This window comes from Arthrobacter sp. ES3-54, from assembly GCF_029504395.1.
GTDB lineage: Bacteria > Actinomycetota > Actinomycetes > Actinomycetales > Micrococcaceae > Arthrobacter.
The window spans coordinates 1-48,823 of record NZ_JAQFIF010000021.1; the positions used below are offsets into that span (position 1 = coordinate 1).

The 48,823-nt window shown below is 67.2% G+C and carries 46 protein-coding genes and 1 pseudogene; 22 read left to right on the top strand and 25 right to left on the bottom strand.

The window, feature by feature from the left end:
* Positions 1-606 precede the first annotated feature (606 nt).
* From rpsN to rpmB, 3 genes are read right to left on the bottom strand one after another with little or no spacing between them, the layout of a single operon-like run.
* The gene (gene rpsN / locus M2428_RS20640) at positions 607-912 is read right to left on the bottom strand and encodes a 30S ribosomal protein S14 (RefSeq protein ID WP_026266887.1); all 306 of its coding nucleotides are present in this window, start codon (positions 910-912) and stop codon (positions 607-609) included.
* 4 nt (positions 913-916) lie between these two features.
* Entirely contained in the window at positions 917-1,084 is a 168-nt protein-coding gene (gene rpmG / locus M2428_RS20645; protein ID WP_003798558.1) for a 50S ribosomal protein L33, read from the bottom strand.
* On the bottom strand, positions 1,084-1,320 hold the full coding sequence (gene rpmB / locus M2428_RS20650) for a 50S ribosomal protein L28 (RefSeq protein ID WP_011693744.1): 237 nt from the start codon (positions 1,318-1,320) through the stop codon (positions 1,084-1,086). Before rpmB ends, rpmG begins: the two co-directional genes overlap by 1 nt.
* Before the next feature lie 503 nt (positions 1,321-1,823).
* On the opposite strand from rpmB, the gene M2428_RS20655 reads away from it, so the two are divergent.
* From M2428_RS20655 to M2428_RS20665, 3 genes are read left to right on the top strand one after another with little or no spacing between them, the layout of a single operon-like run.
* A complete protein-coding gene (locus M2428_RS20655) occupies positions 1,824-3,266 on the top strand; it encodes a ferredoxin reductase family protein (protein WP_277527842.1) in 1,443 nt (480 codons plus the stop codon).
* Positions 3,263-3,775: an FMN-binding protein gene (locus tag M2428_RS20660; protein ID WP_277527843.1), complete on the top strand. Its 513-nt coding sequence runs from the start codon at positions 3,263-3,265 to the stop codon at positions 3,773-3,775. The genes M2428_RS20655 and M2428_RS20660 overlap by 4 nt, the downstream gene beginning before the upstream one ends.
* Positions 3,759-4,583: an FAD:protein FMN transferase gene (locus M2428_RS20665; RefSeq protein ID WP_277527844.1), complete on the top strand. Its 825-nt coding sequence runs from the start codon at positions 3,759-3,761 to the stop codon at positions 4,581-4,583. Before M2428_RS20660 ends, M2428_RS20665 begins: the two co-directional genes overlap by 17 nt.
* 9 nt (positions 4,584-4,592) lie before the next feature.
* Here the strand turns inward: M2428_RS20665 and M2428_RS20670 are convergent, their stop codons facing one another.
* Together M2428_RS20670 and M2428_RS20675 are read right to left on the bottom strand one after the other, a co-directional pair.
* Positions 4,593-5,354, bottom strand: coding sequence for an SGNH/GDSL hydrolase family protein (locus M2428_RS20670; RefSeq protein WP_277527845.1), 762 nt, complete (start codon positions 5,352-5,354; stop codon positions 4,593-4,595).
* 74 nt (positions 5,355-5,428) lie between these two features.
* A complete protein-coding gene (locus M2428_RS20675) occupies positions 5,429-5,908 on the bottom strand; it encodes a MarR family transcriptional regulator (protein ID WP_277527846.1) in 480 nt (159 codons plus the stop codon).
* 103 nt (positions 5,909-6,011) lie between these two features.
* On the opposite strand from M2428_RS20675, the gene M2428_RS20680 reads away from it, so the two are divergent.
* A complete protein-coding gene (locus tag M2428_RS20680) occupies positions 6,012-6,299 on the top strand; it encodes a YciI family protein (protein WP_277527847.1) in 288 nt (95 codons plus the stop codon).
* Positions 6,300-6,310: 11 nt separating this feature from the next.
* Here M2428_RS20680 and M2428_RS20685 read toward each other — a convergent pair whose 3' ends face one another.
* The 9 genes and pseudogenes from M2428_RS20685 to M2428_RS20725 form a co-directional block, all read right to left on the bottom strand.
* The gene (locus tag M2428_RS20685) at positions 6,311-7,165 is read right to left on the bottom strand and encodes an SGNH/GDSL hydrolase family protein (RefSeq protein ID WP_277527848.1); all 855 of its coding nucleotides are present in this window, start codon (positions 7,163-7,165) and stop codon (positions 6,311-6,313) included.
* Between the two features lie 478 nt (positions 7,166-7,643).
* Positions 7,644-8,651, bottom strand: coding sequence for a siderophore-interacting protein (locus tag M2428_RS20690; RefSeq protein WP_277527880.1), 1,008 nt, complete (start codon positions 8,649-8,651; stop codon positions 7,644-7,646).
* A gap of 119 nt (positions 8,652-8,770) precedes the next feature.
* The gene (locus M2428_RS20695) at positions 8,771-9,601 is read right to left on the bottom strand and encodes an ABC transporter ATP-binding protein (RefSeq protein ID WP_277527849.1); all 831 of its coding nucleotides are present in this window, start codon (positions 9,599-9,601) and stop codon (positions 8,771-8,773) included.
* Position 9,602: 1 nt separating this feature from the next.
* Positions 9,603-10,625 (bottom strand): iron chelate uptake ABC transporter family permease subunit, encoded by a 1,023-nt coding sequence (locus M2428_RS20700; protein ID WP_277527881.1) that lies wholly within the window; start codon positions 10,623-10,625, stop codon positions 9,603-9,605.
* Between the two features lie 83 nt (positions 10,626-10,708).
* Positions 10,709-11,776, bottom strand: a complete 1,068-nt coding sequence (locus M2428_RS20705; RefSeq protein WP_277527850.1) for an iron ABC transporter permease — start codon at positions 11,774-11,776, stop codon at positions 10,709-10,711.
* 9 nt (positions 11,777-11,785) lie between these two features.
* Entirely contained in the window at positions 11,786-12,892 is a 1,107-nt protein-coding gene (locus M2428_RS20710; RefSeq protein WP_277527851.1) for an iron-siderophore ABC transporter substrate-binding protein, read from the bottom strand.
* A gap of 210 nt (positions 12,893-13,102) precedes the next feature.
* A complete protein-coding gene (locus M2428_RS20715) occupies positions 13,103-16,612 on the bottom strand; it encodes an ATP-binding protein (RefSeq protein ID WP_277527852.1) in 3,510 nt (1,169 codons plus the stop codon).
* A 308-nt stretch (positions 16,613-16,920) separates the two neighbouring features.
* Positions 16,921-17,730, bottom strand: a pseudogene (locus tag M2428_RS20720) (DUF4194 domain-containing protein); the annotation flags it as partial.
* Between the two features lie 2 nt (positions 17,731-17,732).
* Positions 17,733-19,205 (bottom strand): DUF3375 family protein, encoded by a 1,473-nt coding sequence (locus M2428_RS20725; protein ID WP_277527853.1) that lies wholly within the window; start codon positions 19,203-19,205, stop codon positions 17,733-17,735.
* A gap of 164 nt (positions 19,206-19,369) precedes the next feature.
* Here M2428_RS20725 and M2428_RS20730 point away from each other — a divergent pair, with 164 nt between their 5' ends.
* The 4 genes from M2428_RS20730 (at position 19,370) to M2428_RS20745 (ending at position 23,308) form a co-directional block, all read left to right on the top strand.
* A complete protein-coding gene (locus M2428_RS20730; RefSeq protein WP_277527854.1) occupies positions 19,370-19,753 on the top strand; it encodes a hypothetical protein in 384 nt (127 codons plus the stop codon).
* A gap of 204 nt (positions 19,754-19,957) precedes the next feature.
* A complete protein-coding gene (locus tag M2428_RS20735) occupies positions 19,958-20,296 on the top strand; it encodes a hypothetical protein (RefSeq protein WP_277527855.1) in 339 nt (112 codons plus the stop codon).
* Positions 20,297-20,479: 183 nt separating this feature from the next.
* The gene (locus M2428_RS20740; protein WP_277527882.1) at positions 20,480-22,411 is read left to right on the top strand and encodes an acyl-CoA dehydrogenase family protein; all 1,932 of its coding nucleotides are present in this window, start codon (positions 20,480-20,482) and stop codon (positions 22,409-22,411) included.
* Between the two features lie 117 nt (positions 22,412-22,528).
* A complete protein-coding gene (locus M2428_RS20745) occupies positions 22,529-23,308 on the top strand; it encodes a hypothetical protein (protein ID WP_277527856.1) in 780 nt (259 codons plus the stop codon).
* Between the two features lie 26 nt (positions 23,309-23,334).
* Here M2428_RS20745 and M2428_RS20750 read toward each other — a convergent pair whose 3' ends face one another.
* Complete coding sequence (locus M2428_RS20750; RefSeq protein ID WP_277527883.1) at positions 23,335-23,739, bottom strand: YchJ family protein; 405 nt, start codon at positions 23,737-23,739, stop codon at positions 23,335-23,337.
* A 290-nt stretch (positions 23,740-24,029) separates the two neighbouring features.
* Here M2428_RS20750 and M2428_RS20755 point away from each other — a divergent pair, with 290 nt between their 5' ends.
* The 4 genes from M2428_RS20755 to M2428_RS20770 all read left to right on the top strand — a co-directional run bounded on the left by M2428_RS20755 (position 24,030) and on the right by M2428_RS20770 (position 27,838).
* Complete coding sequence (locus M2428_RS20755) at positions 24,030-24,665, top strand: hypothetical protein (RefSeq protein WP_277527857.1); 636 nt, start codon at positions 24,030-24,032, stop codon at positions 24,663-24,665.
* Between the two features lie 40 nt (positions 24,666-24,705).
* Positions 24,706-25,710 carry an aldo/keto reductase family protein gene (locus M2428_RS20760; protein WP_277527858.1) on the top strand — a complete coding sequence of 335 codons (1,005 nt, stop codon included), beginning with the start codon at positions 24,706-24,708 and terminating at the stop codon, positions 25,708-25,710.
* 4 nt (positions 25,711-25,714) lie between these two features.
* Positions 25,715-26,569 carry an NAD(P)H-binding protein gene (locus M2428_RS20765; RefSeq protein WP_277527859.1) on the top strand — a complete coding sequence of 285 codons (855 nt, stop codon included), beginning with the start codon at positions 25,715-25,717 and terminating at the stop codon, positions 26,567-26,569.
* A gap of 147 nt (positions 26,570-26,716) precedes the next feature.
* On the top strand, positions 26,717-27,838 hold the full coding sequence (locus M2428_RS20770; protein WP_277527884.1) for a sulfite oxidase: 1,122 nt from the start codon (positions 26,717-26,719) through the stop codon (positions 27,836-27,838).
* 235 nt (positions 27,839-28,073) lie between these two features.
* Here M2428_RS20770 and M2428_RS20775 read toward each other — a convergent pair whose 3' ends face one another.
* The 3 genes from M2428_RS20775 to M2428_RS20785 form a co-directional block, all read right to left on the bottom strand.
* Complete coding sequence (locus M2428_RS20775) at positions 28,074-28,265, bottom strand: hypothetical protein (RefSeq protein WP_277527885.1); 192 nt, start codon at positions 28,263-28,265, stop codon at positions 28,074-28,076.
* A gap of 60 nt (positions 28,266-28,325) precedes the next feature.
* Positions 28,326-29,099: an SDR family NAD(P)-dependent oxidoreductase gene (locus tag M2428_RS20780; RefSeq protein ID WP_277527860.1), complete on the bottom strand. Its 774-nt coding sequence runs from the start codon at positions 29,097-29,099 to the stop codon at positions 28,326-28,328.
* A 98-nt stretch (positions 29,100-29,197) separates the two neighbouring features.
* Positions 29,198-30,022: a sugar phosphate isomerase/epimerase gene (locus M2428_RS20785; protein WP_277527861.1), complete on the bottom strand. Its 825-nt coding sequence runs from the start codon at positions 30,020-30,022 to the stop codon at positions 29,198-29,200.
* A gap of 192 nt (positions 30,023-30,214) precedes the next feature.
* Between M2428_RS20785 and M2428_RS20790 the strand changes: the two genes are divergently transcribed.
* From M2428_RS20790 to M2428_RS20805, 4 genes are all read left to right on the top strand, one after another.
* Positions 30,215-31,552: an MFS transporter gene (locus M2428_RS20790; RefSeq protein WP_277527862.1), complete on the top strand. Its 1,338-nt coding sequence runs from the start codon at positions 30,215-30,217 to the stop codon at positions 31,550-31,552.
* A complete protein-coding gene (locus tag M2428_RS20795) occupies positions 31,552-32,454 on the top strand; it encodes a transketolase (RefSeq protein ID WP_277527863.1) in 903 nt (300 codons plus the stop codon). The genes M2428_RS20790 and M2428_RS20795 overlap by 1 nt, the downstream gene beginning before the upstream one ends.
* Positions 32,451-33,443: a transketolase C-terminal domain-containing protein gene (locus M2428_RS20800; RefSeq protein ID WP_277527864.1), complete on the top strand. Its 993-nt coding sequence runs from the start codon at positions 32,451-32,453 to the stop codon at positions 33,441-33,443. Before M2428_RS20795 ends, M2428_RS20800 begins: the two co-directional genes overlap by 4 nt.
* Positions 33,444-33,545: 102 nt before the next feature.
* Positions 33,546-34,205: a GntR family transcriptional regulator gene (locus M2428_RS20805; protein WP_277527865.1), complete on the top strand. Its 660-nt coding sequence runs from the start codon at positions 33,546-33,548 to the stop codon at positions 34,203-34,205.
* A gap of 6 nt (positions 34,206-34,211) precedes the next feature.
* On the opposite strand, the gene M2428_RS20810 is transcribed toward M2428_RS20805, so the two are convergent.
* The gene (locus tag M2428_RS20810; RefSeq protein WP_277527866.1) at positions 34,212-34,991 is read right to left on the bottom strand and encodes an SDR family oxidoreductase; all 780 of its coding nucleotides are present in this window, start codon (positions 34,989-34,991) and stop codon (positions 34,212-34,214) included.
* Positions 34,992-35,343: 352 nt separating this feature from the next.
* Between M2428_RS20810 and M2428_RS20815 the strand changes: the two genes are divergently transcribed.
* The 3 genes from M2428_RS20815 to M2428_RS20825 all read left to right on the top strand — a co-directional run bounded on the left by M2428_RS20815 (position 35,344) and on the right by M2428_RS20825 (position 37,351).
* Entirely contained in the window at positions 35,344-35,805 is a 462-nt protein-coding gene (locus tag M2428_RS20815; RefSeq protein ID WP_277527867.1) for a hypothetical protein, read from the top strand.
* Positions 35,806-35,921: 116 nt separating this feature from the next.
* Positions 35,922-36,404 carry an ImmA/IrrE family metallo-endopeptidase gene (locus M2428_RS20820; protein WP_277527868.1) on the top strand — a complete coding sequence of 161 codons (483 nt, stop codon included), beginning with the start codon at positions 35,922-35,924 and terminating at the stop codon, positions 36,402-36,404.
* The gene (locus M2428_RS20825) at positions 36,401-37,351 is read left to right on the top strand and encodes a hypothetical protein (protein WP_277527869.1); all 951 of its coding nucleotides are present in this window, start codon (positions 36,401-36,403) and stop codon (positions 37,349-37,351) included. Before M2428_RS20820 ends, M2428_RS20825 begins: the two co-directional genes overlap by 4 nt.
* A gap of 51 nt (positions 37,352-37,402) precedes the next feature.
* Here M2428_RS20825 and M2428_RS20830 read toward each other — a convergent pair whose 3' ends face one another.
* From M2428_RS20830 to M2428_RS20845, 4 genes are all read right to left on the bottom strand, one after another.
* Positions 37,403-39,220 (bottom strand): DUF4389 domain-containing protein, encoded by a 1,818-nt coding sequence (locus M2428_RS20830; protein WP_277527870.1) that lies wholly within the window; start codon positions 39,218-39,220, stop codon positions 37,403-37,405.
* A 75-nt stretch (positions 39,221-39,295) separates the two neighbouring features.
* Positions 39,296-39,490, bottom strand: a complete 195-nt coding sequence (locus M2428_RS20835) for a hypothetical protein (protein ID WP_277527871.1) — start codon at positions 39,488-39,490, stop codon at positions 39,296-39,298.
* On the bottom strand, positions 39,487-40,542 hold the full coding sequence (locus M2428_RS20840) for a zinc-dependent alcohol dehydrogenase family protein (RefSeq protein ID WP_277527873.1): 1,056 nt from the start codon (positions 40,540-40,542) through the stop codon (positions 39,487-39,489). The genes M2428_RS20835 and M2428_RS20840 overlap by 4 nt, the downstream gene beginning before the upstream one ends.
* Positions 40,539-40,886 carry a hypothetical protein gene (locus tag M2428_RS20845; RefSeq protein WP_277527874.1) on the bottom strand — a complete coding sequence of 116 codons (348 nt, stop codon included), beginning with the start codon at positions 40,884-40,886 and terminating at the stop codon, positions 40,539-40,541. Before M2428_RS20845 ends, M2428_RS20840 begins: the two co-directional genes overlap by 4 nt.
* A 314-nt stretch (positions 40,887-41,200) precedes the next feature.
* Between M2428_RS20845 and M2428_RS20850 the strand changes: the two genes are divergently transcribed.
* On the top strand, positions 41,201-42,778 hold the full coding sequence (locus tag M2428_RS20850; RefSeq protein ID WP_277527875.1) for an amidohydrolase family protein: 1,578 nt from the start codon (positions 41,201-41,203) through the stop codon (positions 42,776-42,778).
* Between the two features lie 36 nt (positions 42,779-42,814).
* Here the strand turns inward: M2428_RS20850 and M2428_RS20855 are convergent, their stop codons facing one another.
* On the bottom strand, positions 42,815-43,324 hold the full coding sequence (locus M2428_RS20855; RefSeq protein WP_277527876.1) for a hypothetical protein: 510 nt from the start codon (positions 43,322-43,324) through the stop codon (positions 42,815-42,817).
* 56 nt (positions 43,325-43,380) lie between these two features.
* Entirely contained in the window at positions 43,381-45,087 is a 1,707-nt protein-coding gene (locus M2428_RS20860) for a serine hydrolase (protein WP_277527877.1), read from the bottom strand.
* Between the two features lie 487 nt (positions 45,088-45,574).
* Here M2428_RS20860 and M2428_RS20865 point away from each other — a divergent pair, with 487 nt between their 5' ends.
* Entirely contained in the window at positions 45,575-47,269 is a 1,695-nt protein-coding gene (locus tag M2428_RS20865; protein ID WP_277527878.1) for an HNH endonuclease signature motif containing protein, read from the top strand.
* 683 nt (positions 47,270-47,952) lie between these two features.
* The coding region (locus M2428_RS20870) for a transposase family protein (RefSeq protein WP_277527879.1) at positions 47,953-48,823 on the top strand (871 nt) is incomplete at its 3' end.

The window sequence follows — 48,823 nt, forward strand, 5'->3', positions numbered from 1 at the left end:
ACCAATTCAATACAATAAATTGGTATCAACAAACTTGGCACACTATTGAGTTCTCAAACAACAGACACACCCGGCACCACCACAACCACTCGGTCGAGGATCGCTCCGGAGCAACTTTTCAAACTTACCCGAGTCCGGAACACTTTGCAAATCGGCGTTTCCGCGACCCACAAACCATCCGACCCGCCCCACCCGAACCCGGAGCGCACAAAACGCCGACCAGATCCGGTCTTGAAATTTAGGGGATTGGCCGCCTCCGGTTCCCAGCTTTCCGCTGGTCTCCCTCTCGGCGACTTAGAAAACAATACACCCACCCACGCCCCACCGCAACTCCACCCCACACACCCGCCCCACCACCCCAAAACCCCGCCACCACAGGCCACAACCACCCACAACACACCCCAACACCCACCCCCACACCCCAACCCCGAACTATGCCGTGCATCACCACAAACACCAACCCACCGCCGGCGACGCAGCACCGCGGCCGAACATCCGACCATCCACCCCGCCCCGGGCACCGCGCCCAGGCATTAAACGCAAAAAGGGCCGGCAACCAAACGGTTGCCGGCCCTTTTTCAAGCCACTGGCTTCAGGACTACTGAATTACCAAGAAGACTTCGTGATACCCGGGAGCTCACCGCGGTGAGCCATGTCGCGGAAGCGAACACGGGAGATACCGAACTTCTGGAAGGTACCGCGGGGACGGCCATCGATGATGTCGCGGTTACGCAGACGTACCGGCGAGGCGTTGCGGGGCAGCTTCTGCAGGCCGAGGCGAGCAGCTTCGCGTACTTCGTCGGTTGAGTTGGGATCAACCAGAGCCTTCTTCAGTTCGAGGCGCTTTGCAGCGTAACGCTCGACGATGACTTTACGCTGTTCGTTCTTAGCGATCATTGACTTCTTAGCCATGTGTTTAGCGCTCCTCTCGGAATTCGACGTGCTGGCGGATTTTGGGGTCGTACTTCTTCAGAACCAGGCGGTCCGGGTCGTTACGACGGTTCTTGCGCGTCACGTAGGTGTAACCCGTGCCCGCGGTCGACTTCAGCTTGATGATCGGACGTACGTCCTTATCCTTTGCCATTAGAGCTTCACTCCTCGTGCCAGGATGGCGGCGACGACTACGTCAATGCCGCGTACGTCGATGGTCTTGATGCCACGAGCAGAGACCTGCAGCGTGACGTTACGGCGCAGGGACGGAACCCAGTAGCGCTTCTTCTGGATGTTCGGGTCGAACCGGCGCTTGTTGCGACGGTGCGAGTGCGAAATGCTGTGTCCAAAGCCCGGCTCGGCTCCGGTCACCTGGCAGTGTGCTGCCATGACGACTCTCCTCAAAAATATATGAAACGGCTAACGGAGTTCCCGTTGACCGTGCGTTAGGCGGCGTCCGCATCCGGCTCCCACCCCCAATCACCGGTTCCGCGGGATTCAGGCAGACGGCACAAACCGTCTGGTTCCTCACTGCGGCGAAGATTGTAGGCCACGGGCACCTGGCGCTGACGGTCCTTTGGACAGCCATTGCGAAGTGCCGGGGTGCTGGGCGAATACAGGAATGCGCGCAACTTGAGCCCCTAACTACCGGCCTCCAAGACCGTCGATTTCTCAGACGATTCCTGCCAACCGGAGCAATTGCGCACGCTCCGCGCCACCTAGCGCCTACCAAGTCTACGAGTTCGGCGATTTAAAGACCAATCCGTCGCCGAATGGTGTATAGGGCCGCGGCCATCAGCCAGTCTGGGCGGAGGGACGGGCACCTCCGAGGTCATATGCCCGACGAAGCGTTTTCACAGCCAAATGATAGGCGGCGAGGCGATTCTGGGTCCATGAACACACAACTTCTGACGAGCCGTCCCGAGGTTCGCCGCGGCTCCCGTGGCGCTGTGAACCCCTTCAGTGGGCAGCACCGGCGGCGGTTGCTGAGAGCGGATGTGCTGACCGTCCTTTTCTGGGCGTCCCTGGCGGGCGCCGTCGCTTTGTGGCTGGCCGACGGCGGGATGGCCGGCTTCTCGACTCCGGCCGGTTCCTTCACCGCGCTGGGGATTGTGGCCGGCCTCGCTGGCATGGACCTGGTGCTTCTCATGCTGCTATTGGCGGCCCGCATCCCGCTTATCGACCACACAGTCGGCCACGACCGCGCCCTCGAGTTCCACCGCAAGCTGGGAAAACCTGCCTTGTACCTCCTGCTCGCGCACGGGATCCTGATTGCGATCGGCTACGGCATGGCCGAAGGGCTGGATCCTGTCAGCGAGGCAGTTGCGCTGTGGGTCCTGGTGCCGGACATGTGGCTGGCCTACATATCCTTGGTCCTGTTCATCGCCGTCGTCGTCACCTCGCTGGTGGCCGTCCGACGTCGGTTCCCATACGAGTTCTGGTACGCCGTCCACCTCCTGACGTACGCGGCGGTCCTGACCGCGCTCCCCCACCAGTTCAGTGTGGGCGGCCTCTTTGCCGAGGGCACCTGGCAGCGCTGGTACTGGCTGGCACTGTGCATCGCCACCGGCGCCGCCCTGCTCTACTACCGCGTGGCCCAGCCGCTGGTGGCAACGTTCAGGCACCAGCTGACCGTCAGGCGGGTGGTGCGGGTGGCCCCCGGGGTGGTGAGCATCGAGATGTCCGGCCTTGGCCTGGACCAGTTGGCAGGCAGCGGTGGCCGGTTCTTCATCTGGCGGTTCCTGGCTCCCGGACTGTGGTGGCACCCGCATCCGTTCAGCCTGTCCGCCGATCCCGTCAGTTTCGACGCCGCCGGCCAGGGCACGCTGAGGATCACGGTCCGCAACCTGGGCCGGGGTTCGGCCCAGCTAGCAGCGCTGAAGCCCGGCACCAAGGTGGCGCTGGAGGGTCCGTACGGGCTGTTCAGCACGGCCGCGAGGAGCCGCAGCCACGTGGTGATGGTCGGTGCCGGGATTGGCATCACCCCGATCCGCGCCCTGCTGGAGAGCACGCCGTTCCAGCCCGGGAACGCTACCGTCATTCTCCGCGGCCACAGCGAATCCGAGCTCTACCTGGGCGAGGAAATCCTCAGCCTCTGCCAGCAGCGCGGAGCCACACTCTTCCACCTGACCGGCTCCCGCCCGGCCGGCGTCCGGACCTGGCTGCCGGAGACCTCCGCGCGTGCCGGCCACCGGCTGGCCAGTTATGACCCGAACGTCGCCGATGCTGACGTGTACGTCTGCGGCCCCGCCGCCTGGGCGCAAAGCGTGCTTGAGGACGCCCGCGCCGCCAGCGTCCGGGAAGACCAACTCCACTACGAAAGGTTCGACTGGTGAGAACGCGCGCAGCAGTTTCAGCAGCCCTGGCCTCCGCCGGCATCCTCATTGCAGGCTGGCAGTCGGGCGTCCACATAGCCGATTCCAGCAGCGCCGTCGCAAGCGCGGCGACCGGGACCGCCGGCTCCACCGGCATGGGAACGGGCACGGGCACGGGCACGGACGACTCCACGGCTTCGTCCGGTTCGTCGGGCGCCGGCACCACGGGCGCCGCGGGGGCCTCGGCCAAGGCCGTCGGGACCTACGCCGGCTCGGTGGTCCAAACCCGGTTCGGCTCCGTCCAGGTCCAGATCACCGTGCAGGCTGGAAAGATCACCGATGTCACGGCGCTCCAGCTGACCGATGCTGAACGCAAGTCCGTACAAATCAGTAACCGGGCGGCACCGCTCCTGCGCGATGAGGTGCTCCAATCCCAATCCGCGGATGTGCAGACCATCAGCGGTGCCACGGTGACTTCCGACGCGTACTTGAACTCCCTTCAGGCGGCCCTCGATGCAGCCAACCTCTGAGCTGGCCGGTTCGGTTCTCAAGGCCCGGACGTTTGGCTCCATGGGCACCGTCATCAGCCTGACCGTTCCTGCCAGAGCCTTGGGAACAGCGGCCGTCCCGGGAACAGCGGGCGGCGGCGAGCGCGAGCTCGACGCCGCAGCCGCCGCCGTCGAACGGGTGTTTGCCCGCGCGGATGAGACTTTCAGCCTGTACCGTCCCGATTCCGAGGCCAGCCGGCTGGCGCGCGGGGAGCTTTCCCTCCGGGCCGCATCCGCCGGGATGCGGGACCGCTACGCGGACGCGCTCAGCTGGCGGCTCATGACGGAGGGCGCGTTCTCCCCGGAGCGGCCCGACGGCGTGCTGGACCTTTCCGGGATCATCAAGGGCTACGCGATCGGGCAGGCCGGTGCGGCGCTGCGGAGCCGGGGGATCACTGACTGGTGCCTGAATGCCGGCGGCGACGTGCTGGTGATGGGCTCGCCCGTGCCGGGCAGCGGAGCCGCGTGGGCGGCCGGGGTGGTTGACCCGCTGGACCGCTCGGCACTGCTTTCCGCCTACGGGCTGGGCGGGCCCGGCACCCGGTGGGCCCTTGCGACGTCGGGCTCGGCGGAGCGGGGTGACCACATCTGGACTGCGGGCTCCCGCGGCGTCGAGTTCGCCCAGGTCTCCGTGGCCGCGGCAGACATTGTCACGGCCGATGTGCTTGCGACGGCGATCGTTGCGGGCGGAACCGCGATGCTGCACCGGGCCACAGACGGCTGGGACATCGATGTGCTCGTCGTGCGCCGCACCGGGGAACTGCTCGCGACGCCGGGATTCCGCGCGTAGGTTGCCGTGCTAGAGGTGGGTCAGCTGGCCGTACTTCGGCTCCAGGCCGTCGCCGGACGACTTGCCGGTGACGCGCCGGACAACCCACGGGCCAGCGAATTCGCGGACCCATCGGGCATTCGCACGGAGGGCGTCCACTCGGCTCAGCTCAGGGACCGGGGTCATGGGCGGGACGTCTATCGAGTGCTCGTGAGCCAGGACCGTGAGGACGCGCTTGGCCATGTTCGCGTGGCCGGCGGCGGACATGTGCATCCGGTCGGTGGCCCACATGCCCCAGTCGTAGTACTCGCTGAAACGCCAGTAGTCGACCAGCAGGGCACCGTGGTCTCCGGCGATGCCGCGAACCAGTTCGTTGTAGATGGCCGTGCGGCCGCGCATGGTGCCGAAAATCTTGGAGCCCCGCGCGTCGAAGCCGGTGAACATCACCACAGTGGCGCCGGTGGCCGTGAGCTTGCGGATCCCGGCGTCGTATTCGGCCAGCAAGTCATCGATGTCGACCTTGGGCCGGAGGATGTCGTTGGCGCCGGCGTAGATGCTGACCACAGTGGGTTTGAGTGCGACGGCGGCATCCACCTGTTCGGCCATGATCTGGCGGAGTTTCCTGCCGCGGATGGCAAGGTTCGCGTACCCGAAGCCCGGGTCGGCCGCGCCGAGCCCCTCTGCCACCCGGTCCGCCCAGCCCCGGACGCCGTTGGGCCGGGTGGGGTCGTCGTCGCCGACGCCTTCCGTAAAGGAGTCTCCAAGGGCTACATAGCGGGACGTGAAATCCATGGGTCAAGTCTGCCAGCAGTTGCCGCGAGCAACAAAGACAGGATGCCCGACGGCGGCGCATTCAGCTTTGGTGCTTAGGTGTCCCGCAGGATCCAGTGGTCATCATCGAGGCGGGCCACGATTTTTTCGCCGATCCGGGCCAGGTCCGCGACGTCCTGCGGGCTCAAGGCGTCGAGGAACAGTGACCGGACCGCCTCCACGTGGCCAGGGGCAAGCTTCACGATCGTCTCCATGCCAACATCGGTCAGGTGCGCCGTGGTGACGCGGGCATCGCCGGGGTGCGGCCGCCGCTCAAGCCAGCCGCGGTTCTGCAGCTTGGTGACCACGTGGGAGAGCCGGGACAGGGAAGCGCTCGTGCGCGCCGCGAGCTCACTCATGGGCAGGAAACGACCCTCGGTCTCCGAAAGCATCGCCAGCACGTTGTAGTCGAACAGGGAAAGCTTGCCCGCGGCATGGAGCTGGGTGTCCAGGGCGGCCGGCAGCATGGTGTTGATGCTGAGCTGGGCAAGCCAGGCCCGGCGTTCGTCGGCGTTGAGCCAGCGGGGTTCGGTCATGGCTACATTCTAGGAGACTGGAAGCTTGACGATTCAACTTCAGGCCGGGGAATTCCAGAAAAGTTCCCGCCTGCCCGCAGCCGGGTACCGGTAGGCTGGCCGGATGTACGTAGTCTCCCTGACATACAAGGTCCCCGACGACATCGTGGAGTTCCATCTCTCGGCGCACGTCACGTGGCTGCAGGCGGCCTTCGACGAGGGCGTCTTCATGGTCGCGGGGCGCAAAATCCCCCGCACCGGTGGCCTGTTGCTCTCCAACGCGGACCGGGCCAGCCTTGACGCCGCCCTAGCCGAGGACCCGTTCTACGTCAATGGTGTGGCTGATTTCGAGGTCATGGAGTTCCATGCCAACAGGGTGGCTCCGGGCTACGAAAACCTGCTGGACAGCTGAGTCCCTGGCGGCTACCCGGCGCCGGACTGGCCCCCGGCGCGTTGATTCTGCAGTAGCTTCTTCAGGCCGCCCTTGCGCGGGACCCTCACGGGTTCGGGCCAGCGCGGCCGGAGCTGATCGCCGAGGGTGACGCCGCGGAGTTTGCGTCCGAACAGGGGCAGCACCCAGTCGTGGACCCAGCGGCGCTGCCGGCGTTCCCACTCCCGCAGGCCCGGTTTCACCGGCGGCTCCCACTCCTTGGGCTTGATCTTGTGGGGCACGCCGAGGTGGTCCAGGACCTGTGAGGCAAGGTATTTGTGGCCTGCCTTGGACATATGCAGCCGGTCCGAATCCCACATCCGTGGGTCATGGAATGCGTCGAAGCGCCAGTAGTCCACCAGCACCGCGCCGTAGCGGCCGGCGATCTCGCGGACCCGCCGGTTGTAGAAGGCGTTGCGTTTCTTCAGCGGCTCCAGCAGCGCGGAGACCTTGACGTCGAAGCCGGTGAACAGCACCAGCGTCGCCCCCGTGCCGGCCAGCGCAGCCACCACGGACTCGTAGTCCTCCATGAGGGTGCCGATGTCCGTGCCAAAATCCAGGATGTCGTTGCCCCCCGCGTACAGGGTGACGAGCGTCGGCTCCATGGCCAAGGCAGGACCGAGCTGCTCACCGATGATGTGGCGCAGCCGCTTGCTGCGGATGGCCAGATTGGCGTATTCCCACCCCGGCTGCGCTTTGGCCAGCTTCTCCGCAACCCGGTCCGCCCAGCCCCGCACACCGTTCGGGAGCCGGGGAGCGTAGTCCCCCACACCCTCGGTGAAGGAATCCCCCAAGGCAACAAAGACCCGCCGCCCACCCCGATCCGGAAGCAAAGGAAATGAACCCACCCCAACACCCTAACCACCCCAAAAAACGGGCAGGGAAAGAGCAAGTTAACCCAAGGTGACCGACCCAGGACCCGCAGCCGCCACAGCAACCGTCGAGCCACGGGTCACACTCAGGGCGCACCGAAAGTGAGCCGGCCGAAGGGCCTCTGCCGGCGCCGACGCCGGCGCGTCACGTACGTGAAAGGGGGGCGCAGCCAAGGTGGCCTACCCCCAAGACCGCAATCGCCGCTTTGCATAGGAGCGCATCGCCGACCAGAGCGGAGCGAGGCCGCTCGCGGCCGAGGGAAGCGGAGGGAGGTGTCTAAGCGACGGCAAAGCAGCGCTTGCGGGCGAAGCCCGCACAGAAGCCCGCACAACGGAAGCGACGGCAAAGCAGCGGCTGCGGGCGAAGCCCGCACGAGGGCAGCGACGTAAGCTGACCAAGCACCGGGACCGACGGCAAGTCGGCGGTGCAGGAGAGGAAGGACCGAGCCGGAGACTACAGCTCGGCTTTCCCCTGCCGCCAGTACCCCATGAACGCAACCTGCTTCCGGTCGATCCCCACGTCCCGCACAAGATACCGGCGCATCTCCTTGACGGTGCCCGCTTCGCCGGCGATCCAGGCGTAGAACGGCAGGGCCCCGGCGGGCTTGTCCGGGTTTTTGCTGGCTCCGATCGCCGCGGTGTCCATCCGGGCCGGGGTTTCCCAGAGGATGTCCTGGTCCACGTTGACGTCATCGGGTTCGGGCCCGGCTCCGCCGGAGGCGGCCTTGATGCCCACCCAGCCCGGCTCGGGCACGGCGGTGCGAACCGCCTCCTGCAGCAGTTCGCCGTGCGGACGTGAGCGGCCGATCGAGGCGCCGCGTGCCAGCCAGGTGATTTCGACGTCGGCGTCCGACTCAAGCTCCAGGAAGTCGCCGGCCTCGGGGACTTCAAGGAACGCGTGCCCGCTCATGTAGGACGGGAGGCTTTCCAGGATGGCGCTGATGGCCGGAACAGCGGTCTCGTCGCCGGCAAGGAGTACCCGCTGGGCCATGCCGGGCCGCCATTCGATGCCGGAGTAGGTCTCCGCCGTGACACAGTGCGCGGCCCGGTTGTTGGGTCCGATGATGGTGAGGGCGTCCCCGGGCTTGGCGTTCAGGGCCCAGTTCGCGGCGGGTCCGCCGTTGCCGGCGGCATCGAAGTGCAGCACGAAGTCGACGTCGATCTCCGGGTAGACGGCGTCGAGGCGTTCCTGCCGCACGGTGTAGGTGCGCATGGAGCCGCGGGTCGCCGGATCCATGGCCAGCCATTCCTGGTACCAGCCGGATTGCTCCATCTGGAACACCGGCAGCGGCAACTGGGCGCCGTCATCGGCGAGGGACGGGATCATCAGTTTCACGCGCAGGTCAAGGGTTCCGCCGTGGACACCGAAGTCACGCAGGGAGTACCCGCCGAAGGTGATGCGGCGGAAATTGGGGCTGAGCTGCTGCACGGCGGCCACCGTCACGTCGAACGCCAGGGTCATCGGTTGGGTGGCCGGTTGGTCCCTGACCGCCGATGGCGCACGGCGTGCCCGCGCCTGGCTGATGTCTACTGCCGCGCTGTCCGTTGCACTGCTGTCTGTTGCGCTGCTGCTAACTGCCCTCATGGGACCAACTCCAGGGTTGCTGTTTCGGCTTTTGGGAAATGGGTGTGGTGCCGGCCAAGCGGAATGATCAGTGGCGTGCCGGAAATGGGATCGGGCAACACCCGCGAGTCCAGGCCGAAGACGTCACGGACCAGGTCCTCGGTGACGACGTCGGCGGCGGTGCCCTCGGCCACGATTTTGCCGCCCTTCATGGCAATCACGTGGTCCGCGTACCGGGCCGCCAGGTTCAGGTCGTGCAGGACGATAGCCACGGTGGTGCCGCGCTGCCGGTTCAGGTCGGTGATCAGGTCCAGGACCTCCACCTGGTGGGCCAGGTCCAGGTACGTGGTGGGCTCGTCGAGCAGGAGCACCTCGGTTTCCTGGGCAAGCGCCATCGCGATCCACACGCGCTGGCGCTGCCCGCCCGAGAGTTCGTCGACGTTCCGCTCGGCGAGCTCCAGCGTTTCGGTGGCTTCGAGCGCGCGCTGCACGGCGAGATCATCGGCCGTGCTCCAGCTGCGGAAGAAGCCCTGGTGCGGGTAGCGGCCGCGGCCCACAAGGTCGCGGACAAGGATGCCGTCGGGGGCAGTGGGATGCTGGGGGAGCAGGCCGAGGATGCGCGCGAGTTCCTTGGCTGGACGGGAATGGATGTCCTTGCCGTCCAGGGTCACGGTACCGCCGGCCGGCCTCAGCAGCCTGGAAAGGCCGCGGAGGAGCGTGGACTTGCCGCAGGCGTTGGCGCCCACGATCATTGTCACCTTGCCCTCGGGGAGCTCCGCCGTAAGGCCTTCCACCACCCGGCGCTGGTCGTACTGCAGCGTCAGGTCCTTGGCGTTGAGAACTGCCATCTCAGGCGTCCTTTCGGTTGGCTGTGACCAGGAGCCACAGCAGGAACGGTGCACCGAGCGCGCCGGTGACCACGCCGACGGGTAGGACGGTGCCGTCCAGCAGCAGGGGGGCGATGTTGGCGGCGAAGTAATCCGCGGCGAGGACAATCAGGGCGCCGACGAACGCGGCGGCCGGCAGGCTGGACGTGCCGGTGAAGCGGCGCGCGATGGGGCCGGCCAGGAAGGCCACGAACGCCACAGGCCCGGCGGCTGCCGTGGCGACGGCGGCCAGGGCGACAGCAGCGGCCACGACGCCCAGCCGGGTGATGCCTACCCGGATGCCGAGTCCGGCGGCGGCGTCGTCTCCCAGTTCCAGGATCCGGAGCGGTCCGGCGAGGACGGCGACGGCGGGCACGAGGACCAGCAGCGCCAGTGCCAGCACGCCGGCGCGGTCCCAGCTGGCGGAGTTCAGGGATCCGTTCAGCCAGATCAGGGCCTCGGCTGCGGTGCGGATGTCCGCTCGCGTCATGAGGAAGTTGACCACGGCGTTCAGTGCCGCGGCCATGCCGATGCCGGCCAGGATGAGCCGGCTTCCGGCTGCGTTGCCGCGGTTGCCGCCGCCTGATCCGAGGGAACCGCTCCGGGAGATTGTGTAGATCAAGACCGCTACGGCCATGGCCCCGCACAGCGCCGCACCGGAAACGGCCGCTCCGGAGGCCCCGAAAACGACGATGGCGGTGACCGCGGCCGCGCTTGCCCCGTAGCTGATGCCGATGACGTCGGGACTGGCCAGCGGGTTGCGCAGCATTGTCTGGAACAGGGTGCCCGAGAGCCCGAAGGCAATCCCGATCATGGTGCCGATGACTGCCCGAGGGAGCTTGCTCTCCATCACGATGAAGCTGGCGCCGGGGATCTTCTCGCCACCAGTGAGGTTGGCCGTGAGGATCCTGAAGAAGTCCGGGATGGTGACGGTGTAGCTGCCCAGCAGGATGCTGACGGCGAGGAGCACCACGACGGCGAAGGCCAGGAGGGCCGTCCGGCTCATGAACCGGGCATTGCCGGCCGGTTGGTGCTCTGCGGGGGCGTTGCCTCCCAGCTCATGCCGCACGTTGGCGAGGTCTGCCTGACTCACAGCCCTGCTCCTTTCCCGCGGCGGACCAGCCACACGAAGACGGGCGCACCCACCAGCGCCGTCATGATGCCCGCGGGGACTTCGCCGGGGAGCACGACGACACGGCCCACCACGTCCGAGAGCAGGAGCAGCACGGGCGCCAGGACCAGCGAGAACGGCAGGATCCAGCGGTAGTCCGGGCCGGTCAGGAAGCGGACGGCATGCGGAACCACCAGGCCGACGAATCCGATTGGCCCGGCCAGTGCCGTGGCGGAGCCGCAGAGCAGCACAATGCCCAGCGCGGTGACGCCGCGGGCCAGGCCGACGCGCTGGCCCAGGCCTCGGGCAATGTCGTCCCCGAGGGCCAGGCTGTTCAGGATCCGCCCGGTAAACAGAACGATCAGTGCCCCGGCAGCCAGGAACGGCAGCCCGGGCAGCACCACCGACCAGTCCCGGCCGGCGATCCCGCCGACCTGCCAGAACCGGAACCGGTCCAGGGTGTCCTGACTGGAGACCAGGACGACGTTCATCAGCGAATACAGCCCTGCGCTCAGGGCCGCGCCGGCGAGTGCCAGTTTGACCGGCGTCGCCCCGTCACGCCCCATGGACGCGATCAGATAGACGGCGAGGGCGGCTGCCGCGGAGCCGATGAACGCGAACCAGATGTAGCCGGTCAGGGACGGCACGCCGAAGACGTAGATCCCGGTGACGACGGCGAGGGCGGCGCCCGCGTTGATGCCGATGATGCCGGGGTCGGCGAGGGGGTTCCGGGCCACCCCCTGCATGGCCGCGCCCGCCAGCCCGAGTGCGCCGCCGGCGAGCAGGCCCAGCACGGTGCGCGGGATGCGGGCGTGGATGACGGCGTGGTTGCCGTCGGTGGGGTCGAACTGCGTCAGCGCCTGCCAGACGGTGCCGAGGGGAACCCCGCGGGCTCCGACGGTCAGGGACGCTGCACAGACCAGAACAAGTACGACGACGGCGGCCAGCAGCCAGGCGGCCTGCGTTGCGGGGGCTTTCTTCCCGGTGGGGGCCGGGGGTGCGCCGGGCGCGCTGGCGGCGGGCGCCGTCGTCGTACTGTTCGTCATGGGATGGTGTTACTTCGCTGCAGTGACTTTGTCCGCCGCGGTGGCCAGCTGCGGCAGGAACGTGTCCAGTGACCAGGGCAGGCTCAGCGGCGAGGAAGCGGAGATGGACAGCGTCAGCGTGTTGTTCGAGTCGGCAACCAGGGCGCCGCTCTTGATGGCGGGGATCTGGCCCAGCAGCGGGTCGGCCTTGATGGATCCGGTGGTGGCCGCATCCGGCACCCAGGTCACGAAGATGTCCGAGTTGAGTTCATTGGCCTTTTCGGCGGACCACGGGATGAAGAATTCCTTGGAGCCCTTGGAGTTGTCCTCCACAACGGATGCGAGCTTCATGCCGATTTCGCTGAGGAAGCGCGGACGGTTGTCGTTGGCCGTGTAGACGTTCACGCCGTCGCTCTTGTCCGGTTCCAGATTGCCGTAGATGAACGACTTTCCGGCGATCTGCGGGTACTTGGAGACCTTGTCCTTGATGGTGGCCTCGGTGTCAGAGACCAGCTTGGCGGCTTCGGCTTCCTTGCCGAGGGCCTTGCCGATGATGGTGGTGGAGTCCTGCCAGGAGGTGCCGTAGGCGATCTCCGGCTGGGCCACGACGGGTGCGATTTCGCTGAGCTTCTTGTAGTCCTCTGCCGTCAGGCCGGAGTAGGCGCCCAGGATGACGTCCGGGTTGAGCTTGGCGATCTCGGTGAAGTTGATGCCGTCGGCCTCGGAGAACTGGACGGGGGCCTTCGCCGAGCCGAAGCCCGCGCCGAGCTTCTCCAGCGCGGCGTCCTTCCACGGTGTGGAGCCCTTGTCATTACCGCCCCATTCGTTCTTGGGGACGCCCACGGGAACCACTCCGAGGGCGATGGCGACGTCGTCGTTGACCCAGGAAACGGTAACAACGCGCTTGGGCTGTTCCTTGATGGTGGTCTCGCCGAAGAGGTGCTTGATGGTAACCGGGAAAGCGATGCTGACCGGCTGGCTGGGGGCGTACGTCGCCGTCGAACTTGCCGGGCCGGTGGAGCAAGCGGTCAGGGTCAGCGCGACGGCGGCCAGAAGAGCTGCGGCCCGCCCTGCGGTCTTGCGGAGGCGGCGGCCGACTGGGCGGCCGGCGGAACGGGGGAAGACGGCGGAAGCCACGGAACTCCTTAGGTAAGTGATGCAAACCTAAGTAAGGCTAGCCTATCCTTTGGATAATTAAGAAAGGTTTGAGTAACGTAATTGTCTCAATCGGTGGTGCGGGACAACATCAAGCCGCCAAAAAAGCAACGCGGCGTCACTTACGGTCCATTAGGTGTGGTGGTCATTATGGACCGTAAGTGACCCCGCGTTGCTTGGGGAGGGGTGGGGTCAGCGCAGGACGATGTCCACAGGGTTTGCCTCGGACCGCCAGATGCCCTCGCTCCCCGCACGCGGGGCAATCACCGGGGCCGTCAGGACGCCGGAGCGGTTGGTGCGCTTGTCCCGCAGGATCTCCGTCACCGATCCCAGGTGCCGGGAGAGGTCGATCACGTTCTCCGGCGCGGCCAGCAGCAGCTGGAAACCGAACTCGTGCAGCGCCTTGATACCTGCCCCGGCAAATTCCTCAGAGGCGAGCACGAACGCCTCGTCCATCATCACAGTGCCATAGGTGGTGAAGCCCTGCTCGGCGATGCCCAGCTGGTAGCTCAGCGCCGCAGCCATGATGAACGCGGTGAAGCGCTGCCGCTCGCCGCCGGACATGGAGCCGGTGTCCGCGTGCATGTAGACCTCGGTCTTCTTCTGGCCCTTCCCCGCCCCCTTGGGACCGGCACCCTGGGCGCCGGCACTCTGCACCTCGCGGTGCTCCTTGCACTGGATGAACAGGTGGCCGCGGACGTCCAGTACCTCGGCGCGCCAGCGCCGGTCCTCCGGAGTCTGCGAACCCAGCCGCTTCACGAGCGTTTCGAGCGACTTGTAGCGGGTGGTGAGCTCGGCGTCGTCCTCCGCCCCGGACACCGCGGCGGACGCTGCAGTGACCGTCTTGCCCGGCCGGGTATGCCGGACCTTGAGCGCGTTCTGGATAGCGTCCTTGAACTGCTTCGCCGTCGCGGGCAGCGTCTGTTTGATGTCGAGTTCCAGGAAGCTGCCCTCGTGGAAGTTGACCTCGGACAGGATCCCGTTCAGCGGCAGGATGCGGCTCGTGATGGCGCGGCGCTCCTCGTCCAGCAGGTGCAGCAGGGTGGAAAAGGATTCGTGTGTCCGCTGGTTGAAGAACTGCCGGAACTCGGCCTCCTGGGCGGGCAGCCCGTCGCTGACAATCGCGTGGTAGCGGGATTCGAACTCCCCCGCAGCACCGATCGAGGTGCCGTGGTCCGCGGAAATCGCCGTGCCCCATTCGCGGACGAAGCCCTCGAAAATGCGGGTGAGGCGCTCCGAAGTGGCCTGCCCGCGGGACTCGGCCCTATGCAGTTCTGCAAGGAGCCGGGTGTGCACCTGGTTGGCCAGGTTGTCGAGCTCGTGCATCTCCAAGACGTCGCCGAAGCCGGTGAAGTACGGTTCCAGTGCGGCGATGCCGGCGTCCGACGGCGGCGCCTGCGCCAGCCGGTTGCGTGCGGCGTCGAGCAGCGAATCAGCCGCAGTCATGCGCGCATCGAGGGCCTTGTACTCGCTCTGCAGTACGGCCGCGGCCTCGGTGCTGGACTGGTGCTTGTGCCGCGTGGCTTCAATGCTGGCGCGCAGCGGTTCGAGGTCCGCCTGCGCGGCCAGGGCGTCCTTGAGGCGCTGCTCGATCCGGGCGAGCTCCTCCGCGGCCACTGCGGCCGAGACCTGCTCCCAGGGCCGGTGGTCGTCTGCCACGCGGCGCAGGGCATCGAGCTGCCGGGTCATGCCCTGGTGTGACTCTTCCCGGGTTTGTGCCAGTTCGGCAGCCTTGGCCAGCTCCTGTTGCAGGTCCTCAACCTGGGCCGCCACAAGTTCAAGCTTGGCGGCGTTGTCGAACCCGAGGACGTAGTCCTGCCGGGACGTGAAGCGGTCGTCCTTTTCCACCGTGTGGCGGTTGCGCTTGACCACGCCGCCAAGGCTCAGGCCCTTGTCCAGGCCGGCGAGCTGGTCCGGGTCTTCTACGCACGGGTAGGCGAAGTCGAGGGCAATCCGTTCGCGCAGCCAGGCGCTGGCCTGCCCCAGGGCCTCCGAGTGGGGGCCGGCGTCGGTGAGGAAACGGAGCTTGGTCAGCAGATCGCCGTCGGCCACGTCCTCGACAGCCAGCGCGCCGCCCGCCAGGGGCCGGGAGACGTCCACGGCGCGCAGCGCCCCGCGCACGGAGTGATCGTTGAGGTACCGGGTGACTGCCGCGAAGTGCTCGCCCGGGACCAGCAGCGTGGTGGCTAGGCTCCGCAGCGCGCGCTCGGCGGCCGGGCGCCACTGTTCCTGGCCCTCGGCGAGGTCGATCAGCTCGCCGCCGAAGGGCATCTGCTCCTCGGGCACCCCGGTGGCCGCCGCAATGGCGCTGCGGTTTTCAATGCTCGACGGCGGCAGCAGCGACTTGCGCGTCTTCAGCGAGACGAGCTCCTGCTGGGCCGCGGCGAGTTCGCGCTTCCGGGTGGCGTGGCCGTCAAAGGCCTCGAAGCGCAGTTCCTTGAGCGCCTCGGAATCGTCCTGGAGCTCGGCCGAGCGTGCCGCGGCGTGCTCGTGGGCCTGTTCCCAGCCGGCGGCCGACCACTGGAGTTCCAGCCCGGCGTCGGTCAGCGCCTTGCGGGTCGATTCCTCCACCTCCTGCCGGAGCTTGAGCCCCACCCGGGCGTTCTCCAGGGACTGCTCTATCGCGGAAATCGCGTTGCCGCCCTGGTTGTTGTACTCCCCCTCCAGCTGGCGCAGCTCCTTGGCGAAGCCGTCGCGGACAGCGCGTTCGGCGGCAAGGTCACTGGCCTTGGCCCGGGCGAGCTCCTTCACCCGGGCCAGGGTCTTCTCATGGACCGTGACAGCGAGTTGCTGCTTGTAAGCCTCGAATTCCTCGCCGGAAAGGTCCCGCAGCCGGTTCGCGTCCAGCAGCGCCTGCGCGTATTCCTTGTTCAGCCCGGGGACGGGAGCCAGCTGGTCGCGCTGCTGCCGGACGTCCTCGAGGCGCTGCCGGATGGACATGAGGTTGCTGAATTCCTCGACGACGTCGTCCGCCGCAGCCAGTGTGGCGGGGGCGTCGAGGACCTGGTCGCGGAAGAAGGTGTTGACGCTGCCGCCGAGTCCCTTGCCGGCCTGGATGACGCGCAACAGCGGGAGGGCCTGATCAGAGTTGATGCCGAGGAGGCGGCGGAAGCGTTCGGCGAAGGCCTTGTGGACGTCGAAGATCTGGGCGTCCGGGAAGATCGCGTCCAGCGCGGACTTGGTGAAGCGCTTCTCCGCGATGCCCTCGACCGCCGCGAGGTCCAGGGGCTTGTTGTCGATCACGTAGTACCGGCCGACGCTGGATTCGGTGCCGTTCTTGGGCAGGTCGAACAGCGCCGATACCGTCACCCGGGTGCCGGCGGCGTTGTCGAAGGTGAGCGCGACGGCGGACCAGGTGGCACCGGGGCGCTGGAACGCACTTGCGGAGCCCTCGCCCACCGCCTTGTCGCCCACCTTGCCGCGCATGTACGTGAACGTGGTGCGCTTGTCCTCTACGGCGCCGCCGGCCCGCTGCGCGGCGGCTTCGTTGGAGCGGGGACGGGCGTCGAAGACCCGAAGCATGGCATCGAACAGCGTGGACTTGCCGACGCCCGAATTGCCGGTCAGCAGGGTGCCGTTGCGGTCCACGTGCATGGTGTGGGCGCCGTGGAACGTGCCCCAGTTGACCACTTGGACGAGGGCCAGGCGCATCTGGCCGGGGTTCGTGAGCTCGCCCATCGGCAGCATGCTTGCGATGCTCACTTGGCTTCTCCGTCGTTAGTTGTGGTCGCCTTTGACTCCGCAGCCGATGCCGCCCCCGCCCCTTCGCCGCGCAGCTGATCTTCGATCAGCTCAGCGCGCGGCTCCGACAGGCCCGATGCCACTCCCTGGGCGGCATCGGCTGCTGCGTCGTTGTCATCGTCACCGTTGGCGCCGGCGGCATCGCCGTCGTCGTCTTCGTTGTTCAAGTCACCTCGGGCGTCCGCATCGGCTGCTGCGCGGCTCGAGCTGTCACCTTCGACGGCGGCGTCTGTGTCGTCGTCCGGGTCGTCCTCCGCGTTAGCCACGGTGTCCGCGTCGAGCTCCAGGAGTGGCTCGGTGCCTGACTGGTCGGTGCTGGCCGCGATGAGGGCTTCGATTTGGGCCGGGATGTCGCCGATGTTTTCGAACGGGAGGGCCAGGGGGAGGGCGTTGGAGATGGTGTAGACCTCGTCCAGGCCCGTGGTGAGGAGGAGTTGGCGGGCCAGGAGCTTGGTAATGGCGCGATTGACGACGTCGGCATCGCGCAGGGCATCCTGCTGGCCGGTGGGCTGGTAGTGGGCGACGAGTTCGGCGATTTCCTCGCGCGTGATCGTGGGATCCGTCTGGGCGGTGACGTGGCGGTCCAGGAGCAGGCGCAGGCGGAGAAGGACGATTGTTTCGACCCGGCTCAGGGCACGCTGCTGCCGCAGGATGCTGGAACGGGTGCTGCCGCCGATCGCCTCGGGGTCCACGGGGCGCAGGACGGCCACCTTGCGTTCGTGGTCCAGCTGCAGCGTGAGGAAAAGCTCGGAGAGGCGGCTGCGGAGGATCAGCTGGTTGTCCAGGAGCGTGGTCCACAGTTTTTCGTCGCGGCCGCCGTCGATGTATGGGCCCTTGAGCAGCTTCACGAGCGCCTGCCGGACTTTCATCGGGAGCACGCCGGTGTCGCCCGGGAAGAGGGCGGCGCCGTCGACGAACGTGTCCCGGGGGGTGACGGTAAAGGGGTCGCTCCGGACGTGGCCGCCGTCGTTGTCCGCGGGCGCGAGCGGCAGGTCCGCTGTCGCAGTCTCTGTCGCGGTCTCTGTCGCTGTCTCTGTCGCAGTCTCTGTCGCAGTCTCTGTCGCGGTCTCTTCAGTCATGGTCAATCCTTCGCGAGCGTGACGACGGGCAGGTAGGCGGTGCGGGTGGTGCCGTCGATTTGTTCGAATTCGAGGGGGCCCCAGGCACCGCGGTCGAAGCCGGCGCCGTCGTGGAGGGTCTGCGACAGCAGGGCCCGGATGGAGTTGATGTGGCGTTCCCCGGCCGGCAACTGCGCCCAGGCCTCGGTCAGGGTTGCGGCCCCTGCGAGCGCGGCGCGGATGGCTTCCGGCTTGGCCTTGGCGGTCCGGGGCGAGCGCGCCCGGTCCGAGTCGGAGAACGCGATGGGGTCAGCCAGCTTGGGCGGAGCGGCGAATTCGTCCGGATCGAAGAGCTTGACCATGGCCAGGGACTCGAAGCCGGCACTGAACAACACAGGGCCGCGGACCAGGCCGGGCCGTTCGCGCTCGTAGGGAAGGGAGCGGATCGCCTGCTCGGCCTCCCGCAGGACCTTGCGGAGCCGGACCGACTGCCGGAAGTCGTCACTTTGGACATAGGTGTTGAGGCTCTCGCTGAGCTTGCCGTAAATCCTCTGGATCTGGCTGTGCTGGCTGCGGAGTTCGGCCACGAGGTTCTTGAGGGTCTCGCGTTCGTCGTGACTGAGCTCGTCCGCGAACTGCCGGCTCAGCACTTCGCCGATCGCCGACCGGAACCTCAGCTGCTGTTGCGGGTCCTCCAGGAACGCGGTGAAGGACCGGAACGTCCGGCCTTCGGGGCTCTGCCGCAGCCGTTTGTCGGCCTCGAGCACCTGGGCCATGGTGGCGCCCTTGCTGAGGGATTCCTCGATGATCTGGTTGCGCAGCTCCCCCACGAGCTCTTCAATCCGATCACGCATCTTCTTGTAGTCCGCGGGCAGGCTGGCGGCGAGATCGAGGATGTTGCCGGCGGCCTCCACGGCCTCGTCGTCGTCGAGCAGTCCGTCGAAGTCCCCGGAGCTGATGTCCTCCATCAGCTGGCGGCGCTCGTCGATCTCCTCTTCGAGGGATTCAATCCGTGCACTCTGGTCCGGGTTGGTCTCGTTGGCGAGCTTCTCCACGTCGCCGAGCAGTGTGCCGAGCCTGGAGCCGTTCAGCGTGGACCGCTCGCTGGACAGGCTGTCCAGGAAAGCCAGGACGCGGGCAGCAGGCTCGGTGACTTCGTAGACGATCTGGCCAGACTGGTTCCGACGCGTCAGGAAGTTCTTGCGCGTCCATTCGTCCGCATATTTTTTTCCCGAGAGCGCGCCGCTGGCCGAGCCGCTCTGCTGCTCTCCCGTGCCGGGGGCCTGCCGGCGGAGCTGCTCGAGGAAGGCGTCGACGTCGGCGTGGAACTGTTCCAGCGGCAGCTGGGCGCGGGTGCGGGTGAAGGAGGCCTGGAGCACGGCGATCACCCACGGCGCCGAGCGCGTCAGCGCCCAGGCAGGTCCTTTGGTGAGGAGCTCGAGGTCCCGGAGCCGGGCGCTGATGGCGTCGGCTGATGACACGGCGGAGCGGGACACGCACTCTCCTTCGGCTGCCAGGGGATGGTTTGGGGTGGTGCTGCGGGGCAGCGGAATCGCAAAACTGCCAGCTACAAGGTTAACGCAGGCCCCCGGCCGCATTCATCGTTGTGCGCTCCCCTATGTCGGAGCACACTGGAATGACCAGCTGAAGGGAGACGATCATGCGGAAGAGAACGATGTGGATCACGGGGGCGGCCTCCGCAGCAGTGGTGCTGGGGGGAGCTTCGATTGCGGCCGGGGCAACCCAGCAGGCCCGGGATCTTCCCTCCCTGAGTCCGGACGACCTGACAGCCAGCATCGGAAAACTTGCCCTCGGTGACGATTCCGACGGACCGGCGCTCACCGACGCCGACCGCGCCAGGGCCACCAGCGCCGCGCTGGCGAAAGTTGGCCAGGGCAACGTCACCGAAGTGGAGCGCGACGACGACTCCGGCGCGGCCTATGAGGTCGAGGTCCGCCTCAACGACGGGACCCAGGTCGACGTTGCCCTCGGAGCGGACTTCCAGGTGGTGAGCCAGAGCGCCCCTGAACACGACGAGGACTGACACAGGGCAGCATTCCTGGCATTGACGTCCGGTGCGACACCGGTAGTGGTGAGGGTGCCGCAACCGTGCCGTGACCTACGCCCCGGTAGCATTTCGATCCCGTATCAAGAGGCCGCGATCGTCCACGGGGGCCTAGTTCAGCACGTCCCCTGCACCCTACGCTCAGGCTACTGGTTCAACCGAAGCGATGGTGCAGGGGGAAGAATGCAGTTCGACCTAAGCGCAGTGGAAACGGGCACGATGGTGGTGATTGGAACCCTCGTGTTCGCCCTGGTGATCGGCGCCTTCATGATGGTGTCCGCCTTCGCGGCCATGGTTCTGGTCGGCGTGGGCCGGCTCGCCTGGTACCTCGTGGCCGGCGCGGTGGTTGGCCTGGTTCACGGCATCAACCACGGTTGGGACCGGCTGGTCCACCACGCCTCAACCGTGGAGTTGCCCGCCGATTTCCAGGTCGACTTCGGCGCGGACTTCCGGCCCGACCATCCGGGTCAGGCTTCCCCTAGCACAGGCACTTACCCGCGAGTAGTATTGCGGGACAGCTGAAGGGTCCTCCACCCGCGGCGGATCCAGGGCTCGAGCCGGCCACCCGGTTAGAGGAGATGCCCAGTGAGCTCCGCCATTGAAGACCCCGCCACCGCACCCGACTCCCCAACACCCGACTCTCTGACACCAGGCCCCGCGACGCCGGGCGCGCCGGCGCCGGAGACCGCCGGGGCGCCGGACCACATCGGCCCCGACGCGACGGCCGCCGACGCCCGGGCCATCGCCGAGGCCGCCCGCGAGACCAGCTGGAAACAGCCCAGCTTCGCCAAGGGCCTCTACCTCGGCAGCTTCGACTTGAGCCTGATCCACCCGTGGCCCGAAGCCCCCGCCGACGACGTCGAACGCGGCGAGGCCTTCATGGCCCGGCTGACCGACTATTGCCGGACGATGTCCGGGCGCGCCATCGAACGGGACGACCGGATCCCGGACGACTATCTCAAGGGGCTCGCCGAGCTCGGCGCCTTCGGCATGAAGATTCCCCGCGAATACGGCGGGCTGGGCTTGACCCTCGTGTACTATGGCCGCGCACTGGCCCTGCTTGGATCGGTGCACCCAAGCCTCGGCGCCCTGCTGTCCGCGCACCAGTCGATCGGCGTCCCGGAGCCGGTTAAAGAATTCGGCACTGCTGCCCAGAAACGGGAATACCTGCCCCGCTGCGCCGCCGGAGCCATCACCGCCTTCCTGCTTACCGAGCCCGACGTCGGCAGCGACCCCGCCCGGATGGGCAGCACGGCCGTCCTCTCCGACGACGGCGAGTCGTACGTCCTGGACGGCGTCAAGCTATGGACCACGAACGGCGTCATCGCCGAACTCGTCGTGGTGATGGCCCTTGTGCCGCCGCACACCGATGCGGACGGGACCGCCCACAAAGGCGGCATCAGCGCATTCGTGGTGGAAATGGACTCCCCCGGCATTACCGTAGAAAACCGCAACACCTTCATGGGGCTCCGCGGGATCGAAAACGGCGTCACCCGCTTCCATCAGGTCAGGGTCCCCGCCGCCAACCGGCTGGGCCGGGAGGGTCAGGGCCTGAAGATCGCCCTCACCACACTCAACACAGGCCGGCTCTCGATCCCCGCGCTGTGCGTCGCCACGGGCAGGTGGAGCCTGAAGATCGCCCGCGAATGGTCCAACGCCCGCACCCAGTGGGGCCGGCCGATCGGCCAGCATGAGGCCGTGGGCAAGAAAATCGCCTTCATCGCGGCCAGTGCCTTCGCCTTGGACGCAGTGTTTGAACTCTCCGCGGAAATGGCCGACGCCGGGCAGAAGGACATCCGGATCGAGGCTGCCCTGGCCAAGCTGTGGTCCACGGAGATCAGCTGCCTCATCGCTGACGAACTCGTGCAAATCCGCGGCGGCCGGGGGTTTGAAACGGCGGACTCGCTCGAGGCCCGGGGCGAGCGCGCCGTCGCCGCGGAACAGCAGCTCCGCGACATGAGGATCAACCGGATCTTCGAGGGGTCCTCGGAAATCATGAAATTGCTGATTGCCCGCGAAGCCGTGGACGCGCACCTGGCGGCCGCGGGGGACCTCGCCTCGGAGGACGCCCGCCTGTCGGACAAGGCGAAGGCCGCCGTCGGCGCCTCCGGCTTCTACGCGAAGTGGCTGCCCAAACTCGTGGCGGGCGCGGGCATGGATCCGCGGTCCTACAGCGACTTCGGCCGGCTCGCCAAACAGCTGCGCTACGTGGAGCGCTCCTCCCGGCGCCTGGCGCGGCAGACCTTCTACGGAATGGGCCGCTGGCAGGCGAAGCTTGAGCACAAGCAGGCGTTCCTGGGCCGGATCGTAGACATCGGTGCGGAGCTATTTGCCATGGCGGCCTGCTGTTCCCGGGCCGAGATGCTACTGCGGACGCAGCCGGAACGCGGCGCCTCCGCATACGAACTCGCCGAGGCATACTGCGAACAGGCCCGTGTTCGCGTCGACGAATATTTCGACCGGCTGTGGCGGAACACCGACGACGCCGACCACGCCCTGGCCCGCAAGACGCTTTCCGGCGACTACGCCTGGCTGGAGGCCGGGGTCCTGGACCAGTCAGAAGGGACCGGTCCGTGGATCGCGGACGCCAGCCGGCGCGCCTCGGTCCGGGAAGACTTGCACCGCAAGTATCGCTGAAAGGACCGCTGCCGCTGATAGTAAGTACCCTTGCTAACCGGATTCGGCCGTGGTTAGGTGGATGCCAGACTGTCACCCCTCCGGTGCCCGGTCATTCAGCGAAAGTGAGCAGCCCTCATGAGCAGCACTCCAGGCCCCGACGACAAGACGACACGCCTCACCACGCAGGAAGACCGCACGACCGGGCCGGTTACGGCAGTCCGCCACGACGACCCCGCCCGTGATGCACCCCGCCACGACACTGCTGTGGACACCAGCGTGGAAGAGATCCCCACGCGCCAAACGGTCGTGGCCCGCGAAAAGGAACAGTTCGGCGGCATCCAAGTCGGCTCCGCATTCTTCGGCTGGCTGGCGGCCACGGGTACGGCCGTGCTGCTCACCGCACTGGTTGCGGCCGGCGGCACCGCCGTCGGACTGGCCACCAACACCGATGTCAACGATGCCGTAGACCAGGCCTCAAACAACCAGACGGTCGGGCTGGCCGGCATCATCGTGCTGCTGGTGATCCTTCTGATCTCTTACTACTGCGGCGGCTATGTGGCCGGGCGGATGGCCCGCTTCAACGGCGCCAGGCAGGGCTTGATGGTCTGGATCTGGGCCCTGATCGCGGCGATCGTGGTAGCCGTGCTGGGTCTGGTTGCCGGGCAGCGCTTCAACATCCTGGCAAACCTGAACAGTTTCCCGCGCATCCCGATCAACGAGGGCCAGTTGAACACCCTGAGCATCATCGCGGCGATTGTCGTGGCCCTGGTGGCTTTGGTGGGTGCGGTGCTGGGCGGCCTCGCGGGCATGCATTTCCACCGCAAGGTGGATCGGGCCGGCTTCAGCCCGGCAGCGGTGGAGGAGCCCCCTGTTGGGGACTCCTCAGCCGGGGACTCCTCACCCTCACGCCGCTAGCCCGGGGTACGGCCAGCTCGGAGACGTCAGCCGGACACGACGCCGGACACGTAATACCAGCGCCGGTCCACCCGGACAAAGCGGCTAGTTTCGCGCTGCACACCGCGTTCGCCCTCGTGCCGGTAGTGCGCGGCGAATTCCACCACGCCTTCACTGTCCAGCGGGCCGCCCCGGCTGGTGGAAAGAATGTCCAGGCGACGCCACTGCATGCCGGCATCGAACTCCAGTTCCGCGGGCCGCGTGTCCGGGTGCCAGGTCCGGAGCAAGTAGTCCGCGTCCCGGACCACGAAGGCGCTGTACCGGGAGCGCATGAGCTGCTCCGCCGTCGGCGCCTCGGCATCTCCGCGATGGAACCGGCCGCAGCAGTGGACATACGCCTCGCCGGACAGGCACGGGCAGTTCCCCTCATATGGTGAGGCCGGACTGCTCAGGGACCTGTCCGCGCCGGACGCGCCGGCGGGCTCGGAATCGGCTGCTGCGGCGTGCGTCACAAGGTGTCCTTCCGGCGGGCCGGACGGACACCGGCGGGGCTGTCTTTGACTATAGACGCCGAGGCGGAGGGGCCGTGCCCCGCTCGCGGATAACGGCTTCGACACATCTTCGCCGCGACCGCCCGGGGCGGCACGCGGCCGAGGAAAAGTACGTATTGTTAAGGGGGCTCCTGCCCGCCACGTGCTTGCGGCAGGGACCACGCTGCAGCAGGCCGGCCAGGAGAGGTGACATGGAAGATCCAACAACCATTGCGCTGAACCTGACGTTTTTCGGGACCCTCGGCGTGGCGTTCGTCATGTTCCTCGGCCTCTTTATGGTCTTCGCCGCCACGCTCGTGCTCGCAGGGATCGGCCGGCTGGCGGCAGTCATTGTCCTGGCCGCCGCCGGGCTCCTCCGCGAAGGCCCCGCCATGCGGGAAGATCGGGCCCGGGAAGATCGGACCCGAAACGAGCCGGCCAAGGCCGCACAGCCCGCGCGCCCGGCCGCGACGAAGAAGCCTCGCCCCCCTGCCCGGAATGCAGGCAAGAAGGAGCCGGCGTTGTCGCCGGAGTGGGCGGCCGCCGTGGCCCGGGCAGATGCCCGCGCTGCCGCAAGGGCCAGGGCCGAAGCCGGCCGGGCCGTCCGTGTCACCGTCCGGGACCTGCCCAACCCCATGGCACCGGCACGGGACATCAAGGAAGTCTCAGCCCTCGTGCAGTCGGCCACGGACACCAACGGAACACTTGGCGCCGTCCCGCGGGCGTTCCAAAAGCCGCCCATGCCCGCGGCAAACTGCCTGCTGGATACCGGCTCCCTCGTGTCGCTGCGCGGCAGCCAGCCGGCCGGGAAGGCCAAACAGCCGGCCCAGGAGCGCAAGGCCGGCTGAGCCCTTACCCCGGGCAGGCAAGTCCGCTACGTTGGAACCCATGGAATTCAGATACCTCGGGAACAGCGGCTTCAAGATTTCAGAAATCACGTTTGGCAACTGGCTGACCCATGGCTCCCAGGTGGAGAACGACGTCGCCACCCAGTGCGTCCGGGCCGCGCTCGACGCCGGTATCAGCACCTTCGACACGGCGGACGTCTACGCCAACACCGCGGCTGAGACGGTCCTCGGCTCAGCCTTGAAGGACGAGCGCCGGGAGTCGCTGGAAATCTTCACCAAGGTCTTCGGCCCCACCGGGCCGAAGGGCCACAACGATCTTGGCCTGTCCCGCAAGCACATCATGGAATCCATCAACGGCTCCCTCAGGCGGCTGCAGACCGACTACGTGGACCTCTACCAGGCCCACCGCTACGACTACGAGACGCCGCTGGAAGAGGCCATGCAGGCCTTCGCGGACATCGTGCGGCAGGGCAAGGCCTTGTACATCGGGGTCAGCGAGTGGACGGCCAACCAGATACGCGATGGCCATGCCCTCGCCAACGAACTGGGCTTCCAGCTAATCTCCAACCAGCCGCAGTACTCCATGCTGTGGCGGGTGATCGAGGCCGAGGTGATTCCGGCGTCGAAAGAGCTGGGCCTGTCCCAGATCGTCTGGTCCCCGATCGCGCAGGGCGTACTGAGCGGCAAATACCACCCCGGCAAGCCGGCCCCCGAGGGCAGCCGCGCCACGGATTCCAAGGGCGGTTCGCGGATGATCGAGCGCTGGATGTCCAACGAGGTCCTCACCGGCGTCCAGCAGCTCAAGCCGATTGCGGAGGAGGCCGGGCTGACCATGGCGCAGCTCAGCATCGCCTGGGTGCTGCAGAACAAGAACGTGGCCTCGGCGATCATGGGCGCGTCCCGGCCGGAGCAGATCGAGAAAAACGTGGCGGCCGCGGGCGTGAAGCTGGACGCCGTGATCATGGATAAGATCGACGCCGTCATCGGCCCGCTGGCCGAACGCGACCCCGCGCAGACCAAATCACCCGCCTCGCGCGAGGCCTAGGCCCATGCCCAACGCGCCCGAGCTCGCCGTCACCGGATCCACCGGCCACCTGGGCGGCCTGGTGGCCAGGCTGCTGGCCGCGGCCGGAAGCGGGCAACGGCTCCTGGTGCGGGACGTCGCCCGGGCACCTGAGCTCGAAAATGCCGTCGCCTTCGTGACCACATACGCCGATCAGGACCGGACGAAGGCTTCGCTGGTCGGCGCGAAAACGCTGTTCATGGTCTCCGCCGCCGAGGCCGAGGACCGGCTGCAGCAGCACCACGCCTTCGTCGACGCGGCGGCCGCAGCGGGTGTCCAGCACATCGTCTACACCTCGTTCTTCGGCGCGGCGCCGGACTCCACGTTCACCCTGGGCCGGGACCACTTCGCGACGGAGGAGCGCATCAAGGCCTCCGGCATGGACTATACGTTCCTTCGCGACAACTTCTACCTGGACTTCCTGCCGCTGCTGGCCGGGGAAGACGGCGTCATCCGCGGCCCGGCCGGGAACGGCGTGATGGCGGCCGTGGCGCGGGCGGACGTTGCCCGCTCGGCCGTTACCGTGTTGCGGGACCCGGCCCTGCACGTGGGACGGACCTATGATCTGACGGGCCCGGAAAACATCTCGCTGGCCCGCGGCGCGGAGCTCCTGACCGCCGGAACCGGCCGGGCCATCACCTTCCACAACGAGACCCTGGAGGAGGCCTACGCGTCCCGCGCCGCCTACGGTGCGCCGCCGTGGCAGGTGGACGCCTGGGTGAGCACGTACACGGCCATCGCGGCCGGCGAACTGGCCGGCCCGACGTCGGCGGTTCATGAGCTTACGGGCCGCGAACCGCTGAGCCTCGAGCAGTTCCTGGCTGAGGCGCACACGCTGTAGCCCGCGGGCCGGCGTCCTCGCCGGACCTGACGGGCCGGCCTGTCCCGGTGTTGACGGTTTCCGAGCTGCGGCGTAGACCTGATTTCAGGTGACACCGGCCAGCAACGGGCCGATGCGGAGAAGAATCGCAACGCCATGCCAAAGCAAATGTCCAGACACTCCGGCGTCCTGAAAAGTCCGCGGCGACAGGACCGGAGACTCGCGCCGCATTCCGGGGAGCCGAGCCACGGCCCGCTGACAGCGGACGAGCTCCAGCTCGCCGTGCGGAATCATTCCATGCCGCTAGAGGCCCTGCAGATCGATACCACTCCGCCCGGGCTGCACTACGTGCTCACCCACTTCGACATCCCCTTCATCGACGTTGAGCACTGGCATCTGCAGATCGGCGGCGCGGTGCAGCGGGCCGTGGAGTTGAGCATGCGGGCCCTGCGCCGGGCACCGAGCATCACCCTCCCGGTCACCCTGGAGTGCGCCGGCAACGGCCGGTCCCTGCTGCGGCCCCGCCCGTTGAGCCAACCGTGGGTCCTGGAGGGAGTCGGCACCGCGGTGTGGACCGGCGTCCCGCTGGCCTACCTGCTGACCCAGGCCGGTGTGGAGGACGACGCCGTCGAGGTGCTGTTCACCGGGGCGGACTCCGGTGTCCAGGGCGGTGTCGCCCAGCAGTTCGCCCGGAGCCTTCCGATCGGCGAGGCCCTGCGGCCCGACGTCGTGCTCGCCTACCGGATGAACGGCGCAGACCTGCCGCCGCAGCACGGCTATCCGCTCCGGCTGGTGGTGCCCGGCTGGTACGGCATGGCGAGCGTGAAGTGGCTGTCTTCGATCAGGGTCCTGACCAAACCCTATGCCGGGTTCCAGCAGGCCGTGGCGTACCGCTACCAGCAGGATGCCGACGATCCCGGCACCCCGGTCACGTGGATCAAGGTCCGCTCGCTCATGGTTCCCCCGGGCGTCCCGGACTTCTTCACCCGGAGCCGGATCCTGCCCCGCGGACCGGTGATGCTGACCGGCCGGGCGTGGTCCGGGCAGGGCGCCGTGCAGCGCGTCGACGTCGGGATCGACGGAAAGTGGGCCCCGGCCCATCTGGAGCACCCGGCCGCGCCGTTCGCCTGGTGCGCGTGGTCGCTGCCCTGGGTGGCCGATCCCGGCGAACACGAGCTCTCCTGCCGCGCCACCGATTCCAGTGGCGCGGTGCAGCCGCTGGAACCGACGTGGAACTACCAGGGCATGGGCAACAACGTGGTGCAGCGGGTCAGGGTCAGCGTGGAGTAGTGCCCGCGGTACGGGGACTTGGCGTGCGGGTGCTTAGCGGCCACGCCGCAGGTGCTCCGCATTCAGTTCGTCCAGTTCCCCGTCCGTGAGGTCATCGAAGCCGCGGGCTTCGTGTTCGAGCGCCTTGTTCAGCCGGTCGACCCCCCGTGGCGGGAGGGCGGCCGGGCCAGGGAGATCGGCTTCCCCAGCCCGATCAGCAGAGGCACCACGAAGAGCAGCAGGGAAATCTTGAGCGTTAAGGCCCACCGAAGCTGTGCGGGTAGTGCCCCGAGCCGCCGCCGGCCAGCACGGCCACCTTCGGCTGGCGGGGCCGGTGCCGGCGGACAGCGCCGCCGGGCACCTGGCGCACCAGGTTCGCATGGACGTCGCAGAAGCCGGCGAGGGCCTCCTCGGCGAAGTCTGACGGGTTGTTAAATATTCTGGTCATCGTGGGCTCTCTCGGCTGCGTACGGTCGTCTGACGCTCGATCTACTGAACAGTGTGGCTGCTAGTGGATGTGGCTTCCGCCGTTGATGTCGATGGTGGTTCCGGTGAGGTAGGCGGATTCCTCGGAGGACAGGAACGTGATGACAGCAGCGATTTCCTCGGTGCTGGCGTTGCGGCCCAGCGGGATGCCGGCGTTGATGGCCGCCTCCTGCTCATCCGTGCTGCCTACGCGGATGTTGGTGTCCACGGCGCCGGGGGTGATGGCATTGACGGTCACGCCGGTGCTGCCGATTTCACGGGCCAGGGCCTTGGTGAAGCCCAGGATGGCGGCCTTGGCTGCGGAGTACGGGACCTTGCCGAAGACGCCGCCGCCGCGCTGGGCGGAGACGGAGGACATGTTCACGATCCTGCCCCAGCCGCTGGCGATCATGTCCGGCAGGAAGGCCTTCGTCACCAGGTAGGTTCCGGTGGCATTCACGGCCATGACCTTGTTCCAGAGGTCCAGTGTGGTCTCGAGGAACGGCACCGGGGAGGTGATGCCGGCGATGTTGGCCAGGGCGCCGACGGCGGGGAGGCTGCCGGAGCTGACCTCTGCGGCCACGGCGTTGTACGCGGCTGTCACGGAGTCCTCGCTGACGACGTCGACCTCGTAGCCAAACGCCGGAACGTTGAACTCGTTGCCGATCTCGGCTGCGACTTTGGCGGACTTCTCGCCGTCGAGGTCCAGGATCACCACGGCCCAGCCCTGGCTGGCGTAGCGGCGGGCGGTGGTGATGCCGATGCCCCGGTCCGAGGTTGCCCCGGTGAGGACGGCGGTGCGCTGGATGGTGCTCATGATGCTCCTTGATTGGGTGTTGTGTCTATTGATGGGATCGATTGCTCCACAAGCGCCGTTTTGATGGTCCAAAACGGCCGCTACGGAGCAACCGATAGTCAGATGAGGTCTGTGATGAAGCTGGCGGCCTTGGCGGCCGCGGCCGGGCGTTCCCCGTGGGTGACGTCCCGGGTCTCCAGCTCCAGGGAGAAGTGGCCGGTGTAGCCATCGGCCGCGAGGGCGGCCAGTCCGGCGGCGAAATCGGCCTGGCCGTTGCCGATGCTGAGGTTGATGTTCCCCGGCACGGCATCGCGCAGGTGGACGTGGGCGATCCGGCCCTGATGGCGTGTGAGGTAGTCCAGCGGGTCCTCGCCGGCGGCCACGATATGGCTGAAGTCCATAACGATCCCGACGCCGGAGCCGGCCAGCCGCTGGGCCAGCAGTTCCGCGCGCTCCACGTTCCAGCAGAACCGCAGGAAGTGCAGTGATTCGGTCCAGAGTTCGACGCCGAACCCGTCCGCCCACTGCTTGGCGGCGATGAGTTGCCCGGCAACGGTGTCCAGGTCCTCGTCGAGGCCGCGGACGGGCTCGCGGCCGAGGGCGCCGCAGGGCAGGACCAAGGCCTTGGCGCCGGTGCCGGCCGCCAGAGTGAGGAGGGCGTCAAGGTGCCGGTCCCGCGCTGACTGTGCGTCGGCGTCGAGCACGGCGTTCAGGTCCCCAATGTCCCCGTTGACCGACCGGACCCGCAGCCCGGAGGCGACGACCTCGGCCGTCACGGCGCTGACGGCATCGGCGTCGAGGTCGTAGGGAACGTGGTCGCACACTCCGGGGAGGGCTCCGAGATCTATTTCCTCGAAGCCGAGGTCCGCGATGGTGCGCAGGGCCTCGGGCAGGTCTTGGTGGCGGAAGCTGATGGACGAGCAGCCCAGTCGGGAATTGAACATCGTCGTTGATCCTCTGGTCGCGCCCGGAGGCGGTGGTGATATGGACCACACTACAAATTCAACTGTCAACAGTCAACCTTTGAAGTTGACTGTTGACATTGTTTATGGCGCGGGTCACACTGGCATATCATTTGTTAACAGTCGACAGTGCCGGTGCGGAAGCGTCGGCAGCTCTCTTCGAAAGGGATTGACATGAGCAACGAAGCTCTCACCATGCGGGGCCCGGTGCACGGCACGAAAGAGGCCCGGCGCGTCGCGATCGGCTCCGGCGTCGGCGCCGTCATCGAAACTTATGACTTCATCGGTTTCGGTACGGCCGCGGCCCTGTACTTCGGCACGGCGTTCTTCCCCACCGGCGATCCGGTGACGGGAACTCTCGCCGCGTTCGCCACGCTTGGCGTGGGGTTTGCGGCCCGCCCGATCGGCGGCATCATCGGTGGCCATCTCGGCGACAAGCTCGGCCGCAAGCCCGTCCTCGTGGCCTCGCTGATCCTGATGGGCGTCGCCACCTTCCTGATCGGCCTGCTCCCCACCTACAGCCAGGTCGGCCTGCTCGCACCCGCTTTGCTCGTGTTCGTCCGCATCGTCCAGGGCCTGGCCTTCGGTGCGGAATGGGGCGGCGCGATCCTCATGAGCTACGAGCACGCACCCTGGAAGTCAAAGGGGAAATACACCGGCATCGTGCAGGCCGGCTTCCCGGTGGGGCTGCTGCTGGCCAACCTCGTGTTCCTGGTCAGCGTGAACCTCGGCGGCGAACTGGCCTGGCGAATTCCCTTCCTTGCCAGCATCGTGCTCGTAATCGTCGGCCTCATCATCCGCTCCAAGGTTCCCGAGTCCCCCGTCTTTGACGAGGTCAAGGACAGCGGCGCCATCGTGAAGTCACCCATCGTCGAGGTCATCAGGACCGACTGGCGCAATATCGTAAAGGGCATCGGCCTCCGCATCGCCGAGACCGCAGGCTACGCCGTCTCCGTCACCTACATGATTTCCTACCTGAACAGCCAGCACCTGGCCGACAAGACCCAGACACTCGTGGCCTTGTGCATCGCCTCCGCCATCGGCATCTTCGCAACCCAGGCCTGGGCCCGGCTGACGGACAGGATCGGCCGCCGGCCGCTCTACATCTGGTCCACAGCCTTCGCCGTACTGTTCGCCGTCCCGATGTTCCTGCTGGTCAACACCGGCCTGTTCATCTTCATCATCGCCACCCTCGTGATCTCCTACGCCGTCTGCCAGAACTCCCTGGCCGGCGCCCAGGGCGCCTGGTTCCCGGAGCTCTTCCAGGCCAAGACCCGCGCCTCCGGCGCCTCGCTGGCCTACCAGATCTCCGCCATGGTCTCCGGCTTCACCCCGTTCATCACCACGCTGCTGTTCGTCAGCTTCGGGTGGATGGGACCGGCGCTGCTCTTCGGCACCTACGCCGCAATCGGACTGTGGGCCGCCGTCGCCACCCGTGAAACCTGGGGCAAGCGCGAGCGCAAGCTCGCGGACGAGGCCACCAAAAACACCCCGCAGGCGGTGAACGCCTGATGGCCGCCATCGACGAACTGCACAAGCCCGGCAAGATCTCCGGCGAATCAGCAACGGAGCGGACTGCACGGGTCCAGGCGGCAGCCTTCCGGATCCGGCACCACGCACTGACCATGGGCGAGGTCCAGGGCCAGGGCTATGTCGGCCAGGCCCTCGGCGCGGCCGACATGTTCGCCGCTGTCTACGCGGACCAGCTCAGGTTCCGCGCCGAGAACCCCGAGTGGGAGGAACGTGACCGGTTCCTGCTCTCCACCGGCCACTACGCGATCGGACACTACGCGGCTCTCGCCGAGGCCGGAATCATCCCCGTCAAGGAGCTCGAGACCTACGGCTCGGATAATTCCCGGCTGCCGATGTCAGGGATGTCCACCTACACCCCCGGCATGGAGATTTCCGGTGGCTCCCTTGGCCACGGTCTCTCCATCGCCGTCGGCGCCGCCCTGGGCCTGCGGTACCAGGGCTCGGCCGCCCGCGTCTACAACTTCCTCTCCGACGGCGAACTCGACGAAGGCTCCACGTGGGAGGCCGCAATGGGCGCCCACCACCACCAGCTCGGCAACCTGACCGCCATGGTGGACATCAACGCCCTGCAGGCCGACGGCAAGACGGACACCGTGCTGCGCACCGAGCCCGTCACCGAGAAATGGGAAGCCTTCGGCTGGTACACCCAGCGCGTGGACGGGAACGACGTCGGCGCGCTGCTGGCCGCATTCGACAACGCAGCCGCCCAAGCCGCCGCCGTCGGACGTCCTTCCGTGATCCTGTGCGACACCAAGGTGGGCCGCGGCGTCCCGCTCCTGGAAGATCGCGAAAAAGCCCACTTCATGCGCATTGAGGAACACGAATGGCAGATCTGCCGCGAACAACTCAGCGCAGGATACGAAAGGAAGCCCGAACGATGAGCACCGCCACCACCCCGAAGCTGAAGACCTCGGCCATGATCGCCTCCTTCGCGGATCCGGGCCAGAAGACCATGTCCGCGCCGTTCGGGCACGCCCTGGTGAAGGCCGCGCAGGAGAACGACAAGATCGTGGGATTGACCGCGGACCTGGGCAAATACACGGACATGCACATCTTCGCCCAGGCCTTCCCGGAACGCTTCTTCCAGATGGGCATGGCCGAGCAGCTGCTGTTCGGCGCTGCCGCAGGCCTGGCCGAGACGGGCCTGGTCCCCTTCGCGTCGACGTACTCGGTGTTTGCCGCCCGGCGCGCCTACGATTTCCTGTGCCTGGACGCCGCCGAGCCGAACCTGAACGTCAATATCGTCGGCGGGCTCCCCGGGCTGACCACCGGTTACGGACCAAGCCACCAGGCAACCGAGGACATGGCGATCTTCCGCGGCATGCCCAACCTGACCATCGTGGACCCCTGCGACTCGCTGGACATCGAGCAGGCGGTCCCGCAGTTGGCTGCCAGCGAGGGGCCCACATACCTGCGCCTGCTGCGCGGCAACGTCCCCACCGTGCTGGACGAGTACGACTACAAGTTCGAACTCGGCAAGGCCAAAGTCCTACGCGGGGGCCGCGACGTCGTCTTCATCTCCAGCGGGCTGATGACCATGCGGGCCCTTCAGGCGGCCGAGGCGCTGGCGGCGCACCACGTGGATGTCGCGGTGGTCCATGCCCCCACCATCAAGCCGTTCGACGCCGCGACGGTCCTCGCCGAGCTGAATACGGACCGCCTCGCGGTCACGCTGGAGAACCACAGCGTGGTGGGCGGCCTCTTCGAGACCGTCGCCTCGGCCGTGGTCACCGCGGGCTTGGGCAAACGGGTGGTGCCGGTGGCGCTACCCGACGAATTCCTCGACGCCGGCGCGCTGCCCACCCTGCACGAACGCTACGGGCTCTCGGTGCAGAGGATCGTCGCCAAGGTACTCGCCGAGCTTGCCTGAAGACGCGCGGGGCCGGCAGCTGCCGGTCCCGCGTCCGTGCCGTATCATCAACTGTTAACAGACCAACTGTAGACAGTTGACCACTGACAGTGAGGACAAGCCATGGCCGGAGCAACAGCCCCGCTTCTCGGACTGGAAAAGAAGAGCCTCCGCGAGCAGGCGCTATCCGCGCTGCGGACGGCCATCACGAGCGGTGAATTAGAGCCCGGACGGCATCTGGTGGAGACCGAACTGTCCGACATGCTCCAGATCAGCCGGGGAACACTGCGCGAGGCCCTGCGCCAGCTGGAACAGGAAGGACTGCTCTCGGCAGGACCGCGCGGCCGGTTGTCCGTGCGGCACCTGGACAGCAAGGAAATCCGGGACATCTTCGCCGTCCGAGCGGCGCTGGAATCGCTCGCGGTCCGGACGCTGTGTGAATTGCCGGACCGGGCCTCGGTGATTGCATCCCTGCGCTCGGCCGTCGACGCCATGGCCGCGGCCGCCGAGGCGAGCCTGGAGGAACGGATTGAATCCGATCTCGAATTCCACCGGACCCTGTGCCGGCTCACCGGAAACGAGACCCTGCTGCACTCCTGGGAGTCGCTTGAAGGCTCCATTCGGATGTCCATCATGTTTGCCGGGATCGAACGGGCCGTCAAGAACATGAGCGTGGACCGGCACCACGACATCGTCGCCGCGATCGAGACCGGCGACGCGACACTGGCCCGCACAACGGTCCTCGAACACATGGATGGCGCCGCAGCCAACCTGGTGGCCTAGCCGGCGTCAGTAGTCCACGATCGCGCCAGCGGAGATATTGACGGTTGCGTCGGTGATGGCCGCCGCCTTGTCCGAGACGATGAAGGCGGCCACGTTTCCGACGTCCGCCAGCGTGGCCGTGCGGTTCAAGTGCGCGGCCCTGGCAATCTCCACCACGATCTCCTCGCGGCCCTCGGCCTGCCAGGGGATGGTTTCGATAATGCCGCCGGTGACCATGGTGACCACCCTGATGCCGTGTTTTCCCAGCTCGAGGGCCCACTGCCGGCGCAGCCCTTCCATCGCGTCCAGCGCCACCTTGAACCCGCCCAGGCCCGGGATGGTCTGCGGACCGGAGCCGCCGAACATGAGCACGACGCCGGAGCGCTGCTTGACCATGTAAGCGGCGGCCGCGCGGGTGGTCAGGAAGTGCGTACGCGCGGCCAGCGTGATGGGCCGGGTGAAGTCATCCACGTCGATCTCCATGAGTGGCTCCTGCACGTCGCCAAACGAGATCACATTGAAGGAGATATCGATCCTCTTGCTCTTCTTCGCCACCCGGCTTACGAAGGCATCCACCTGCTCTTCGTCCAGCGCGTCGACGACGGCGGTTTCGGCAGTGCCGCCGGCCTCGCGAATGTCATGGGCTACTTTTTCCAGCCGCGATTCGGTCCTCCCGGCGATGTGGACCGTGGCGCCGTCGGCCGCGAAAGCCCTCGCCACCGCCCCGCCGACCGCTCCTCCGCCGCCGTAGATCAGGGCGGTCTTGCCGTGAAGCAAGCCGTTTTCCGGAATCCCGATATTCAGCATGGTCGCCTGCCTAGTGCCGCGGAGTTCGTGAATTCCCTCAACTATGTTCTTGCGGAGGGCCGGTGGCAAGAGGACCGGCAGCCGCGCGGACCGGCGCTGCCCGCGGCGTGGCGGGGACGATTGCGACGCCGGGACCCGGCCAGGCGTCCCCCCAATGCACACTCCTGACCGAACCACGACGTGCCGGGCGGGCTGTATCCGCCCCAGCACACAAGAAATTGGACACGTCCAATTTCTTGTGTGAGCCTACCCGGAAAATATTGGACATGTCCAATCTGCTAGACTCGCAGGCGACCTGACGATTTGTGACAAGCCCGCGCCCGACGAATTTTGTCCGATGAAAGAAGCCACTGTGAGCGACGACCAGCCGACCTCCGCGCCGGGTCCAGCCCTTGCCCGCAAGCTGAACATCTTGCTGGACACCGCCGAAGCCGAGGGCCGAAAAGTCACGTTCATCGATGTCCGGGACGCCATGTCCGCTGCCGGGACGCCGCTCTCCCGCGCCCGGTGGCATTACATGCGATCGGGCACGGGACCGGCCGTCAAGAAGGTCGGACTCCTGCAGAATCTGGCCAAGTTCTTCGGTGTAAGCGAGAACTACCTGATCGACGGCGACGAAGAGCTTCCGCCCCGGGTGGAGGCGCAGCTTGAACTGCTCGCCTCGATGCGGGTCAACAAGGTGCGCAACTTCGCAGCCCGCCAGCTGGACGGGCTCTCCCCGGAAACCCTGCTCCAGATCCGCGATCTGATCGACGAGCAGCTCTCCCGCGGGGATTCCGACGAGACCTCCCGCGGGGATTCTGACCGACCCTGACATCCCAGCGCACCTAACCTCGCTCTGACCTGCACTGATATGCTTCTGGCGAGGTTTGGCCGTCAGGAAGTGGCGTGTCCACGCTGACGCTCTATCAACAGCCAAGGACTCGGTACATGGATTACGGCGCCGCCCGGTCGCGGGCACGGGAAGCAGAAGCAAGCCTCTCCCTCAGCGAGCCGGTGTCCCCGGCATCAATCCAGGCGCACCTTGAACGACAGCGGAACCGCAAGATCGTCATCAAACCCATCGAAGGGGCAACGGACAAGGTCTGCGGGCTGTGGTTCGGACTGGACCACATGGACCTGATCCTGCACGCCCGGGCCGCCTCCGAAGTCCACCGGCAGCAGATTGTCCTCCACGAGTTCGCCCATATGATCCTGCATCACGAGCAGGACATCGTGTCCGCCGAATATGCCGGCACGTTCTTCCCGGACCTGGATCCGGAGCGCGTCGTCAGGGCACTCAAGCGGGCCGATTTCCTCAATGAGTTCGAGGTCGCCGCGGAGCTCCTGGCGGACCGTCTCGCCGCACGCATCCGACGTTCCCAGGACCGCTCGGGCGGCCAGCCGGGGAACTTTGGATCGGTTTTCGGATGATCCAGCTCGTCGCAGCCGCGGTCCTTTTCGTTCTCGCCGCGGCCCGGATCCCGGCCATGATGCGGAACCGCCGCGATACCGTGTTCCTTTCGGCTTTGTTCGCCGGTGCCGGCTCGGTGCTGATGTCGCCGGCCGTATACGCCGCGGTCGATGCCCACATCGGCGGAATCAATCTGGCCAAGCTTGCCTTGCATTCCTCGATGATCTTCAGCCTCTGGTACCTCCGGCGTTCAGTCCTCGAGGCGATCGTCCCGGCCGGCACGCGCCGGGCACTCGTGGTCTCCCTGCCGCTGACTCTCACGCTGGCGCTGGAATTGATGTTCTTCGTCCTGACTGGCCCCACCACGACGACCGACAGCTGGGGGCTTTACCATGAGCGCCTGCCAGCCGCCCTGTTTTCCGCCGTGCTGATCGCCTACACAGGGTGGGTGTGCTTCGGGGTCGCCGTCGCGTGCTTCCGCTATATCCCGAGGATGCGCCGGTCATTCAAGGTCGGGTTCACCATGGTCGGCGCCGCTAGCGTTCTCGCCCTGTTCGTGACGATTAAGTTCACGATCGGACTGCTCTTCGTCCCGATCCCGGCGCTTCTGGCCATCCCCGTGCCCTCCGACACCATCATCCGGGTCGTGGAGATGCTCACCCTCATCCTGGGCGGGGCGGGCTTGACGGTCCCCGCCGTGGCCGGCCATACCCGCCTCAAACGGCAGGCCCGCTGGGCGACCGACACCCTCGCCGGCGTCGAACCCATCAGGGACCGGGTCCTTCAGCATGCAGGCGCCGACCGCCTCCTCGAAAGCGACCCCGCCGCGCCAACCGGGGAACGGCTGCACCGGATGATCGTTGAAGTCTGGGATGCCGAGCTTGCGTCCGGCGGGACCATGACTGCGCAAGAGCGCACTTTCCTCCTGGCCGCCGAAGAGCAGCTCGATCTGAACCGGCTTCCTTGACAGCTCCGATCCGGTCATAAGGCCCGGGGGCGTCGTCAACGCTGCACGGCACTAGCTTTTGGGCGGCCCTCCGGGGCCTTCACCGCGGGGGCCTTCACCGGCTGAGCCGACTGCGCCGTCCGAGGGCCTGGGACCGGGCGGTCCGCCGTCGGGTCCGGCTGCCGCGGGTCCTTCACCGCGGGGGCCTTCACCGACTGCGCCGGCTGCTCCGTCCGAGGGCCTGGGAGCGGGCGGTCCGCCGTCGGGTCCGGTTGCCGCGGGTCCTGCCGCCGGTCCGACCGCGGGTCCCCCTGCGGGGCCCCCTGCGGGGCCGGCGTAGGCCGGCACCGGCAGCTCGCCCGGATCGATGGGACCCATATCCAGGTGGAACGGCGGATACTCGTCCCGCATGAGGGCAACGTAGGCGATCACGCGGTAGATCCAGCGGTTCAGGCCGAGTAGGAGGTCGAAGATCCCCCGCCAGTATTGACCCGTGAACAACAGGATCACGCCGGCAATGAGGACCAGCAGCCCCAGGAGGGAGATGCCCACACTTTGCTGTTCCCACTCGCCGCCCTGGAAAACCCACGTCGTCGCGGTCCCCGTCAGCACGCCGATGATCAGCAGATGCGGAATGGCCAGCAGCCAAGATTTCACCAGCACCAGGCCGCGGGATAGCCGTTCGGGATAGTCGACGTCGAAGTCCGCCGGGTAATCGGTGCGAGCCAGCGTGAAGGGCGGATAGACGTCCGTGCCGATCGCACTGAAGGCGTAGAAGGCCACGCGCCAGTTCCAGCGGATCACGCCGGCATTGAAATTGAACAGCGAGCGGGGGTAGCGCGCCGTGAACAGAATCGCGAACCATGCCACGATCGTGACCACGCCGAAAGCGAACCAGAGGAAGAACAGGATGACGCAGTGCGGGATGGCCAGGAACCATTTCACGAGCCACATCCACCGTGAGAGATTCGGGTCCAGGTAGCCGTGGAGGCGTGCGGGGTAAACGTACGGTGTAGTCGCTCCCGGCGTTACCGGATAGGGAGTCACCGGATACTGAGTTCCGGGCGCGGCAGCGTAAGCCGCTACAGCACCAGGCGGGGCAGAGGTGTTCTGCTGGCCGGGGGCGGCCCCGCGCGGGTAGGCACCCGCAGGATGCGGCTGGGCTGGCAGGTAGCCAGGAGGGACGCCGCTGCCCGTTCCGCCTTGGCCCGGCCCGCTACGGCCGAGTCCTGCGGCGCCCAGCACGATCAGCGGCACCCCGATCAGCAGCATCAACAGGCCGCCGATCAGCAGCCCGATGAATACCGGCAAGAGCAGGTCCGTGCGTGCCCCGGCCTGCAGATTCACGCTCACCGGGGAACTCGCGTCGGCGTTCATGACCACTGCGGCCCAAGCCCCGGAGCGAAGGTCCCAAGTCAGTTCCTGCTCCCCCGGGCCCGTGGCAGTCGCGGCCCAGAAGTTCTGCTGTGCCGGATCGGCCGGGATTTTGGCACCACTGACGTCGCGGTACAGCGCCCGGAAGGGGCGGAATCTGACGTCGACGATTTCGGTGCGCTGGACACCGGCCAGATACGCCGCAACATCGGCCCGCGGGGCAATTCCGATGAAGATTTCCTTGCCGGGATCGGTGGTGGAACCGCGGAGCAGCACGCTGCCCGCAAAGTCCACGGGGACGCCGTCGTTCACGCCACCTCCGGTCGTGAGGTCCAGCCGGGGGGTCGTCAGCGCGTAGGAATTGCCTGAGAACTGCTCCGACGGCGTGATGAAGTACCTGCCGTCCCGCTGCTGGTAATTGACCCAGCCCGAGACGCCGGCGCCCGCCAGCAGTCCCAGACCGACCAGCGCGCACAGCGAGCCGATCACCAGCATGACAATCCGGCCTGCTTTCATGGCCGCCGTCCTTTCAGATGGTCCGTTTGCCACGCCCGGCTGGGCGGGACTTCCGGAAGCTGGCGGCCCGGGCCGCTACCGCCCGCGCCAGGTCAGGAACGGTTTGGCTTCGGCGATGATGTCGGCACCGGCGGCACGGAGGACGCGCGCAGTCTTTGTGACGGCGTCGCCGTGGCTGAAAGTGCGCAGGCGTGTGTCGCAGGCGGCCGCCTTGACTGCCGTTGGCCGGCGCCGCACGATGCCAGGGCTGTAGACAAAGTACGCTTTCATGCCGTGATCACCACTTTGAGGGCCTTCGTCTCCGCGGCGCGGGCGAAAGTGTCGTACGCCTCCATGAACTCGTCAAAGATGAAGTGGTGGGTCGCGAAACTGTCTGCGGGGATTTTTTGTTGTGCGACGAGCTTGAGCAGCATGGGGGTGGTGTTGGTGTTCACCAGGCCCATGCTGATGTTGATATTCCGGATCCAGAGGTCTTCGACATGCAGTTCCACGGCCTTGCCGTGGACGCCCACGTTGGCCACGTTGCCGCCGGGCCGCACGATCTCGGTACACATCGTGAACGTCGCCGGGATGCCCACGGCCTCGATCGCGACGTCCACACCCTGCCCGTCGGTCAGGACCATCACCTGTTCCCTCCAGTCGGGGGCGCTGGAGAGGACCACATCAGTGGCGCCGAATTCGCGGGATTTTTCGAGCCGGTTCGCGTCGAGGTCGACGGCGATGATCGTCGCGGCGCCGTAAAGTCCGGCGGTACAGATCGCGGCGAGTCCGACCGGGCCGGCGCCGATCACGGCCACCGTGTCGCCGGGCTTGACCCTGCCGTACTGCACACCGATCTCAAAGCCGGTGGGGAGGATGTCGGAGAGCATGACGGCCTGTTGGTCGCTGACTCCCTCAGGCAGGAGGTGCAGGGAGTTCTCGGCGTACGGGACGCGGACGAACTCGGCTTGGGTGCCGTCGATCAGGTGCCCGAAAACCCAGCCGATGCCGGACGTGCCTTCCTCGCCCAGGCAGTGCGAATACAGGCCTGTCTTGCAGTTGGCGCAGTGTCCGCAGGACTTGATGCAGGAAATGATCACGCGGTCGCCAACCTTGAGACTGGTGACGGACGCCCCGATCTCCGTGATGGTGCCGACCCCCTCGTGGCCTAGGATGCGGCCCTTGGCCACGGTGGGGACGTCGCCTTTGAGGATGTGCAGATCGGTGCCGCAGATGGTGGTGGTGTCCACCTTGACGATCACATCGCTTGGGCTCTGGATGGTGGGATCGGGGACGTCGGTCCACGATTTCTCCCCGGGGCCGCCGTAAACGAGGGCTTTCATACGTGTTCCTTGGTCTTGAGGATGACCAAAGGGTCCACAAGGCGGAGACGGCACGGTGTCTCCGTGCCGTCGATCCCCGAATACATCAGCGAGGCGCGGGCGCGCTCACGGAGTTCCTCGATCGCGGCGGCCGACACCCGGGCATGGGCGAGGTCGAGCACAAGCTCAAAGCTGGGAAGCTTGCTAGTGACGCGGCGGCAAACCACATACAGTGCCCGCACGTTGGCTGCGGTCACCACGCCATGCACCTCGATCCGAGCTGATTCGGCGTCGGCGTTCAGGCGGATAAGAACTTTGAGTTTGGGGTCCCCGGAATGATGGTGCATATGGTGGTGCATGGTCATGTGGCCGCGGCCTCCTGCCTTTTCCTGCTGAAGCCGGAAAGTGCCAACGCCATTTCCTTCCCCAATTCGCGGTGAGACCGTGCTGCATTACCTGAGGCGGTTCCCCCCTCAACTACGACCCCCAACTGGCCGTGCAGGAACCTCACCACATTTAGCTTGGTGGGCGGGCATGGCAGGGGTAAGGGGCGAAAGTCCCGTGTGTGTGTTTGGGTCCTGCGGGTTGAGGCGCTCGATTTTGGGGTTCTCGACTTCAGGTTCTCGGGTTTAGGTGCTCGACTTTAGGTTCAAGGGCGGTGCACGCCTAGCCTGTTTCTATGTCTGCTCCGCTCGATCCCTGCCTCGCGCCGGACCTCGTACTGGCCGCGGTGCGGCAACCCGGGGACGAAATATGCTTCGACGTTCATCTTTGCGGCGGCGCCGTCTCTGCGATCATCCCGTCGCACCACGACTCGCCTGCGGTCCCCGCCGCAACGCGCGTGGTGGACCTGGTCGGCCGCTACATCATTCCGGGGCTGTGGGATGAGCATGTCCACATGACGCAGTGGGCGCTGGCCTCCAACCGGCTTGACCTCTCCGCCGCCGGCTCGGCGCGCGAGGCGGCCGCCGTCGTCGGGTCCCATCTCGCCGAGACCGTTGTCGCCGAGACCCTCGTCGCCGGCGCCGTGACTGGGGTCGGCGGCGGCGCTGGGGTCGGGGGCGGCACTGCGGCTCCGGGAGCCGTCCAGACGCTGGTGGGCGTCGGTTTCCGCGATGCCGTCTGGCCGGACCTGCCCAGCTTGGCGCTCCTCGATGGCGTGACGCGCGGCCGGCCGGCGGCGCTGATCAGCCACGACCTCCACTGTGTCTGGCTCAACTCAGCAGCGGCCCAACGGTACGGGGTGCGTGTGGACGCGGACGGGCTGCTCCGGGAAGATCCGGCGTTCGCCCTGACCCGCCAGCTTGGCCAGCTTCCGGATACGGTGGTGGATCCGTGGGTGCGGCAGGCGGGACGGGCTGCTGCGGCGCGGGGCGTGGTCGGGATCGTGGACTTCGAGATGAACTGGAACCGCGACGCCTGGCTCCGGCGGATCTCCGGCGGCTTCGCTGCCCTGCGGGTTGAGGCGGGAGTCTACCCACAGGACCTGGACCGGGCCGTGGCCGAGGGGCTGCGGACAGGTTTGGCGGTGGCCGGCAGCGGCGGGCTCCTGACCGTGGGCCCATTGAAGGTGCTGATCGACGGCTCGCTCAATACCCGCACCGCGTACTGCGTTGACCCGTATCCGAACGGCGGTCACGGCCTGCTGACGGTGAACGAGGCGGAGTTGCTTGCCCTGTTGGTCCGGGCGCAGCAGGCGGGCTTTGTGCCGGCGGTCCACGCGATTGGCGACGCCGCCAACCGGGTCGCGCTGGATGCGTTTGAGGCGGCGGGCATTGCCGGGCGGGTGGAACATGCCCAGTTTGTCCGGAGCGAGGATTTCACCCGCTTCGGCCGGTTGGGTGTGACCGCGAGCGTCCAGCCTGCGCATGCCCTCGACGATCGGGACGCCGCCGAGGCGAACTGGCCAGGGCGTACAGACCGGTCCTTCCCGCTCCGTTCGTTGGTAGCCGCCGGTGCGACGCTGGCCCTTGGCTCGGACGCCCCGGTGGCCCCGCTGGACCCGTGGACCGCCATGTCCGCCGCCACGGCGCGGGACCGGCAGGATGGCCGCGGGCCATGGCATGCCGAGCAGGCGCTCTCGCGCCAGGAGGCGCTCACGGCCTCGACCCGCGGTCGCGGCCGGCTCCGGGTGGGGGACCCAGCCGATATTGCCGTGCTCGACGGCGACCCGCTGACGGTTTCCGCCGCGGAATTTGCCGCGATGCCGGTGGCCGCCACGTTGGTGGCGGGACGGTTCACCCACGGCGGTCAGTAGCTGACTGCTACAGACCTTTGACTTGTTTGCCGATGGCTATTTGCCTTTGACCCTGGCCTGGACGAGGTTGGCGAACGGCAGCCGGCCGTAGTCGTCGCGGAACCGGGCGTGGTATGCGGCCTCCGCTTCAATGACTGCCTCCGCGGGCAGCTCCTTCCAGGCAACCAGGAGGGAGCCGGGATCGGCGAGCTGCCAGATGAGCCTGCCGTCCCAGTGGCCCGGCGGCTTGCCCTTGCCGAAATCGATGAATTCCTGGATTTGCCGGCGAAGGCCGCGGTTGCCCTTGCTGCCGGCGCCCGCTTTCCCGAGATACACGACGTCGGCGCCGTCAACCCACTCGGCGGTCAGTGCCGGCTCCGGGACGGAAGGGTCCTTCTTCTTGAAGACCCCTGCTGTGCTCCTGGGCAGAAACCGCGGCTCATAGCCTGCAGGCTGCAGCACGGCGAAGATCCCGGTCCGCTGCGGGATCCGGTTGATGTCCAGCGCTGCGAGAGTCCTAAACCCCGTAAACCCGTCTTCCTTGAGTGACTGTCTGTTGATCGGCATGGGTTCCTTGGCTCGGGGGTGCTCGCCCTAGAAGCTTACGGCGCACGAAAGTAGGCTCAGCCGCGGGTGAAGGTGCCCAGTCCGGTCTGATCGTAGAAATCGAGCCTGACGCTCGACGCCGTTCCGCCGGCGCCGGGGGCGGCGCCGTCCGCGCCAGGGGCGAAGATTGCCCCCGCAAGGCCGTTGGCGTTCTCGCCGATGGATTCAAAGCTGAAGGTGTCGCCGTCGAAGTGTTTGAGCGGAAACTTGGTGGTCCTGCCGGCAGGACCCAGCTCAAGGGTCAGCACGCCGCTCTCGACGGCGACGTTGAGCTGGCCGTAGTAGGAGTTCGCATACTTGCCAACGTAGAAATCGTTGCCGCGCGCCGGTTGGACCCGCTGCGGCGCCTGGGAGTAGTCGACTTTTGGCTTCTCCGCCTCATCGATCTTCTGGAAGGCGCCCGCGGTGAATCCGAACCAGTCCACTGTCGGGGCGCCGTTCTGGGCCGTGTCCAGGAATGACGCGCAGATGGCTTCGGGGATGCCCTGCGGCCGGCCGTTGGTCAGGGCCACAATGCCCAACTGCTCGCCGGGGAGCAGCGAGACGGCGGTCGCGGCACCAAGGCTGAAGGCCCCCGAATGCCCGAGCATGAGCCGGGCGTGGTCGTCGTAGGAGACATTCCAGCCCAGGCCGTAGAAGCGGGTGCGGGCCGCCGGTGTCGCGGGAGGGCCCGATACCGCGTGCGGGACATGCGTGACACCTAGCGCGTCCGGAGCGACAACCTCCTTGCCCTCAAAGCTGCCGTCGGCGAGCTGCAGGCGGATCCACCGGGCCAGGTCATGCACGGAGGAGCTGGCCCCGCCGGCGGGCGCCTCGGCGTCGGCGTCCCGGCTGTATTTGGCCACCCAGGACTTGTTACCGGCGGGCACGTGGATCAGCGCCCTGTTCGACGCCTTTTCGTAGTCCGCGTGGCGATAGCTCGTGGATGTCATGCCCAGGGGCTTGAACAAGACTTCCTCGGCGAGGTCTGCCCAAGGCAATTTCATGGCATCTGCAGCAGCCAGCGCACCTGCCGTGTAGCCGAAGTTGCTGTAGTTGTAGCTCGCCCGGAAGGAGTCCAGCGGCTGCTGATTGAGGTGGCTGAGGATGTAGGCCTGGTCGAATCCGAGATCCTCCAGCAGGTCGCCCGCCCCCGTGCTTAGGCCGCCTTGATGTGACAACAAGTCGGCGACCGTGGCGTTTCGCGTCACGTAGGGGTCCTTCAGTGCGAAGCCCGGGCTGTGGTTGATCACCGGGTCCGTCCAGGAGATGGCCTTTCGGCTCACGGCCACGGCCGCAACCGTGGAGGCCAGGGGTTTGGACACTGAGGCCACTTGAAAGACGGTGTCAGCGTCCACCGTCTCGGGCTTGCCCGACTCCCGCAGGCCGAAGCCCTTGGCGTACACCATCTGGTCCCGGTAGACCACGGCCACAGCGACTCCGGGAACGCCGGTGCTCTCCATCGCGCCCTGGACTATTCCGTCCAGCTTGGCCAGAGCGCCGTTCACCTTCTGTTGGTCCAGAAGCGGTTTGACCTGCGGTTCCGGCGCCGGAAGCAGCGACGCCGACGGCGTACCGGAGGCGCCAGTGCCGCCGCTTCCGGTTCCAGCGGGGGCATTTTGGGCCGTGCAGGCGGCGAGCAATGGCATCCCGGCTATGCCCGCGATGCCGACCGCCTTCAGCAGCGAGCGGCGGTCCGAGGGCAGCGAGCCGATCCTCATCGCGATAGATTCCCTATGGTTCATGGACAACCCTCCGCCCGATACCGCCTGGGCGCCTAGCTGACGCCCTCTTTTATGATGGACCCGCGCCGGTGTTTTGAGACAGGGCCGGCCGGGTCTGCGGGCGCTGGTTCAGGCCGGAGACGGCGACAGTTTAATCAGTCTTGCTGGGCGCGTTAGGGCTGCGGACCTGAACAACGTTGGGGCGGTGATCGCGGATGTGATGCGAATATTCGCCACCTTCCGCCGGGCCGCGGACTGTGCCGGGATACTTGATCAGATTCGATAGCTGGAGGACGTGAAGTCCGCCCTGGCCGACCTGCAGGCCCGGATCGCCGCTGATGCACTGCAGCGCCGCAGGCTGGCCGCCCCCGGGGACTGTGGCGCTGAAGGCTTCGTTGCCGGCGGCGCAGGTGCGGCGGCAACGGATGCGGCGGCCACCCCCACCGGCCGCCTGTCCGCCCGCCCTGGCTCTCCGTTAAATGTCAGACCCCCGCAAGAGACTTGATTCATGGACGGCAATCAGGGGCCCGAAGTGGTTCCGGCAGGAGGCGGCGAGACCGGCCTCCGTCGCGCCGGGCGCGGTGCGGCGTCCGGGCCGGTCACTGTGGCGGCGGCCGTCGAGGACCTGGTCCGCATGGTGTCCGCGATCCGTCCGGCCACGGACAGCCCGGGGATGATCGACCAGATCCGGGTACTCGAGGACGTGAAGTCGGCATCGGCGGCCCTGCAGGCCCGGATCGCCGTCTCTTTTGATGCCTCCCAGCGCCGCGACCAGCGTGCGGCCGGGATGCCCGCGGAGCAGAGCGGCGCCGGGGTCGGCGCGCAGATCGCCCTGGCCCGGCACGAATCCCCCGCCAAGGGCAGCCGGCTCCTCGGCCTGGCCAAGGCCCTGGTGACCGAGATGCCGCACACCCTCGCCGCGCTCGAGTCCGGGCAGCTGAACGAATGGCGCGCCACCCTGCTGGTGCGCGAGACCGCGTGCCTGACCGCCGCGGACCGGGCCGCCGTCGACGCGGACCTCGCGCCCGACACCGGGGCACTGGCCGGGGCCGGTGACCGGCGGCTGGTGGCCACCGCCCGGGCCGCCGCCTACCGGCTGGACCCGCGCACCGTCACCGAACGCGCCGCGCACGCCGTGTCCGAGCGGCATGTCAGCCTCCGCCCGGCCCCGGACACCATGTGCTACCTCTCCGCCCTGCTCCCGATGACCGCCGGCGTCGGCATGTACACCGCGCTGGGCCGGCACGCCGACACCCTGCGGGCCGCCGGGGACCCCAGGGGCCGCGGCCAGGCCATGGCCGACACCCTCGTCGAACGCAGCACCGGCACCCCGGGCGGGATCACCGGGATCGAGATCCAGGTCGTCATGACCGACCGCACCCTGTTCCAGGCCGACTCCGAACCGGCCCGGATCCCCGGCTACGGCACCGTCCCCGCCGGCTGGGCCCGCGCCCTCATCCACGGCACCAAGGCTAAATACAGCGCCGTCGGCGTCGGTTCACCCGGACAAGGTGGCTCACAGGAATCCGCCCAGTCAACAGCCGGTCCGCCTGGACCTGGCGGCACAGCCGGCGGATCCCCGGGACCCGGCGGTCCCCCTGAACCCGGCGGTGCAGCCGGCGGATCCCCGGGACCCGGCAGCCCCAGTAGACCCCGTGCCGCGTCCGGCGCCGATGAGAACGCCTTCACCGTGTGGCTCCGCCGGCTCTACACCCACCCGGGCACCGGCGAACTCGTCGCGATAGACTCCCGTGCCCGGATCTTCCCGCCCGGCCTGCGCCGCTTCATCCAGACCAGGGACGACACCTGCCGCACCCCCTACTGCGACGCGCCGATCCGGCACCTGGACCACATCATCCCCTGGCACCATGGCGGGCCCACCACCCAGGCCAACGGCGCCGGCCTCTGCGAAGCCTGCAACCACACCAAAGAAAACCCCGGCTGGAGAGCGCGCCCCGCACGCGCACAACACGCGGACTCTGGACCCGGACCAGCAGCCGGGCCCGGGCACAGCAGAAACAGGCACACCCTCGAACTGACCACCCCCACCGGCCACACCTACCACTCCACCGCGCCGCCCCTCCCGGGGACGCCGCCTGGCCAATCACCCGCAGACCAGCCGGGCTCCCGGCACCGGCGCCAACTCCGGTACCAAGCCAAAAAGCTAAAGCGCGGCAGGCTCAATGTGGTTGCTGCAGCCTAGGGACCGATCGAGGGCACCGCGTACGATTGCGCCAATTGGTTTGCAAGCGTCGTGACCTGGTGTCGGGCCGTCGCAGTGATCGTGCAAGAATCTTCGAGTAGTCCGTAACTCTTTGCGAGCACCCGCGTGAAGCCCTGGACACCACCCATTTCCCGAGAGCGTGCATCCTGAAGTACGTGGTCCAGCTTGACGTTGAGTCCGCGTATGAGGTCCTTGAGGCGACGGAGTCGCAGACTTTACGCCATTCGTCCTAGTCGGCAACCTTGTGAAAAACCACGGAAAGTGCCCTGGCCGTGCACCTTGCTGGAAGGGGGAGCTGCCCGCGACGGGGGCTCCCCCGGTCGGTTGGAAAACGACCGGTGCCAGCCACTGGCCGCGCTGACTAATCTGACCCGGTGACGGCGACAAAGAAAAACGCCCTGCCACCCGGAAGGCGGCCTGACGTTCGGGCCTGCAGGTACCTTCGCGATCTCGCTATGAGAAGGCTCGGACACTTCAATGTCCCGAACAACCCGACGTCATCAGATGGTTACCTGCAGGCGCCTTAAGCCTACGCCCGCCTCATCGCCATCACCAGTGGCCGAGTTGACTCATAAAAAACCTCCGCTTAGCCGGATACGTTGCCTCATGGGAAAAGGTCCGGGAAGGCTGGCCGCGGACATCCTTGAGGGATGGGATTGACGATGGGTGAGCGCAGGGCTGTCACGAGGCACCTGGCCGAGTCCTACCGGGCCGGTGACCGGGCCAGGAAGGGGCGGATCCTGGATGAGCTGGTCGAGCTGACCGGCTGGCATCGGGATCATGCCCGGGCGGTGTTGCGGCATGCGCTCGATCCGCCGCGGCCACGGCCCGTCAGGCCGGGGCGTGCCCCGGTTTACGGGGCGGATCTGCAGGACGGGCTCGTGCTGTGCTGGGCGGTGCTGCGGGCCCCGGCGGGCAAGCTGCTGGCTCCGATGCTGCCCGATCTCGTGCCGATGCTGCGGGCCGAGAAGGCCCTGGACATCACCGACGGGCAGGCAGCGCTGCTGGCCCGCATGAGCGCGGCGACCATCGACCGGCGGCTGGCGGGCCAGCGGGCGAGGCTCCTGCCGCATGGCCGCTCCCATACCAAGCCCGGATCGTTGCTGAAGTCCCAGATCCCGGTCCGCACCTGGGCCCAGTGGGACGACGCGGTGCCGGGTTTCGTGGAGATCGATCTGGTCGGCCACGACGGGTCCAACAGTTCCGGCCAGTTCTGCTTCACACTCACGGTCACGGATATCGCGACCGGCTGGACCGTGAACCGGTCCGTGCCGAACAAGGCTCAGAAGCACGTCTTCGCGGCCCTGCAGCACGTCCTGGCGGTCTTCCCGTTTCCCGTCATCGGCATCGATTCGGATAACGGCAGTGAGTTCATCAACAACGAGCTCTTCGAGTTCTGCATCCGGCACCGCATCACCTTCACCCGGTCCCGTCCGGGCAACAAGAACTGTGAGGATTGGTGTGGCTGGTCTGGGACTGGCTGGCAGAGTAGGTGCTGGCCGTTCCGCCCTGTGGTCGTGACTCAAACAAAAA

Bases quoted from the DNA above. Each gene is read 5' to 3' on its own strand.
- M2428_RS20790 (WP_277527862.1), top strand. From the start codon at position 30,215: ATGAGCAACGAAGCTCTCACCATGCGGGGCCCGGTGCACGGCACGAAA.
- M2428_RS20780 (WP_277527860.1), bottom strand. From the start codon at position 29,099: ATGAGCACCATCCAGCGCACCGCCGTCCTCACCGGGGCAACCTCGGAC.
- M2428_RS20705 (WP_277527850.1), bottom strand. From the start codon at position 11,776: ATGACGAACAGTACGACGACGGCGCCCGCCGCCAGCGCGCCCGGCGCA.
- M2428_RS20835 (WP_277527871.1), bottom strand. From the start codon at position 39,490: ATGAAAGCGTACTTTGTCTACAGCCCTGGCATCGTGCGGCGCCGGCCA.
- M2428_RS20855 (WP_277527876.1), bottom strand. From the start codon at position 43,324: ATGCCGATCAACAGACAGTCACTCAAGGAAGACGGGTTTACGGGGTTT.
- M2428_RS20760 (WP_277527858.1), top strand. From the start codon at position 24,706: ATGGAATTCAGATACCTCGGGAACAGCGGCTTCAAGATTTCAGAAATC.
- M2428_RS20680 (WP_277527847.1), top strand. From the start codon at position 6,012: ATGTACGTAGTCTCCCTGACATACAAGGTCCCCGACGACATCGTGGAG.
- M2428_RS20820 (WP_277527868.1), top strand. From the start codon at position 35,922: ATGGATTACGGCGCCGCCCGGTCGCGGGCACGGGAAGCAGAAGCAAGC.
- M2428_RS20795 (WP_277527863.1), top strand. From the start codon at position 31,552: ATGGCCGCCATCGACGAACTGCACAAGCCCGGCAAGATCTCCGGCGAA.
- M2428_RS20695 (WP_277527849.1), bottom strand. From the start codon at position 9,601: ATGGCAGTTCTCAACGCCAAGGACCTGACGCTGCAGTACGACCAGCGC.
- M2428_RS20735 (WP_277527855.1), top strand. From the start codon at position 19,958: ATGCAGTTCGACCTAAGCGCAGTGGAAACGGGCACGATGGTGGTGATT.
- M2428_RS20785 (WP_277527861.1), bottom strand. From the start codon at position 30,022: ATGTTCAATTCCCGACTGGGCTGCTCGTCCATCAGCTTCCGCCACCAA.
- rpmG (WP_003798558.1), bottom strand. From the start codon at position 1,084: ATGGCAAAGGATAAGGACGTACGTCCGATCATCAAGCTGAAGTCGACC.
- M2428_RS20810 (WP_277527866.1), bottom strand. From the start codon at position 34,991: ATGCTGAATATCGGGATTCCGGAAAACGGCTTGCTTCACGGCAAGACC.
- M2428_RS20690 (WP_277527880.1), bottom strand. From the start codon at position 8,651: ATGACCCTGGCGTTCGACGTGACGGTGGCCGCCGTGCAGCAGCTCAGC.
- M2428_RS20865 (WP_277527878.1), top strand. From the start codon at position 45,575: ATGGACGGCAATCAGGGGCCCGAAGTGGTTCCGGCAGGAGGCGGCGAG.
- M2428_RS20655 (WP_277527842.1), top strand. From the start codon at position 1,824: ATGAACACACAACTTCTGACGAGCCGTCCCGAGGTTCGCCGCGGCTCC.
- M2428_RS20845 (WP_277527874.1), bottom strand. From the start codon at position 40,886: ATGACCATGCACCACCATATGCACCATCATTCCGGGGACCCCAAACTC.
- rpmB (WP_011693744.1), bottom strand. From the start codon at position 1,320: ATGGCAGCACACTGCCAGGTGACCGGAGCCGAGCCGGGCTTTGGACAC.
- M2428_RS20765 (WP_277527859.1), top strand. From the start codon at position 25,715: ATGCCCAACGCGCCCGAGCTCGCCGTCACCGGATCCACCGGCCACCTG.
- M2428_RS20730 (WP_277527854.1), top strand. From the start codon at position 19,370: ATGCGGAAGAGAACGATGTGGATCACGGGGGCGGCCTCCGCAGCAGTG.
- M2428_RS20670 (WP_277527845.1), bottom strand. From the start codon at position 5,354: ATGGATTTCACGTCCCGCTATGTAGCCCTTGGAGACTCCTTTACGGAA.
- M2428_RS20825 (WP_277527869.1), top strand. From the start codon at position 36,401: ATGATCCAGCTCGTCGCAGCCGCGGTCCTTTTCGTTCTCGCCGCGGCC.
- M2428_RS20860 (WP_277527877.1), bottom strand. From the start codon at position 45,087: ATGAACCATAGGGAATCTATCGCGATGAGGATCGGCTCGCTGCCCTCG.
- M2428_RS20775 (WP_277527885.1), bottom strand. From the start codon at position 28,265: ATGACCAGAATATTTAACAACCCGTCAGACTTCGCCGAGGAGGCCCTC.
- M2428_RS20830 (WP_277527870.1), bottom strand. From the start codon at position 39,220: ATGAAAGCAGGCCGGATTGTCATGCTGGTGATCGGCTCGCTGTGCGCG.
- M2428_RS20850 (WP_277527875.1), top strand. From the start codon at position 41,201: ATGTCTGCTCCGCTCGATCCCTGCCTCGCGCCGGACCTCGTACTGGCC.
- M2428_RS20805 (WP_277527865.1), top strand. From the start codon at position 33,546: ATGGCCGGAGCAACAGCCCCGCTTCTCGGACTGGAAAAGAAGAGCCTC.
- M2428_RS20800 (WP_277527864.1), top strand. From the start codon at position 32,451: ATGAGCACCGCCACCACCCCGAAGCTGAAGACCTCGGCCATGATCGCC.
- M2428_RS20840 (WP_277527873.1), bottom strand. From the start codon at position 40,542: ATGAAAGCCCTCGTTTACGGCGGCCCCGGGGAGAAATCGTGGACCGAC.
- M2428_RS20700 (WP_277527881.1), bottom strand. From the start codon at position 10,625: ATGAGCCGGACGGCCCTCCTGGCCTTCGCCGTCGTGGTGCTCCTCGCC.
- M2428_RS20770 (WP_277527884.1), top strand. From the start codon at position 26,717: ATGTCCAGACACTCCGGCGTCCTGAAAAGTCCGCGGCGACAGGACCGG.
- M2428_RS20745 (WP_277527856.1), top strand. From the start codon at position 22,529: ATGAGCAGCACTCCAGGCCCCGACGACAAGACGACACGCCTCACCACG.
- rpsN (WP_026266887.1), bottom strand. From the start codon at position 912: ATGGCTAAGAAGTCAATGATCGCTAAGAACGAACAGCGTAAAGTCATC.
- M2428_RS20675 (WP_277527846.1), bottom strand. From the start codon at position 5,908: ATGACCGAACCCCGCTGGCTCAACGCCGACGAACGCCGGGCCTGGCTT.
- M2428_RS20755 (WP_277527857.1), top strand. From the start codon at position 24,030: ATGGAAGATCCAACAACCATTGCGCTGAACCTGACGTTTTTCGGGACC.
- M2428_RS20665 (WP_277527844.1), top strand. From the start codon at position 3,759: ATGCAGCCAACCTCTGAGCTGGCCGGTTCGGTTCTCAAGGCCCGGACG.